The following is a 49,864-nucleotide window of genomic DNA, read 5'->3' as shown; positions in this document are numbered from 1 at the left end:
ATTCTTCAGGCCGCTGGCGATGGGGGCGAGGAAGCCGTAGGCGACCAGAATGCCGGTGAAGGTGCCGACCAGCGCGCCGCCGATCAGCTTGCCCAGCACCTCCGGCGGTTCGGTGATCGAGCCCATGGTGTGGATCACGCCCAGCACCGCGGCGACGATGCCCAGCGCCGGCACCGCGTCGGCCACCGCCTGGATGGCGTCGGCGATGCGCTGGTGTTCGTGGTGCATCGTCTCGATGTCCTCGTCCATCAGGTCGACCAGCTCGTGCGGATTGTCGGCGCCCAGCGACATCAGACGCAGATAGGTGCAGAGGAAGGCGATGGCGTGGTGGTCGCCGTAGAATTTCGGGAACTGCTGGAACAGCGGCGAGTCCTCCGGCTTTTCGATGTGCTGTTCCAACGCCAGCAGGCCCTTGGTCTTCGCGATCTTGAAGACCTGATACATCATGGTGAGGACCTCCAGGAAGTCCTCCTTCTTGTATTTCGGACCTTTGAAGAGGTGGCCCAGCTCCTTGCCGGTGTGGGTGACCACGGACTTCGGATTGGCGATGAAGAACGCCCCGGCCGCCGATCCGAGAATGATCATGAACTCGAACGGCATCCACAGCACGCCCATGTGGCCGCCGCCGAGGATGTAGCCGCCGAACACGCTGACCACCACGATGACCAACCCGATGATCACGAACATTCGGTCTTCTCCCTACCCCTACCCGCCACGGACCGCGGGACTCATCCGACCGACAGAAGGCCGGAGATCGGTTGAGTTTCCGTGAATCACCCGAACGGCCTACCGCCTTCGCGACAGGCCGCGCGATCCTACCGGTGCGGATGGGTCCTGTCACGAAGGGACTGGCGGTCCAGGCTTTTCAAGCCTTGCGGACCGGAGGATGGGCGGAGGCGGGGTGCCGGAACGGACCGGGGCCAAGGGCGAAGCGACAGGGAGGACACAGGATGGTCACAGCCCGGATGCGGAGCGCCCCAGCCGCCGGACATGACCGGGTAGCCGGAGCGCTCAAAGAATAAGGATCGTTATCGAAGCGGAATGTTCATCTGGACGCTGACGCCCGGCGGCGGGGGCGGCGGGGCGTAGACGACGGCGGGCGGCGCATAGGAGGGCGCATAGACCACGCGCGGCGGAGGCGGCGGCGCGGGAACCACGACAACCGGCGGCGGCGCGCCATAGATGACAACCGGGCCGTCGTCATGGTGGTGGTGCTTCTTCTTGTGCTTGTGATGGCCCCAGGCATGGCCGCGGCCATGTTCCCCCGGATCGGCGAAGGACGGCGTCGCCAGCGCGGCGCCGAGCAGCAGGACGGCAGCGGCGGCGCCGGCCGTCCTGGCAGCGGCGCGGGCCACGCGGCGCACGGCCATCTCCGGCTTGCGGGGGTGCTGCATGGTGGCTCCGGCGTTCATCGGCCTGTTCTCCTCGGATGGGCTTGCGTCGGCTGGGTGTTGACGGTGGCGTGGGGCGGGGACAAGGACGGGGCGGAAGGCCGCGTACCCATTTCGATGGGATAGACTCTTATGCTCAGGCTCAGGCTGGACCGGGTGAGACATTTTTCGGGCGCTGTCCGGCGAAAGGGAGAGGCGGACGGCGGCGTGGTCCCCGCGCATCCTTACCTATGAAGCTGTTGTTCGGGGTGTGATGTCGCTACCCATCCGGTGGGGGTAGGACGGATGCGACGGGCGCGTGCCCAGCCGTTTTCCACCGTCCGCTTGATCCGGTAGGCGCCGGAGCGCGTATGAGGCATCGTATTCGAGGATGTCGCCGTCCGCCGCGATGACGACTCCGCCCATGTCGACCCCAGCCGCCGAGCCGCACCGATGACCGTCCGGACCCGCCTTCGCACCGTTGTACTGGCCGCCATCCCTGCCGCCCTGGCGGCGATCTTCTCCACGACGGGAGCCACCAACGCCATGGCCGCCAGCAGCGCACCCAACGCCTACGGCTTCACCTTCCAGGGCATCGACGGACAGCCGCTGCCGCTGTCGCAGTTCGCGGGCAAGGCGATCCTGGTGGTCAACACCGCCTCGCAATGCGGGTTCACCGGGCAATACAAGGGGCTGCAGGCGCTATGGCAGCGCTACCGCGACCGCGGTCTGGTGGTGGTCGGCGTGCCGTCCGACGACTTCGGCGGGCAGGAGCCGGGGAACGCGAGCCAGATCAAGGATTTCTGCGAGGTCAACTATCAGGTCGACTTCCCGATGACCGACAAGACGGTGGTGTCGGGCGACAACGCTCACCCCTTCTACCGCTGGGCGTCGGACGAGATGGGCTTCCTCGCCAAGCCGCGCTGGAACTTCCACAAGTATCTGGTCGGGCCGGACGGCAAGCTGGTGTCCTGGTTCTCCACCATGACCGACCCAGAGTCGGACAAGGTGCGCGAGGCGATCGAGGCGCTGCTGCCGGAGAAGGCGCCGAAGTCGTAGGGGTGGAACGACGCGGCCCCTCCCCTACTCCACCGCCTGACGCAGGGCCGCGGCGCCGGCCCACGGGGCGAGCGGCAGGGCGGCGGCGAGGATACCGGCGAGCAGCAGCAGGTGCGGGCGCGGGGTCAGGCTGTTGATGGCGGCGTCGATGGCGCCGGCGCCGAAGATCAGCACCGGGATGTAGAGCGGCAGGATCAGCAGCGACAGCAGAACGCCGCCGCGCCGGGCCCCCAGGGTCAGCGCGGCGCCGATGGACCCGATCAGGCTGAGGATCGGCGTGCCCAGCGTCAGCGTCAGCACCAGAACGCCGAAGCCCTGCGCATCCATGTTCAGCAGAACCGCCAGCAGCGGGGCGGCGACGATCAGCGGCACGCCGGTCACCAGCCAGTGGGCCAGCGTCTTCGCCAGCACCGCGGCCTCCAGCGGCAGGGAGGACAGCGACAGAAGCTCCAGCGAGCCGTCCTCGTAATCGGTCTGGAACAGCCGCTCCAGCGACAGCAGCGAGGCGAGCAGCGCCGCCACCCAGATCACGCCGGCGGCGATGCGGGCGAGGATGTTCGGCTCCGGCCCGACGCCGAAGGGGAACAGCACCACGCACAGCACGAAGAACATCACAGCGATGGTGGCGTCGGACCCCTGGCGCAGGGCCAGCCGCAGATCGCGCGCCACAAGGCGCAGGAAACGGCTCATCGCACGGCCCCCTCTTCCTGAAATTCTTCGTCGCCGCCCTCTTCGTCGCCACCCTCTTCGTTGTCCGCGTAGGGGGTGAAGTCGTCCAGATGCAATTCCTCGCCGCCAGGGGTGGCGATGTCGGTGTGGGTGGACAGCACCACCATGCCGCCCTGGGCGCGGTGTTCGGCGATCAGCCCCTCGAACAGGGCGATGGCGGCACGGTCGAGCGCCACGGTCGGCTCGTCCAGCAGCCACAAGGTGGCCGGTGCGGCAAGCAGCCGCGCCAAATTGAGCCGGCGCTTCTGCCCGGCCGACAGGTAGCGGCCCGGCACCCCGGCGATGTGCGGCACCCCCAGCCGGTCGAGCGCCGCCCGCGCATTGGCGGCCGGATCGGCGGCCCCGGCCAGCGCCGCCCAGAAGGCAAGGTTCTCCGCCGCCGTCAGCACCGGCTTCACCGCGTCCAGATGGCCGACATACTGCACCCGCGCCCGGTGGCCGTCGGGATCCTCGGCGACCGACACCCCGTCCCAGCCGAGCGTGCCGCGCAGCGGCTTCAGCAGGCCGGCCATCACCCGCAGCAGGCTGGACTTGCCGCTGCCGTTGGGGCCGAGCAGCACCAGGGCGCCGCCGGGGGCGATGCGGAACTCCAGCCCGGTGAAGACCAGCCGGTCGCCACGCAGGCAGGTCAGCTCGGATCCGGCGAAGACGGGCATGGGGACGGGTCGCGCTTCCGGTTGAGGGAGGCGCTGCTATAGCACAGGGCGGGGGAAAAGCCGGAACAAGAATGGCGTCGCGGTGCCGCATCCCGAGTGACGGCGATGGCCGCGCAAAAGAAAAGGCCACCGCGAGGGGGTTCTCGCGATGGCCGCGCGTCAGGCCGGGTCCGGCCAGACGATGCTCGGTGGAACGGCGCCCGTTCGTCGCTGCGGTGGCGTTAGGGGGGACGCCGATGCGCGCGACCTGCGTCGCCGGTTGCTTGAGATAAGGTCTATAGGGAGAAAGTGGCAAAATTTGGATGGAGTTCGAGCAATCGGACGTTGTCCTGCGGCAACCGGGCGGCCTCGCAGCGCTGCGCTCCCATGCGCGGGATGCAGCGCCGGACTGCCGGAAACGGCGGGACTAAAGCCGGACCGCTTGTTCTGAATCAAAGCCTTACCCCGGCGCCCTGCCGCATCGTGGCGCCGGCGCTCCCCCGTCCGAAGGCGAGGCGCGGCTTTCCCGGAGCCCTTCCGGGGCTTGGCCCCGCCCTGCCCCAATCCTGTTCAGCAAGCGAGTCCTCCCATGTCGGCCTTCTCCTCGGCCTTCGCAGACATCCTCCAGGCCATGCCGCCGATCGCGCGGGTGGTCCTCATGCTCGGCCTCGTGTCGGCGGCGGGCGTGGCGCTCGGCCACATCAAGATCCGGGGGGTCGGGCTGGGCATCGGCGGCGTGCTGTTCTCCGGCATCGCCGGCGGCCACATCGCCAAGCAGGCGGGCATCACCTTCAACCCGGAGATGATGGACTTCATCCGCGATTTCGGGTTGATCCTGTTCGTCTACACCATCGGCATCCAGGTCGGCCCCGGCTTCTTCGCGGCGTTGCGCCGCACCGGGCTGGCGCTGAACGGGCTGGCGCTGCTGATGGTGGGGTCCAGCATCCTGCTGACCGCGGCGCTGGTGTCGTCGGGGGCGCTGTCGCTGGGCTCCTCGCTGGGGGTGTTCGCCGGTGCCGTGACCAACGCCCCGGCGCTCGCCGCCACCCAGCAGGTCCTGACGGAGGTCGGGGCCGACGCGGCGGTGATGGCCCTGCCCGGCCTTGCCTTCGCCGTCACCTATCCCTTCGGCATCGCCGGCAACCTGCTGGCGATGGCCGCCGTCCGCATCCTGTTCCGCATCGACCCGGAGGCGGAGGCCGCCCGCTTCGAGGAATGCCGCCGCGCCGAGGTGTCGACGTTGGAGACGATGGATCTGGCCGTGCGCAACCCGGAACTGGCGGGCAAGGCGCTCGGCTCCATCGCCCTGCTGTGCGGGCAGGGTGTGGTCGCCTCGCGCCTGCTGTGCGACGGCAAGCTCTGCGTCCCGCACGACGACACCCGGCTGAAGCTGGGCGACGTGCTGCATGTGGTCGGGCCGCGGCAGAAGCTGGAGGAGGTGCGGGCGCTGCTGGGGCAGGAGTTCGACCGGCCGCTGACCACCAAGGGCACCGACCTGAAATGGGAGCGCATCGTCGTCACCAGCAACGCGGTGCTGGGCAAGTCCATCGCGGCGCTGAACCTGCAGGACGCCCATGACGTGGTGGTCAGCCGCGTCAACCGGTCGGGCGTGGAGCTGGTGCCGACCCCGGCGCTGAAGCTGCAGTTCGGCGACATCCTGACGGTGATCGGCCGGCCGGACAGCCTCGCCGCCGTCGGGCAGGTGTTCGGCAACTCCGCCCGCAAGCTGCAGCAGGTGGAGATGATCCCGCTGTTCCTGGGGATCGCGCTGGGGGCGGCGCTGGGCGCCATCCCGATCTTCCTGCCGGGGATGCCGGCGCCGCTGCGCCTCGGCCTTGCCGGCGGGCCGCTGATCGTGGCGCTGATCCTGGGCCGCGTCGGCCATGTCGGGCCGCTGGTGTGGTTCATGCCGCCCGCCGCCAACCTGGCGCTGCGCGAGATCGGCATCGTCCTGTTCCTGGCCGTGCTGGGCATCGCGTCGGGCGACCGCTTCGTCGCCACGCTGGCCAGCGGCGCCGGATGGCCCTGGATGATGTGGGGCGTGCTGGTGACGCTGGTGCCGCTGCTGCTGGTCGGGCTGATCGCGCGCGGGCTGATGAAGCTGAACTTCCTGACCATCTGCGGCGTGCTGGCCGGCGCCCAGACCAACCCGCCGGGGCTGGCCTACGCCAACGCGCTGGTCGCGTCGGAGGCTCCGGCCCTGGCCTATGCCACGGTCTATCCGCTGGCGATGTGCCTTCGCATCCTGGGGCCGCAGATTCTGGTACTATTGTTGTGGTGACGCACGATTTTCCGACACAAGCGGCACAACGTGCGCGGCGTGTGAAATCCGCGTTGCGGAACGCCCACGCGCCGGTCTAGCCTGTGCCGCAATGGTCAGACCATAACCACGTCCCACAACCCTGCCGGTTCCCACGCATGCATCGACATCCGCCCGTCAGCGACTCCGCACCCGCCGCCGTCGTCGTGGAGGATTTGCACAAGCGGTTCGGCGAGCTGGAGGTGCTGAAGGGCGTGTCGCTGACCGCGCGCGAGGGCGACGTCATCACGCTGATCGGCTCGTCGGGCTCGGGCAAGAGCACGCTTCTGCGCTGCATCAACATGCTGGAGATCCCGGACGACGGGCGCGTCGTCATCGGCGGCGAGGCCATCGGGCTGAAGAAGACGCGCCGCGGCACCACAATCCCCGCCGACACCCGTCAGGTGGAGCGCATCCGCACCAGCCTCGGCATGGTGTTCCAGAGCTTCAACCTCTGGACCCACATGACGATCCTGGAAAACGTGATCGAGGCGCCGGTGCATGTCCTTGGCGTGCCGAAGGCGGAAGCCGTCGACCGCGCTCGCGGGCTGCTGGACAAGGTCGGCATCCTGAGCAAGGCCGACAGCTACCCGGTCCAGCTGTCCGGCGGGCAGCAGCAGCGCGCGGCCATCGCGCGGGCGCTCGCCATGCAGCCGAAGGTGATGCTGTTCGACGAGCCGACCTCGGCACTCGACCCCGAGCTGGTCGGCGAGGTCCTGCGCGTCATCCGCCAGCTGGCGGACGAAGGCAGCACGATGATCCTGGTGACGCACGAGATGGGCTTCGCCCGCGAAGTGGCGTCCAAGGTGGTTTTCCTGCACCAGGGGCGGATCGAGGAGGAGGGGTCACCCGACAAGGTGCTGACCGACCCCGACTCGGACCGGGTGCGGCAGTTCCTCTCGCGCCATCTGTCCGGCGCGGCGTGAGGGGACGGGGCAGAGGGCAGGACCGGACCGTCAGAAACAGCCCGGCCGCCGAAAAGGGCGGAAGAACGGGCGAACCGAACAGAGGAGTGTGTGCGTTGAAGAAGATCGTTTCGGCCCTGGCGCTGGGCGCCATGATGGCTGTGGCCGCGGCGGGCGCCGCCGGCGCCAAGGAATGGAAGACGGTCCGCATCGGCAGCGAGGGCGCCTATCCTCCGTGGAACGCCACCGACACCTCGGGCAAGCTGATCGGCTTCGAGGTCGACCTCGCGAACGACCTGTGCAAGCGCATGAAGGTCACCTGCGAGTTCGTCGCCCAGGACTGGGACGGCATCATCCCGGCCCTGCAGCAGGGCAAGTACGACGCCATCATGTCGGCGATGACCATCACCGGCGAGCGCAAGAAGGTCATCGACTTCTCGGCCCCCTACGGCACCGAGCCGTCGGTCTTCGCCGTGCTGACCGACTCGCCGCTGGCCAAGGCGCTGAACCTCGGCGCCGACCGCGTCGACCTGAACGACCAGGCCAAGGCCAAGCCGGTGCTGGACAAGCTGGCCGAAGCGCTGAAGGGCAAGTCCGTCGGCGTCCAGGTGTCGACCATCCAGGCCGACTTCATGGACAAGCATCTGTCGAAGGTGACCATGCGCACCTACGACAAGATCGACAATGCCGGGATCGACCTGAACTCCGGCCGCGTCGACGCCATGTTCGGCGACCGTTCGGTGGTCGAGGCGGTGCTGAAGGCGACGCCGGGCAAGATGGTCCTCGTCGGACCGAACTTCATCGGCGGCGTGATCGGCGAGGGCATGGGCGTCGGCCTGCGCAAGGACACCGCCGACCTGAAGGCGATGTTCGACAAGGCCATCGGCGAGGCTCTGAAGGACGGCACCGTCAAGAAGCTGAGCACCCAGCATTTCGGCTACGACATCTCCCCCAAGTAAGACGATCACGTAAGGCGGACCTCCGGTCCGCCCATCCGATCGGAACGGCGCCCGGCGGCCTTCGCGGCAACCGGGCGCCGTTCGTTCCCTGATCGCCGTTAGCTGACCCCGTACGGCCGGCCCTCCACGCCGCGCCCGGCGGGCCTTACCGGGCGTGCCAATGCTGGAACTCCTTTCCTTCGGTCCCAACGGCTGGGGCGGACAGCTTCTGATGGGAACCGCGATGACGGTCGCGGTCGCCGTGTCGGCCTTCGCCTTCGGCATCCTCGTCGGGTCGCTCGGCGCCTCCGCCAAGCTCAGCCATTCCCTGGCGCTGAACGTGGTGGCCGACATCTACACCACGGTCGTCCGCGGCATCCCCGAACTGCTGGTCATCTATCTGCTGTTCTTCGGCGGCAGCAGCGTCGCCACCTCCATCGCCGCCGCCTTCGGCTATGACGGGCGGGTCGACCTGAACGCCTTCACCATCGGCGTGCTGGCGGTCGGCCTGATCTCCGGCGCCTATTCGACGGAGGTGATCCGCGGCGCCGTGCAGTCCGTCCCCTTCGGCCAGATCGAGGCGGCGCGTGCCTGCGGGATGAGCCGCTGGCTGATCCTGCGCCGGGTGCTGGTGCCGCAGACGCTGCGCTTCGCCCTGCCCGGCCTGGGCAATGTCTGGCAGCTGACGCTGAAGGATACGGCGCTGGTGTCGGTGACGGCCTTGGCCGAGCTGATGCGGGTGACCCATCTGGCGGCCGGCGCCACGCGCCAGCCCTTCCTGTTCTACGGGACCGCCGCCGTGCTGTACCTGCTGCTGACCACCGTTTCGACGGCGCTGTTCAACCGCGCCGAAATCTCCGCCAACCGCGGCGTCCGGAGGGCATGAGGCCATGAACTGGCAACTGATGTGGGACAGCCTGCCCCGCATGCTCGGCGGGCTGTCGCTGACGCTGCAGCTGATCGTCGGGTCGCTGGCGCTGGGCGCGCTGGTCGCCTTCGGCGTCGCCCTCCTGCGGCTGTCCGGCAACCGGGTGGTGGAGACGCTGGCCGCCGCCTATGTCTTCGTCTTCCGCGGCACGCCGCTGCTGGTGCAGATCTTCCTGGTCTATTACGGGCTGGGCCAGTTCGAGTTCATCCGCGAGAGCATCCTCTGGCCCTTCCTGCGCGAACCCTACTGGTGCGCCATCCTGGCGCTGACGCTGAACACCGGCGCCTACACCAGCGAGGTCCTGCGCGGCGCCATCTTGTCGGTGCCGCAGGGACAGGTGGAGGCGGCGCGGGCCTGCGGCATGTCGCGGGCGCTGGCCTTCCGCCGCATCGTGCTGCCGGTGGCGATCCGCCAGATGCTGCCGGCCTACGGCAACGAAGTGATCCTGATGGTGAAGGCGACCTCGCTCGCCAGCACCATCACGCTGATGGAGGTCACCGGCATCGCCCGGCGCATGATCGCCCAGACCTTCGCGGTGTTCGAGCTGTTCATCGTCGCCGGCGCGATCTATCTGGCGCTGAACTTCATCGCCACCCGCCTGATCAAGTTCGCCGAATGGCGCCTGACCCCCTACCTGCGGGCGCGGGCGTAAGTAAGGATAGCGTTTTGCCTGCCCTCTCCCGCCCCGCGATTTGTCCCCTCTCCCCCTGGGGAGAGGGTCAGGGTGAGGGGGATGCACAGCGACGATCCCCAAGTATCCTTACCTGACAAAAGAAAACGCCGCGGATCGTCCCGAGACGACCGCGGCGCATTTCCTTCGACCCTCTCCCGGCGTGGAAGAGGGCTTTTCACTCACTGTCCCAGCATCTCGAAGGACGGCGGGGCCGGGTCGACCACGCGGGAGCCGGTCGGGGTGATCTCCATCACCGCCAGCCCGCGTTCGACCATGCCGTCGGCGCGCAGGCGGAACAGGCCGTCCAGACCCTCGAAGCCGTTGGGGTTGGTCATCGCCATGCGGTCGAAGGGGACCGGGCCGCCGCTGCGGGTCAGCACCGCGGCGATGGAGGTCGCGTCATAGGCCAGCGTGGCGATGCGCGGCGGCTTGCGGCCATAGACCTGCTCAAACTGCGACTCGAAACGGGCGCGGGTCTGCGGCGCGGGTGCGGCGTACCAGGCGCCGACCAGCGCCGGCTCCTGCCCCAGGGCGCCTTGCGAGCTGTCGTCCCACAGGCCGGTGCCCAGCAGCTTGACCTGCTGCGGCTGCACGCCGTTCGTCGCCAGCGCCTGGGCGATACCCTGGGCGCGCGGACCGCCTTCGGCCAGCATCACCGCCTGCGGCTGCGGCGTCACCTGCGCCACCTGCTTGGCCGGGACCGACAGGTCGGTGACGGCCGGGTCGTAGCGCTCGACCTGGGTGGTCATGGTGCCCAGCCGCGGGCCGATGGCCTGCATGGCGTTCACCACCGCATCGCCATAGGGCGAGCGCGGCGCCAGCACCGTGAAGCGCGTCACCCCGCGCGAGCGGGCATAGCCGGCGACGCGGCTGACCTGATCGGCCGGGACGAAGCCCAGCACATAGGTGCCGTTGCCGGCCTGGGTGGCGTCGTTGGTGAAGGCCAGCACGTCGACGCCGGCATTCTGGGCGATCGGCCGCACCGCGGCGACGTCGGCGGCGAACAGCGGGCCGATGATGAGGCGCGCCCCTTCGGCCAGCGCCTGGCGCGCCGCGTCGGCGGCGCCGTTCGGCGTGCCCTTGGTGTCGCGCGGCATCAGCTGAAGCTGGTCGCCGGCCATGTCGAACAGAGCCATCTGCGCCGCGTCCAGCATGGCCTGCCCGATGGCCGCACTCTGTCCGCTGAGCGGCAGCAGCACGGCGACCTTGACCGGCCCCTGCGTCTCCGGCAGGGGATTTACCGGAGCCGGAACCGGTTGCGGCGCTTGTGCCACCCGCGGCGGCGCGCTTACAGTCGAACAGGCCGACAACAGGCCGGCGACCAGCAAGGCTGCCACGCCGTGACGTTTCAGACCCTGTGAGAAAGCTGTTGCCAAGCGTGCCACCAATCATCTCCACATCTGCTGAAACGGCCGCCGATACCGAAGGCGAGACCCAAGGCATGGTTCAAAGTGGCGCTCAAGGTAGCCCCCTCGCCGCGCCAAGTAAACTCGCGGGCGGACTCTATGTCGTCGCTACCCCCATCGGAAACGCCGCGGACATCACGCTGCGGGCGCTCGACACGCTGAAGCGGGCCGACGCCATCGCCTGCGAGGACACGCGCGTCACCGCCAAGCTGATGGGCATCCACGGCATCCACACCCCCTTCGTCTCCTACCATGAGCACAACGCCGCAAAGATGCGTCCGGTCCTGATCGAACGCATGAAAAAGGGTGAGGCCATCGCGCTGGTCACCGACGCCGGCACGCCGCTGGTCTCCGACCCCGGCTACAAGCTGGTGCGGGAATGCGTGGCGGAAGGCGTGGCGGTGACCACCCTGCCCGGCGCCTCCGCCCCGCTGGTGGCGCTGGTGCTGTCCGGCCTGCCGACCGACCGCTTCCTGTTCGCGGGCTTCCTGCCGAACAAGAGCAGCGCGCGCCGCGCCACCGCCGGCGAGCTGAAGGGCGTGCCGGCCACGCTGGTCTTCTTCGAATCGCCGCAGCGCCTGCCGGAATCGCTGGCCGACCTCGCCGACATCCTGGGCCCGCGCGAGGCCGCCGTCGCCCGCGAGCTGACCAAGCTGTACGAGGAGGTGCGGCGCGGCACCCTGCCCGAACTGGCGGCCCATTACGCCGAGGCCGGCCCGCCGCGCGGCGAGGTCGTGCTGGTGATCGGCCCGCCGGGAGAGGAGGCGACGCCGGGCGAGGCCGACGTCGACGCCCTGCTGCGCGAGGCGCTGACCCGCCTGTCGGTGCGCGACGCCGCCGCCGACGTCGCCGCCCGCACCGGCCAGCACAAGCGCACCGTCTATGCCCGCGCGCTGGAACTGCAGCGGGAGGAAAAGGCGAAATGACCGACCTGGATGCGCGGCGCCTGCGCGCCGAAAGCCTGGGCCGCCGGGCGGAGGCGCTGTGCCGCCTGTCGCTGCGGCTGCGCGGCTACCGCATCCTGGCCAGCCGCCTGCGCACGCCGATGGGCGAGATCGACATCGTCGCCAAGCGCGGCAGGACCATCGCCATCGTCGAGGTGAAGGCCCGGGGCGACTGGGACACCGCCAACGAGGCGCTGAACGCCCGCCAGCGCGGCCGGCTCGCCCGTGCTGCCCATGCCTTCCTGGCCGCCAACCCCCGCTATGCCGGCTATGTCTTGCGCTTCGACGTGATGCTGGTTACCCCTTGGGCCTGGCCCCGTCATCTTGCCGATGCCTGGAGGCTGTGACGGGGAAGGACATGAGAGGGCGACAGTCTTGAGCAACCGAGCGGAAGCCCGCGAAATCCTGCGCCGCATCGGCGACCAGCCGGACGACGAGATCGATCTGGCCGAAGCCGCCCTGGCGCTGGGCGCGCTGGAGTTGCCGAACGCCGACCTCGCCCCTTACCGCGCCCATATCCGCGCCATCGTCGATGATCTGGCGGCCCGCGTCGCGGCGCAGGATGGCACGGAAGACAAGTTGGAAGCACGCATCGCCCATCTGCATGCGGTGATCGGCGGGCGCCACGGCTATTCCGGTGACCACGACACCTACGACGACCTGCAGAACGCCAACCTGCTGCGGGTGATCGACCGCCGGCGCGGCCTGCCGGTGGCCCTGGGCATCCTTTACATGCATGCCGCCCGCTCGCAGGGCTGGCCGATGGTGGGGCTGAACTTCCCCGGCCATTTCCTGGTCCGCATCGAGAAGGACGGGGCGCGCGCCATCCTCGACCCCTTCAACGACGGGCAGACCCGCAGCGTCGTCGACCTGCGCGACCTGCTGAAGGCCACCGCCGGCAGTGCGGCGGAGCTGGAGCCCGGCCATTACCAGCCGGTGTCGAACCGCGACGTGCTGCTGCGCCTGCAGAACAACATCAAGTTGCGCCACCTGTCGGCGCACGAGGTGCCGAAGGCGCTGGAGGTGCTGGAGGCGATGCGCCTGTTCGCCCCGCACGAGCCGTCGCTGTGGCGCGAGACCGGCCTTCTGGAGGCCCATGCCGGCAACCTGAAGGACGCCATCACCGCGCTGGAGACCTTCATGGCGCTGACCGGCGACGACCATCACCGGCACCAGACCGCCTCGCTGATCCAGCAGTTGAAGAACCGCCTGAACTGACCCCGTTCCAGAGGGACCCGTCATGAGCCTCGCCGTCGCCTTCCAGATGGACCCCATCGAGTCGATCAACATCGACACCGACTCCAGCTTCATGATGGCGCTGGAGGCGCAGAAGCGCGGCCATCGCCTGTACCACTACCACCCGCGCGACCTGATCCTGACCGGCAACCGCCTGACCGCCCGCGTGCGCGAGATGACGGTGGTGCGCCAGCGCGGCGCCCATTACACGCTGGGCGAACCGGTACTGACCGACCTGTCGGTGATGGACGTCATCCTGCTGCGGCAGGACCCGCCCTTCGACATGGCCTACATCACCTCCACCCATCTGCTGGAGCATGTGCAGCCCAAGGTGCTGGTAATCAACGACCCGGCCGAGGTGCGCAATGCCCCTGAGAAGCTGTTCATCACCAAGTTCCCCGAGCTGATGCCGCCGACGCTGATCACCAGCGACAAGCAGGCCATCCTGGAGTTCCGGGCGGAACACAAGGACATCATCGTCAAGCCGCTGTTCGGCAACGGCGGCGCCGGCGTCTTCCACCTGAAGCCCGACGACGAGAATCTGGGATCGCTGCTGGAGCTGTTCACCCAGCTCTACCGCGAGCCGGTGATCGTGCAGAAGTACCTGCCGGAAATCCGCCAGGGCGACAAGCGCATCATCCTGGTCGACGGCGAGCCGGTGGGCGCGGTCAGCCGCATGCCGCTGGAGGGCGAGGCCCGCGCCAACTTCCATGCCGGCGGCAGCGCCAGGAAGACCGAGCTGACCGCGCGCGAGCGCGAGATGTGCGCCGCCATCGGCCCGGTGCTGCGCGAGAAGGGTCTGGTCTTCGTCGGCATCGACGTGATCGGCGACTACATGACCGAGATCAACGTCACCTCCCCCACCGGCATCCAGGAGATCAACCGCCTGAACGGCGTGCAGCTGGAAGCCCTGCTGTGGGACGCCATCGAGCGCCGCCGCGCGGCGAAGTAAGGATACGCTGCAGCGCGAGAGCACGATGCATATCTGTGCAATTTTTTCGGGAAGATGAGGCCCGCATACCCTTGCAGGGCATGGGGGTTGATATTACCTTGAACCGTGGGAGCGGCGGCTCCGACCCCGCCGCTCCCTGGTCCAGCCTTAGCCCTGGTAGAGGTCAAGCAGACGCTTGATGATCTCCAGGACAAGGACCAGAAGGGTAAGGATCTGTTTCATCCTTCTTCTCCTTCTCGTGTGGCGGGGGCGGCGGGTCCGCCCCCTCCCAACCACACGAACGCGGCGGTAGCACACAAGCGCATTCAATACAACCGGCGCTGCCCGCCCGCGACGATCCGCGCGGGCGGCGGTCAACAGCGCGCCGCGCCTTGACCGGCGGACTTCGGGGGCGATAACTGCCGCCTCCCAGAGTTTTCGAGCGAGACCACCCGTGAACCGCATTTTCTCCGGCATGCAGCCGACCCGGCAGCTTCACCTCGGCAACTATCTGGGGGCGCTGCGCAACTGGGTGGATCTGCAGAACAGCTACGAGTGCATTTTCTGCGTCGTCGATCTGCACGCGCTGACCATCGACCAGGACCCGGAAGTCCTGCGCAACAACATCCGCGAGGTCGCCGCGGCCTACATCGCCGCCGGCATCGATCCGGACAAGAACATCCTGTTCAACCAGTCGGTCGTGACGGGCCATGCCGAGCTGGGCTGGATCCTGTCCTGCCACACGCCGCTGGGCTGGCTGAACCGCATGACCCAGTTCAAGGAAAAGGCCGGCAAGCAGAAGGACATGGCCAATCTGGGCCTCTATGCCTACCCGACGCTGATGGCCGCCGACATCCTGCTGTACAAGGCCACCCACGTTCCGGTGGGCGAGGACCAGAAGCAGCATCTGGAGCTGGCGCGCGACATCGCCGGCGCCTTCAACCGCCGCTATGAGACCGAGTTCTTCCCGCTGCCCGAGCCGCAGATCCTGGGCGAGGCGACGCGGGTGATGAGCCTGCGCGACGGCAGGAAGAAGATGTCGAAGTCGGACGAGTCCGAATATTCGCGCATCAACATGACCGACGACGCCGACACCATCGCGCAGAAGATCCGCAAGGCGAAGACCGATCCGGAACCGCTGCCGGAGACGGTGACCGAGCTGGAAGCCCGTCCGGAGGCCGACAACCTCGTCACCATCTACGGCGCGCTGGCCAGCCAGTCGCGCGAGCAGGTGCTGGCGCAGTTCGCGGGTGCCCAGTTCTCCGACTTCAAGAAGTCGCTGGTCGACCTGTCGGTGGACAAGCTGGCGCCGATCACCACCCGCATGAAGGAACTGCTGGCCGACAAGGCGGAGATCGACCGGCTGCTGAAGAAGGGCGGCGAGCGCGCCGCCGCCATCGCGGAGAAGAACCTGAACGACGTGAAGGACATCATCGGCCTGCTGCGGCCGTAAGGATGTGACCGTAAGGATGTCCTGCGCGTGACGGCTCCCATCCTGATCACCGGCTTCGCGCCGTTCGGGACCATCCCGGACGGCGAGGCGGCGCCTCCATCGGACCATCCCTGGGCCGCCGATCCGACGGCCCTGCTGATGGACCGGCTGGCGGGCGAGCCGGGGGTCGTCACCGCCACCCTCCCCCTCTGTATGACGCCTGCGGCGAGGCCTTCGCCGACCTGCTGGCGGAACACCGGCCGCTGGCGGCGCTCGGCTTCGCCTATTGGGAAGCGAGCGATTACATCCGGCTGGAACGTCTGGCCTGGAACCGCGACGAAAGCCCCCTGCCGGACGCCGCCGGCACGGTGCGCGAGCATGCCGACATCGTACCCGACGGGCCGACCGCCTATGGCAGCACCCTGCCGGTGCCGCGGGTGATGCGGGAATTGTCGATGGCCGGGCTGCCGGTGACCTTCGGCGACTTTTCCGGCGGCTTCCTCGGCAACCATCTGTTCTACCGGGCGCGGCATGCCATCGAGAGCGCCGACCTGGACGTACCCTACGGCTTCTTCCACATGCCGCCGCTGCCCGAACGAGCCAAGGAGTTGCGCCGCTTCGGCGGACTGAGCCTGGAGCGGCAGGAACTGGCGGTGCGCACGCTGGTGGGAATGCTGCGCACGGCGCTGAACGGGATCGCCTGAAGATTAAGATCAGGCCGTCTTGGCGGGGCGGCGCTGGTCGGGCGGGTTCACGATGGCGCGCAGCGCGTCCAGGAACTCGCGGCCCTTGTCGGTCAGGGTGACGATCTTGCGGCGGCGCTCGCGCGGGTCTTCCTGCGCCTGCACCAGATCGAGGCCGGCCTTGCCGAAGCTGTGCCAGCGGCTGAGCGCCGCGACGTTGCGCGACGCGGAGGATTGGGCGATGCCCAGGCGTTCCGCCAGTTCGCCGATGGAGATGCCTTCGCTCTGCGCGATGGTCATGAAACTCAGCGCATACTGGATGGGCAGGTCGGGGTCGAGCTTGCGGAACGCCTCGAGCACCTGGACGACGGTGAGGACCTCGTCATGACGAACGCGGGCCGGCATTCAGCAGGTCTCCGCGGCGCCGCGCGCTATGCAGCGCGGGAGGGTGGTCCCCAGCGGGCCGGTGTGTAGATGATGTTCAGGCGTCCAAGCCATAGGATGACTTCCCCGTTCTCACGCCGCAGGTCGAAGGACCCGGCCGGCGATGCCCAGCGGGCGTGTTCAACGAAGAGACGGTGACCGCAAAAACCCAGAAAGACACACATGGGATCCTCTCGATATCCGGAATTCACGTTCGAAGGGTGCGGGGCGAAGAAGGGCTGCTTGCGCGTGATTGGCGGCCATATGAACGGCCCGATTGGCGGCGGTGACGGCCGGATCGCCCGATCGGCGAGTCCAGGCAGTGGCTACGATGGCTTTCATCGATACTCTCCAGGGGTTGAGTGATGCCGGCGTGAGAGGCCGGCGGATCCGGTATCGCCGGTCAGCGATACGGTTGCAAGGTCAAAAATGTCCGCGCGTCCGATAGGTTCCGATCGCGGATGTGAAAAGGCGGAAGCCGGCCGTCAGGCGGGCGTTCCTCGCCATCCGTCAATCCGATGTCGCGCCGCAGGTGGTCGCACAATCGGCCCGGCCCGGAAGATGCCCCGGAATCGAGCCAGCGGCTGCGCATCGCCGTCCACAAGGTCGGCATGAACTGCTCCTTTCTTCAGGGGACCCGAACCGCCGGATCCCGGAAACGGAAATAGTTCCGCAGTCGGATGTATTCCGTCAACCGGCCAATCGGGTGCCGGCATGGTCATGACCCGATACCTGTGGCAAATCGGCACCGCTTTCGGTCCGTTTGGCCACAGAGCGGCGGAGCGGCCGGCACCTCTGGACAAGCGGGGGGCCGGTCGGTCAAACAAAGTCGGTCTGCCGATCCGTCGGCGGTAACCCGCTCTCCCGTCTCCACCCCATCGATTTCGAGCCAGTTCCCCCGTGTTCACCCTCCCCCGCCCCGCATGGCCGACACCGGTGCGCTCCGCCCGTAAGCTGCGGGCGGTCTTGGCGGCGGCCGGCGTGATTGCCGGGATGTGGACCGCTCCGGCGGCGGCGGAGGCGCGCTTCACCCCCGGGCCCTGCTGGTTCACCGTGCCGGAGGGCGAGGCGGCCCTGTGCGGAACGGTGGCGGTTCCGGAACGGCGCGACCGCCCCAACAGCCGCAGCCTGCGCCTGCCGGTCGCCGTCCTGCTCAGCACCGCGCGCCAGCCGGCTCCCGACCCCGTGCTGTTCCTGGAGGGTGGCCCCGGCGCCTCCCCCTTCGGCAGCAGCGAGGCGACCGAGGAGCGGATGGAGGTCTGGTGGGAGCTGTCGGCCCCCTTCCGCCGCACCCGCAACCTGATCCTGTTCGACCCGCGCGGCGTCGGCCGGGCGGAGCCGGACACCGACTGCCCCGAACTGGACGGCGTCGCTCCCACCCGCGGCACCCGGCCGCTGACGCGCGAACAGAGGGCGACGGCGGAGCGGGCGGCGGTCAGCGCCTGCGCCGCCCGGCTGGAGACGGCCGGGCTGGACGGCACCCAATTCTCCACCCCCGTCGCGGCCGAGGATGCGCTGGACATCGCCACCGCTCTGGGTGCTCAGCGGATCAACCTGTTCGCGGTTTCCTACGGCACGCGGGTCGGGCTGGAGATCCTGCGGCGGCAGGGCGGCCGTGTCCGAACCGCCGTGTTCGACAGCGTCTACCCGCCCGACGTCAACGCGCAGGAGGAGATGGCCTGGCTGGCGCAGCGGGCCTACCGCCGGCTGTTCGACGACTGCGCCGCCAACCGCCGCTGCCGGTCGGCCTTCCCCGACCTTGAGAAGCGTTTCCTCGATCTGGTGGAGCGGCTGGACCGCAACCCGGTCGACATCGTCGTCGGCGACCACGAGACGCGCCGCGCCCTGCGGCTGACCGGCGGGATGGCGATCGCCGCCGGGCTGGAGGCGATGGCGATCAGCGAGGCGGTCCCGCTCGTGCCGACCATCATCGACCGCGCCGCCCGCGGCCAGTATGCGGCGCTCGCCGAATGGGCGCCGACCAACTGGCTGGGCGACCCGGAGATCGCCGACGGGCTGGTCTTCTCCATCGAATGCCGCGAGTCGGTCAACAGCGCCGAGCCGCTGAAGCGCGCCGACAATGCCCGGCGCTATTCCCCCTACGGCCTTGTCGCCGCCGACGATCCCGGCCAGCGCGTCTGCCGCCTGTGGCCCACCGGCCACCAGGAACCGGCCGAACGGCTGCCGGTCGCCAGCCCGGTGCCGGTCCTGCTGCTGTCCGGCGCCTACGATCCGGTCACCCCGCCGGAGTGGGGCGACCGCGCCGCCGCCACCCTGCCCAAGAGCCGCCATCTGGTCTTCCGTGCCGCCAGCCACATCGTGACCTCCAGCGAGGATTGCGCCATGGCCGCCGCGGTGACCTTCGTCGAGCAGGAGAGCGTGCCGGCGAGCGTCTGTCCGGGAGCGGCCAAGCCGCCGGTGTTCGAGCGGCCGTGAGGGGGCGCGACGGATGCCCCCTCCCTCCCGCTTCGCGGGTCCCTCCCTCCCCGCCTTTGGCGGTGGAGGGACAGGAAGCGGCAGTTCCCTCTCCCACCGAAGGTGGGGAGGGTTAGGGAGGGGCATCAGTACCAGGATCTCACCGCCCCGGCGCGATCCGTCGGTAGCTCAGCGCCTCCGCGATGTGGCGGCGCCTCACCCCCTCCACGCCGTCCAGGTCGGCCAGCGTCCGCCCCACCCGCATCACCCGGTGATAGCCGCGGGCCGACAGCTTCAGCCGCTCCGCCGCCTCGGTCAGCAGGGCGCGGCCGGGGGCGTCGGGGGAAGCGACCTTCTCCAGCAGTTCCCCGTCCGCCTCGGCATTCGTCCGCACCGCCCGGCCGGCCGGGTAAGGGCCGAAGCCGCCATAGCGCTCCGCCTGGATGGCGCGGGCGACGGCGACGCGGGCGGCGATGTCGGCGCTGCCCTCCGCCGGCGGCGGCAGGCTGAGGTCGGCGGGGCTGACCGCCGGAACGTCGATGTGTATCTACTTCAATTACCTTTCAGACTATGAATCGGTTAACCCATTGATATTCCGAGTCGTCTGTTCAGCTAATTTTCAGACCAACTCATTCAAAAATCGGTCTCCTTCGACTTATTCAGCTAACGGCTGGACTGGTTTGATAGCGTTTCTCCAGGATGAACTGGATTGCCGTGGCTCGGTCCGACCGGTGCCATCCGCGCCACTAGACGGGCAGCCATCTTGGTTTGGCCGATCAACTCACTCCAATGCGTTACGCTTCGATGCCAGTCGATTGGAGTGCACTGGCGCAGGTGCTCGACAAATCAACCAGTTGCTTCCCCTCCATTGGGCTCCCGTTCCACAGCATGAGCATCTGTGCGGTCAAGTTTCAGCTGCGGTAGGATCGGCGGGATTGTCGACCAAAGGAGAGCGAGGATGCGGCGGCGGATCGTCAAGCCCAACACCCGCAGTTTCACCGGACGCCATGTGTTGCCGGACGGCAGCGGCGACATCCGCTTCGAGTCGGGACTCGAGCGGGATTTCCTGACCCTGCTGAGCCTGCGTGACGACGTCCGGGAGATCGTCGCGCAGCCGCTGACCATCGACATCACCTGGCCCGGCGGCCAAGCTCGCCGCTACACCCCCGACTTCAAGGTCACCTACGCCGACAACGTGGTCCTGTACGAGGTCAAGTACCGCGAGCAGCTGCGCAAGCTGTGGCCGACCCATTGCCATAAGTTCCTGCAGGCCAGAGCCTGGGCAAACAACCAGGGCCTGCGGTTCCGCATCGTCACCGACCTGACCATCCGCACCGTCCGCTTCGAGAATGCGCGCCTGCTCGGCCCCTATCTGGGGATCGAGCCGGATATGGGCATGGCCCAGGCGATCACCGACAGCCTCGCCCATGGGCCGCGGACGGTGCTCGACCTCATCCAGGCCCTGTGCCCCGACCGCTGGGACCGCGCCCGCTTCTACGCGGCGCTGTGGCCGATGTTGGCCAACCGCAGCCTGCGGATGGACCCCCGGGCGCCGCTCGGCATGGACCTGCTGGTTGGGCTGTCCTCATGACCGATACCCTGCCGATGCCACTCCCCCTCACCTACCGCCTGGGGGCGGATGCCGAGGTCGATCTGGGCGGCATCCTCGGCATCGTGGTGTCGATCGTCTCGCTGACCAGCGTCCTAATCGAGAACAGCGCCACCGGAGAACGGACCATCCACGAGGCCGTCGGGCTGAAGCCATGGACGGGTACGGATGCCAAGCAACGCCCCATCCCCGACCTAGCTGAGTTCACGGAGGAGGAACTGGCGGTCGGTCGGCAGCGGCAGGACGAGATCGAAGCGCTTTTGGTCCTGCGCCGCCGAACCAAGGCAGACGTGTCTCTGGCCGCCGAGCGCCTGGGGCTGCGGGTCTCGACGTTGTACGGGCTGATCAACGACTACGAATCGGAACGCTCGCTCACCTGCCTGATTCCGCACGCCTACCGCCAGCGGCGGCGGCGCAAGCGGATCGGAGCCGAGACGGAGCAGATCATCGCCACGGCGATCGATGCGATCTACCTGCCCAATGCCGGAGCGCGGGCGACCGAGGTCATCACGGAGGTGCAGGACCAGCTGAAGCGCGCCGGGCTCAAGCCGGTGGCTCCCAACACGATCCGCGCGCGGGTGCAGGCCCTTGACCCCAAGGCGGTCGACACGGCCCGGTTCGGCGGCATGGCGGCGGAACGCCGGCACCACCAGACTTACGGCACCGGCGATCCGGCGCGGTGGCCGTTGCAGCGCATCCAGATCGATCACACCGTCGCCGACTTCTTCGTCGTCAGCCCGGACGGCCAAGCCGTGACCCGGCCGGTGCTTACGCTGGCCGTCGATGAGTACAGCCGGGTGGTCAAGGGCTTCTACCTGTCGATCCACCGGCCGTCGACGCTCTCAGTGGCGATGGCCTTGACCCACGGCATCCTCGACAAGGAAGAGTTCTGCCGCCGCCATGGCCTGGAGTCGCCCTACCCGGTTTGGGGGCTCGACGATGCCATCCTGACCGACAACGCCGCGGAGTTCGACAGCCGCGGCCTTCAGCTCGGCTGCCGGCAATGGCGCATCCGCGGCGACTTCCGACCGCTCGGCCAGCCCTATTTCGGCGGTCGCATCGAACGCCTGGTCGGCACGATGATGGGCGATGTCCGGCTGATCCCCGGCTACACCTTCAACAGCATCGGCGAACGGGGAAAAGACTATGACGGCCGCGCCGGCGCCGCTCTGACGATTGAGGAGGCGACGCGCCGTCTGGCGATCATGATCGTCGATCGCTACCATCGGAGCCGGCATTCCGCCTTGGGGACGACCCCGCTGAAGGCGTACGAGCACGGCATCCTCGGCAGCGACCGTATCCCCGGACGTGGCTACCCGCGCATGCCGTCCGACCCCGGACGCCTTCTCAAGGATTTTCTCCCGGTCGAGTACCGGACCGTCCAGGCCTACGGCATCCGGCTCAACCACCTGACCTACCAGAGCGACCTCCTCCGGGTGCTGGCCAGCCGGAAGGACGGCCGGAAATACGTGGTCCGCTACGATCCGAGAAACGTCAGCGTGATCCATTTCTACAATCCGGACACGCAGGAGTATTACGATATCCCGCTGCGGGACCGCCACCGGCCGCCGGTGGCGCTGTGGGAGGTCGACGACGCCGTCGCCGAGCTGAAGCGCCTCGGGCACGATGCCGACGACGAGCACGCCATCTTCCGGGCGATCGCGCGATGCCGCCAGATCGATGCCGAGGCAGCCCGCAAGTCGGCCGCGGCCCGGCGCCGGCAGGAACGCCGGCGGGAGGACGCGAAGGCCCATGCGGCCCCTGCCCCGACGACCGCTGCGGCCCACGACACAATACCGGCCACCGTGCCGTCGACCGAGGCCGGGAACGATCAGCAGCCCACCCGGCGCGTCCGGCCGATCCGTGATCTGGAGGGCTGGTGATGACCGGCTACGACCACCTCCACCCCTCCACCGTACCGCTGCTGGAGTTGCCGGCTGCGGAGCGGATCGAACGGGTTCGCACCAAGCGTTGGATCCCCTACGCCTCAATTCGGGACCCCTACGCGGCGATGCGGACGCTGCTGGACATCCCCCGTCAGCAGCGTCCCGAGAACATCCTGATCGAAGCGCCGACCAACAACGGCAAGTCAACGTTGCTGGAGCGCTTCGAGGCCGATCACCCTCCCCTGCACCGCCCCGACCAGGACAAGTCGCTGATCCCGGTTTTGATGATCTGCCTGCCGGAGCACCCGACCCTGATCATCGTCTACCAGACGATCCTCGACCGGCTTGGCTGCCCTTATGCACCGAGCGCCCGGCGGGCGGAGCTGAGGCGAGCGGTGGTTACCAACCTGGAGAAGGTCGGCACCCGGGTTCTGCTGGTCGACGAGCTTCATAACCTGGCCTTGTCCGGCCCGCAGGAGCGCGATGCCATCCTCGCCTTCTTCCGCGCCCTGGGAAACGAGCCGGCCCTGCGCATCAGCCTCGTCTTCGCCGGAACCCCAGGCGCCCGGATCACCACCCAGAGCGATCCCCAGCTGCTCAACCGCTTCGATGTGTTCCAACTTCGGCTCTGGCGGGATGGGGACGCCTTTCGGGAACTGCTGGCCTCGTTCGAAGCGCTGATGCCCTTGCGAGAGCCGTCGTATCTGGGTGACGACGATGCGATCGCCCGCGACATCCTGAGCCGTGGCGAAGGGGTCATCGGCGAGTTCTTCAAGATCGTCAGCCGGGCCGCGGTGCTGGCGATCGAGTCGGGTGAGGAGCGGATCACGCTGAAGACGCTGTCGCGCATCCGCTACCAGGCCCCCTCGCACCGCAAGGTGACGATCGACGATGTGCCGGCGCTGCCATGACGCTCCGGCCGTGGCCCTGCCGACCGAAGCCACTGCCGGATGAACTGCTGTCGTCCTGGATCGCCCGCACCGCCATCGCGAACGGCCTGACTCCGGGACATTTCATACGCGCGGCCTGGCCTGAGGTCCGGGTCGCGGCTCGTGACATCGACCATGTCGGTCCCAGCCACGTGGTCGAGCGCATGGCGGCAAGGACCCTCACAGACCCGGAACGGGCCTGGAGCACCACGCTGGGCAGCTTCAGCGGCTTTCTGTTCGAGGCGCACGCTCCGGCCGACGGTCGGCACGGTGGGACCAAATGGATCACCCGCACCCGGATTGCCGGCGGCATCTGGCACTGGCCGGGACAGCAGTTCTGTCCTGCCTGCCTGGCCGAAGATCCGGTCTGGATGAGGCGGTCCTGGCGCCTGGCGCTGTCGGCGGTCTGCCCCCACCATGGCTGCGTACTGGCGGACCGCTGCGGCCGGTGCGAAGCGCCGGTCACGGTCATCCGGGCGGACCATCCTGGACAGTGTCACGCCTGCCAAGGCGATCTGTCGCTCACCCCCTCTGCCGCAGCGCCGTGGGAAGCCATCGCCCTCCACCGGCGCCATGAGGCCATCCTCGCCCGTGGCTGGGCGCAACTGGGAGAGTATAGTCTTTATTCCACCCGGTATTTCGACCTGCTGCACTATGTGCTGCGCTTGCTCGCAGGGCCGCGTTACGGAGAGCGGCTGCGGACGATCGTCAGCCGCCTGTGGGGCGGCGATGCCACGCCGCCGGTGCGACCGGTCGGGCTGGCCAAGCTTGAAACGCTTTCCCCAGGCGACCGTGCCCGGCTTCTCGACCTGGCCGCGCGCCTCCTGCCGGGATGGCCATACCGGTTCGTCGGCGCCTGTGCCGAAGCCGGGGCATGGCAGGGAGAGCTGATGTTCCACTTCGCCGATGCCCCCTTCGCTTTTGCCGATCCGGTGCGCCGGCTGCTTCACAATGCGCCGTACCGCCCCACACGCGAGGAAGCCGCAGCAGCGGCCGCCCATCTGCACCGCAGCGGTCAGCCGGTCACGACGCGCGCTCTGAGCAAGCTGGCGGGATCGGGCGCCGTCCGCGCCCGCCTGCACAGACCGGATGCGCCCTGACTGTCAGGGCAGAACCGGGACCGGCACCAGGCGCCACGTCCGACCATCCCGCTCCACCCGCCCCGCGTGCTTCAGGCGGTTCAACACCATGCCGGTGGTCTTGGGATGCACGGCCAGGCCGAGGCGCGCCTGGGCTTCGCGTGCGATGTCCGAGGCCTTCAGGCTCTTCGGGTAAGCCGCGGTCAAAGCGGCGAGGACCTGGGCCTGGAAGGCCCCCTTGCCGACCGTCCGGCCCGTCGTGGCCGCCACGACCAAGGGCGGCGGCAGTGGAACCGTCAGCACGCGGGCCGCCGCTTCGGCATCGGCCAGTGACGACCGCAGCACACTCAGCCGCTCCTGAAGCCGGTCGATCTGCCCGGTTGCCGCGATGATCTCCTGTCGGATGACAGCCACCCTGCCGGCGAGTTCCTGGCTGAATTGCGTGTGCGCGGTCATCGGCACCCCTCCACCGGCCTGTCATCTTCCCTTGCGATCAAAGAATTCTAATCATATTATTTTTATTCTTCAATGCCGAGGTTTCAGTCGATGACGGTGCAGACGACGTTCGGTCAAGACCTCAAAGCATGGCGGACCGATCTGGGGCTCACGCAGACGCAGGCGGCCCATCTTCTGGCAATCGGCCAGAGCTGGTACAGCAAGCTCGAGAAGGATACGAACCCGCCGGGTCACAAGGTGATCGAACGCTTTTCTGCGCTCCGTCACTCATCCAGCCAGCAACACTCCATGTACACATCCGCCTGCACAGCGTTGCTGGAGGAATTGCGCGTGGAAGCCGGCCGCAGGCCAAAGCGCACGGAGGAGGCTCTGCGCATCGCCGTATCGCTCATCCGGTTCGTGAACGCGGAATGAAGACTATTCCTTGGGGAACCACCTTGCCCGATCCGACGGCGTTGGCCCGCATCGGTGGAGCGTTAACCGCGGACCTCGCTCTGGCGCTCGCCTTCCGCCGTTGGATCTATCGCTGGGAATGTTGCCCGTCGCCCTCTCCCGATCTGCTCCGGCTGCGGTTGGTGCGCCGGCACCGCGGGAGGGAGCGCACCGTTGTCATCGACGCGATGCAGCGCACGTCGTTGCGCCGGCAGTGGAGAGCGATCGGCGAGACCATGCGAAGCACGCGGCAAGCCGCCGTCCAGCGCAAGGAAGACTATTTTCTGCTGACCGACCGTTCGATGTCACCGGTCCTGCGCGGCAATCTGGAGCGTTTGGTCGCCTGCCGCCCCGCCTGCCCGCCCCGCGCGGTGGAACGGGCACTCTGCGACGAATGCCCGCCGCACGCGCTGATATCGATCGGCGTCCTGATGGCGCGGGCCGGCCGGCTCGGCATCCCCGCACCGGCCGCCCATGCCGCGATCATCTGGATGCTGGCGGTCGACGATTTGCGCTGCGATCTTCACCAGCCGCTGGGTCGGGATGCGTATGTTCGGCGTCTGTGGAGCTATGAGCCGACGGCACCTCAGCCCTTGCCAGAACCGCCTCAACAATCTGGTCCACCGTGGCGGTTTCCGTTCTGACCTTGGTGAACAGCAGATGGTGACGCAGATCGCCGACACCCCGGCCGTTCATCCGTTCCCCCCATTGCCCCCGCCGGGCGCGCACGGCCGTGACGACGCTGCACAGGTCCTGTTCCGACAAGCGGCTGCCATCCGGCTGAGCGATCAGCATCACCCCCTCCCAGTCCTTGGGATGCTTCGGGCGTGGTTCGAGGCCCATCAGACAGCTCCAGCGTCCGGACACGGAGAACTCCGCCACGAGAACCATGCGGGTCAGCCGGTCGGTGATCTTGTGCCACCACCCTCCGTTGGGATGCGGCGGCAGGCAGCCGAAGGTGAATTCGCCATGGTGCCGTTCGGCTCCCGGCGGCACCACCAGACCGGCAAGACCGGTCACGGATGAGTGGCACGACAGCGCCCGCAAGACGTCGCAGAACAGATCGACCTCGGGCTCGGTCGGCGGGTCCGCGGGAGGCTGCTCATTCCCGGTGATGAGCCTCACCCGGCGCACGGTTCCCTGGTCCGCCCCCAACACGCCGCTCGACACCTCGTCGGGAACGAGCACCTCCCCTGGGATGTGCACAACCGGCGTGCTGGTGGTGGCACGCTGGATGGTCTCGACACGGAGCGGCAGGTTGCTGAGTGCCGGAAACCGTGGAACGATGGAGGGGAGTTTCAGATCCTCCTGGGGCAAGTGCCGGTTCGGCCGGCGATTGTTGACCACCCGCTTTGGCCCGACATAGCCTGCGATGCTGTGCATCAGCACACGTCCGCCCTCGTCATGAGTTCCGGCAGGCTCGTCCTCGCACCTCTCGATGATCAGCTCATCGAACGGGAACGGTGCCGTACATTGGAAGAGACGGAGCAAGAGAACCCGTTCCGTCGGAGTACCGTCGGCCAGCGTAGCCGTGAATCGCTTTCCCTCCCCCGTCAGCCTCGTGCGTCCGGTAAGGGGAAACGTCGCGTACAGCGAGGCTGGCCGCCGTCCTGCCGCTGCAGCCATGGCTGCCAGGAAGGGCAAGCAGAAGGCCTGACGCTCGGCAGAGTTTTCCGCGGTGCCGAAGAAACGGCCGAGAGTGCAGCAATCGTCCCGGCCAAAGCCGGCTCGGGGTGCAATCCGGAGCACCCGCCAAGGGGCGTCAGCGGTTGCCGAGGACGACGGATCGGCTGGCACAATCTCCATCCTGGTGCGCGTGAGATCGCACAGACTTCCCGGGTCTCGCAGGAACGCTCCGTTCAACAAGGCTTGGGCGAGGGCCGTCGACGTTCCGATGTAGAACTGGGCCAGGGTAAGAGCCGGGATGATCAGGCCGTAGGGATCGTTGCCCACCTGCACGCCGACCAACCGGACATCCCTGCTGTGGAGCCGATAGACATGGGGCGGCAGGATGTAGTCGGTCTTGCGCTGTGGCGAAACCGGGTCGTATCCGCCGAACTCGCGGATCCGGTTGGAACCGACGGTCACGTCGAGCGTACAGTCTTCCAGTGTCTCAGCGCTGTCGGCAATCTTCTGACCATCATGCCAGACGCTGCCGATGATCAACAGCGGCAACCATCCCGCTCCTGCCAGAGCCCTTTTGGGAACGGAATTCCCTCCAATTCCAACGAACAGACAGTCGATCAGCGGATCGAAAGGATCGGTCGCGTTGCTATGCGGACCATTGATCCAAACCAGACGCCACGGTCCGCCCTCGGGGAAGGTCTCGAAGAAAAGTTCTATATCCTCGGCGGAAGCACGGACTGAATTGAGTGCCACGCCCATCTCCCTCAGCTCATTCGGGTTATCAGAGTGGCCGAGCGCTTGGTGCATAAGCAATCGATTGCATTGTGGGGGACCATCACCGAAGCAATGATTGGATGTGCCATATCGATTTGGAAACGAAACGAGGCTTCCGGGATACTGTTTTTCGCACGCCCTGCTGGCGCCGGCGCTGCTCATTTCGTTGGCGCAATGAGGGTATCGACGCTTTCCCTTGGATGAGGGCGTTGCCACAACGATGCAAATGCCCGGCGAATCGGGACACGCATGACGCGGAGATGGCGCCGAACGCCCCCTCTCCATCAGCAGCGATATCGGCTTGCGACCGGATTTGCCAGCCGGAGCTGTGAAGGACCTCACTGTCACCCTCCATCACCGAAAGCAGAAACACATGCTTGTGAAATCAACTTTACGGAGAAGGCTGTGTGCCTGGTCTCAAAAAACATGACGGTCGATGGTCACCGCACCTCGATGAGCCTGGAACCCGTCATGTGGGACGCTCTCCGTGACGCTGCCCGGCGAGAGGGTATGACAGCCAATGCCCTTGTTTCCCAACTCGCAGAGCGGTCTCCACGCACCCTGACGAGCGACGTCCGGGCGTTCATCGCCGGCTGCTACCGGGCGGCAGCCACCGAGGCAGGACACAGTGCCGCCGGACATGGCCTGGAGCTTCCATTGACGGTAGATCGGTTCATGACCGATCCCGGCCCATCACCCACTCTCCCTGCCGAGAGGTTGGCATCGGTCCGATAGGCCCCAGCACTCTGCACCTTCCAACAGCCGTGGCTGCGGCGCCTTCGTTTCTCGGACCTCCGGGTACGACCGAACGTCCGTGGACACGATCCCCGCCGGTCCGTTCACCGGCGGCACCACGCTCCTCGTCAGGACAATTTCCGATCTGAAACCATTGTCTTCAGATATTCTGGTTTCCAGTATTTTGTCTTTATCTTCTACCCTGGACTTATCGTTTTTCCATCAGGCTGATATCCATCCCAGCAGGCCTGAAAGAGGGCAACTCACGAGCGGAATTTCTGTTTCTTCTGCTGGAAACGACTGGAATTTCGAGGGGCCAGCCTCTGCGCCATCCGGATTCCGAATGGAATCCTCGCAGGGTCAAAAAGGCAACTTTCGTATCTCTTGAGCGGTTGCGACAGAGTGATTTGACGCGCATACTTATCAATAGATCAATTGCATGCGTAAGTAAAAAAGTTGTAACTGAAAATCAAACGGGTTGGGAGGGGTCGATGTCATTCATGCCACTCGGTTCGATGCAGGAGCCGCGTCCATCCGACACGGTCCTGGCGTTGATCGAAGCCGCACTCAATTCCGACTTCGTGGCGGTCCGCCGCCTCGGCACCACCCTGGTCCGCAGCCTTCCTGAACCGGATCGGGTCGGCACGCAGGAGCGGCTCACGCGGCTGTTCCGGGGCGCGGGCGGAACCCGCCCGCCGCACGCCGTGGCGCCCCTCGACGTCAAAACCAAATCCCCCCTGGTTGAGGAGCTGCCTTGGCCAACAGGCCCGCTGTTCCTTGACGACGAGGACTCCCAGCTGCTGGAGCGGTTCATCGCCGAAGCGCAGGCGGCCGACGAGCTCGCCGGCGCCGGACTGGCGCCACGCTCCAATCTGCTGCTGGTCGGGCCGCCGGGAACCGGCAAGACCCTGACGGCTGGCCACATCGCAGCGCGCCTGGGGCTGCCCTTCCATGTGGCCCGGCTCGACACCATCGTGTCTTCGCTGCTCGGAGACACGGCCAAGAACATCCGCGGCATCTTCGACTTCGTCCAGCGCGAACAGGGGCTGCTGTTCCTGGACGAGATCGACGCCGTCGCCAAGCAGCGGGACGATGCCCGCGACATCGGTGAGTTGAAGCGCGTCGTCAACACTCTGCTGCAAGGGCTCGACCGCCTCGACCATCGCTGTGTCGTCATCGCCGCCAGCAACCACGGCCACCTGCTCGATCCGGCGGTGTGGCGCCGCTTCCCATACCGCCTCACTGTCGATCAGCCGGCGGCGGGGCTGCGCGCCAGCCTGTGGTCCCATTATCTCGGCCTCGACCCCGCGGAGGCCCCTATTGCCGATGCCTTGGCCGGCATGTCGGACGGGTTGTCGGGCTCCGATGTCGCCGAGATCGCCCTTGCTGCCCGGCGCACCGCTCATCTGAAACGGACAAAAGTTTCCTTCACCGCAATCGCCGGTGCGCTTCTGGATTGCGCGAATGGCAAATTTTCGTTACCAACCATAGGTGAGCTCGACCGCGACGCGACCCTCAGTCTGCGCCGCGCGGTCGGCGAGCGGTTCGATTTGACCAACGGCCAGCTCAGCGCCCTCTTCTCCGTGACCTACGAGGCCGTGGCAAAGGACGCGCGGGTGAAACGCGCCGGGGGAAGCGAAGGAGCGGCCTTGCCCAACAATCCGGTGCTGCGGCTGACGGTGCACCCACGGCGGGAGCGCGTGACCGGCGGCGGTAAAGACGACAGCAAAATCACTCCCCACTATGCCGACCGGCGCCGGGCCCTTATCGAACGGGTGTCGAGCCTGGTCGATCCGGCATCGCCTCACACGCTCTGGTTCGCCGGACACGCGCTGTTCTGGGTCGGCGTCGACCGCGACTCGCTGGCTCCAACCTACACGCCAAACGATCTCTTCCACTCCGACATCGGCGTACGGCTCGTCGCTCCCTGGAACACGGGTTATGTGGTCGAGGTGCCCTTAGCCAGCCGCGCTGCTCTGCTGCAGCGCCTGCGGCAGCCCAACACCACTCCGCAGCGGGTGGACATCTCACGGATCGTCAGCTTCCGCCCGCTTCACAAGGAGATCACCCCAGACAGCCTGAAGCAGGCCTGGGCGACGGCCGCCCTGGACGGGCCGGGGGTTCCCGCCGGGTTCATTGTCTGCCTGCCGCCCTTCCAGTCCGTCGCCGCACGAGACGCCGTCCTTGAGCATCTCTGGCGCTGGATGGCCGAGCAGCCGATGATCCAGCTCGGCCAGTCCCTGCCCATGGAAGGCGGTTCGGATCTGGTTCTGCCGAACGGCCAGCCGGGTGGCGCCCCGCTGGTGCCCGGGGCCGCGGCGGACCAGCGTCGACGCATCCAAGCCTCCTATCGCGCCGGCCATCACCCACGCCTGCCGGTGACGGCGTGTTTGCGCGAAGCGCTGTTTCAGGGAAGCGAGCGCGGTCTCATCGTCCGCTGGGACCCGGTCACTCCCCTGGCACCGGCGCGACCTGGAGGTGGCCGGGAGCCTGACCTTGACCGCGAGATCTCGCTCGATGAACCGATCGTCGGGCACATCGACGGGGGTTTTACCTCGCGGCGCTACCGCCCCGCCGTGGTCTGGGAAGCCGACCCCTTCCTGGCACCGGCCGATCTGGACACCAACCACGGCAACTGCACCGCGGCGCTGATCGTCGAAGCCCATGGCTGGAACACCGATCTCGATCTTCCTCCCCTGCACTGCCGCCTGGGTATCGTGCCGGCGGTCCCGCGCTCGACCTACAGCGGCCCCTGGGACCTCGGCGCCCTGATCCTGTTCCTCGACAGTGTTCTGAAAGCGCATCCCGAAACCACCGTGTGGAACATCTCCGCCAACCTCCGCCATGCCTGCGAGCGGAATCGGGTCAGCGAGTTCGGTCACCAGTTGTCGCAACTCGCCCGCCGGCACCGGGTGTTGTTCGTCGTTTCGACCGGCAACCGCACCGGCGATGGCGAGGAGCGGATCGCTCCCCCTGCCGATGCCGAAGCGGCCCTGACCGTCGCCGGTCGCCTTCCCAATGGGCACGGCAAGGTCGGCGATTTTTGTCCAGTGTCCCGGGTCGGGCTTGGTCCCGACGACATGCTGAAGCCGGAACTGAGTTGGTTCTCGGTCGTCCAGGTCATCGGCGGCCGCTACGGTCGTGCCTCGAGCTATGCCGCCGCCCTGGTCAGCCGGCTGGCCGCCCACACCTGGGCCCATCTGCGCCAGCCCTCGCCTGATTTGGTGAAAGCCCTGCTGATCAACGCCGCGGACGGCGTGGGCCACCACTACCGGCGCGGTTATGGCAGCCCGGTGCGGCCCCAGCTTCCCTGGGAGACCGACGACGGCACCGTCACCCTGTGCTGGCAGGGCCGGATGAGCGCGAAGCTGCGCTACTACTGGGAAGGCATCGAGATTCCGCTCAGCCTGCGTCCGGGAGGTCTGTTCCGCGGTCGCGTCCGGCTGGTTTGCATCCTTGCACCCGTGACGCACATGCGCGGCACGAACTACGCGTCGACCCGCCTGGAGGCAGCGCTGCAGTACCGGAACGGGAAAGGCGAGTGGGCCCGTCTGGCCGGCAGCTTGCCCTCCGATACGGCGGAGGGGATCGCCCGCGCCAAGGATGCCAAGTGGCAGCCCCTGCGCTGCTACAACCGGCAGACCCGGCGCGGCGTCACGCTGGGCGGCCCGGAGCTCCGCCTGTCGGCACGGCTGTTCTGGCGCGACCGCTACCTGTACCCGGAGTTGGAGACCGACGAGGTCGAATGCGACGTGACCTTCATCGTCACCTTGCAGAGTTCCGACGCTCAGGCCCCCGTCCACGCTGAGTTCATTCAGGCGATGGACGGGAAGGTCGAGCACGCGGTGATCGAACCCGAGATCGAAATCGACAGCAGCATTTAGCTTCTGCCAAACATCCCAGCCATTCACTCTCTTGGTCTTCCTCACCCAGAAGGATGTAGAAGAAAATGGAAAAATTGAAAATCAATAGCATCGAAGGAAAGGGTGATCTTCAAGAGGAATGCGTATGGCTTGATGTTCTTGAGGACATCAGTAGCTTGGCTTATTACATGGTAACCGATACCACCTATACAGGTGACAACAGCATATCCAATGAACTGCGCCATATGTACTGGTTTGCCCCAAAGGCAGTGAAAAAAGGCGATTGGATAAAATTGATGACCAAGGCTGGCACGAACAGCACCTCGACCAACAATCGAAAATCGACCACCCATGTTCTGTATTGGGGTTTGGGAAGAACGATATGGAACAAGACAGGCGATGCCGCTATACTTTTTACAATAGAGAATTGGAAGACAACGAAGGCTTGAGAAAAACAGAGCGCAAGCCGTTGCGCATGATTCTGTGCCGATCGAGATCATCGCGGGCGAGCCGTCAGCCTAGCCGCCGTCCGCACTGCTTCGTCTGGATCGCTGCGGTGCTGCAGGAAATGGCCCTGCAGCACCGCAGGAGCCAGAGCGCGACCGCCGACCGCGGCGACGAAGGCTCCCGCCAAACCCCCACGGTCCGGGTAGAAGGCCTGGAACATCCGGGCAATCTGCTCGCCCGTCGCCAAACCGATCTCCTGCCGCCGGTCGATGCGCCCGGGCCGGATCAGCGCCGGGTCGAGCCGGTCCAGGTGGTTGGTCGTCATCACAAGCAGATGCCCCTCCTGCGACATCACCCCGTCGATGGCGTTCAGCAATCCTGAGAAGGTGATACCCCGGCCCGCCGTCTCGGCGTCCCGGTCCCGGAACACGGCATCGATGTCTTCGAACAGAAGCACGCTGCGCGCCGGCGCCGTGCCAAGCAGCGCGCACAGTTGCTGGTCATCGAGCCGGTCGGAGGCAAGGTTCACGATGCTCAGGTCGAGATCGAGTTCACTGGCAAGCGCCCGGATCAGGCTCGTCTTTCCGGTTCCGGGCGGACCGTACAGCAGATAGCCGCGGCGCCAGGGAATGCCGCGGGCGCTGTACCAGGCTTCGCCGGCCAGGAAGGTTCGGGCGTCCTCCAGGAGAGCCTCGCCCACCCCATCGGCGAGAAAGACGGAACTCAGCGGCCGCCGGCGGATGGTCGTGCGGCCGCTCCACTCGCCGTAAGACTCCACCATATGCACGGCGATGCAGTCAGGGTCCCGCCCACCGAACTGCCGGTCGGCAGTCCGCAGCAGGTTGGTCAGCATGGCCCGGTTGCGGGACAGGGCCCGCAAGGTGATCGTCTCGACAGGCTGGCGTCCAGATGAGGACATCCCAGCATTGCCGACTCCGACCGAACGTTCGACCCACAGCAGCATCCCGCCCTCGTACAGGAAATGGCTGCCTTGCCCGGGAGACAGGCGCAGAGCCTCCGCCTCTCCTTGCGGCACCCGAGCCGCGGTCAGTCGGCGACAGCGGGCAGTGTAGGGATGGGCGGCGAACCAGGCGACCAGCGATTCGAACAGGGGCGAACGGCTATCGACGGTGAGGGTGGTGATGAACCAAGCCTCGACGATGAAGCGCAGCAGGGAGGGCAACAGTCGCAGGGCCGCCGCACCGGCGACGCCAAAGGCGCCAAGAGCCAAGCCACCGGTGAAGACTTGGTTGTCCAGCTGCGCCGCAACGGCCTGTGAGAGAGCCTCAAGCATGATCCGTCACCCTGGGGGACAGGATGTACCGGATACAGGCATGCAACAACGCCGCGGGAAAGCAGTGGCCCCACGGAGCGGAAAGCACGACAAGTCGCGTATGTGTGTATGAAGTACGGCGCAGTCTCCCTATCAGAAGCGAAAAGAGCCGTCAATCCATCAGAAGCATCTCCCTCAAACGCCGTGGCTTCGATCACGCCCATCGCTCCCTGAACCGTTGGCATCGCGATCCTCAGGGGCCAGAACCATGACCGGTCGGCCAGGATGGCTGCGATGCCAACAGCAGCCATAAAGCAGAGGTGACGCGTGGCGAGATGTTGGGCGCGATCCCGGCCTGCTCGATCTTCCGGCAGACGACGGTACTATCCTATCCCTTGCTGCCGTGCAGGAGACCGGTGGCGGGCATCCGGTCGAGCCAACGGTCGACGGCGGTGCAGTCGGCGACCTGACCGCCGGTCGGCGGAAGGTGAGCGACCGGCCGCGCGGATCGCTCAGGGCATGGATTTTGGTGCTTCGGCCGCCATGGGACAGCCCGATGACCTGGGCATGCTCCCCCTTTGCCGCCGCTTGCCGACCGATGGACGCGCACTGCCGTGGAGGCGATCATCACCTGGGCCGGCGAGCCACCCGCCGCGGCCAAAGCATGGAAGAGGTCTTCCCAGGCGCCCTTGGCCACCCAGCGGACGAAGCGGTTGTGATGCGACTTGCGGGAGCCATGGACCGACGGAGCATCCACGCGCGGCTTGCCACGGGTATCGCGCGGAAGGTGCAGCTCAAGCCGCCCAGGCTGCTCCACCGTCAACCAGAACTGACCGCTGCTCATCGAAAGTCCCTTTCCAGGGCGCCCAGTCATAACGAGTCCATCTGGAAAAAGCCCTTTCATGCATCCGGACCATGAACATTCAGGCGGCGGATCGGTGCCACGCCTACACACTCCGACTGATGCCCTGCGGGAGGCCTGAGGCTGCCTGACCGCCGAAATCCAAGCGACTCCGCTGCACCGGGAACGCAGAAGGACCAAACGTCATTGCGGTTTTACACCTTGACCGGGATCAAGCCAGTGCCTCTGCTTTCGGAACCGCCGCGAACCCGGCCAGCGGGTGTTCCGGGCTTCCGAAACAATGCTGCCTCGGTTCCGTTTAACTCTCTTGCGGTGTGCATCGCCTCGCCGAGGTGGGCATTGCTGACGGGAGGCAGTCAGCGTGGGCTGGAAGATCCCCAGAAGCCACGTAAAGATCGCACTCGGTGCGGCTGTGATGGCCGCTCCGCTGCTCGGCTACGAGGTTCTTTCCCTGACCACGCTGCGCCAGGAGCGTGAACAGGAACTGGAGGCGGAGGCCGGCCGTCTCCTTGTGCTGGTGGACACCGAACAGCGAAAAACCGTGGAGGATATCCGCCACATTTTCGCGACCCTGCAGGCGACCGGGGTCCCCCACCTGCCGCCTGCCGATTGCCTGGGCATCATGGAAAAGCTCAGGCCGTCATACCCAAGCCACCTCGAAATTCAGCTTGCCGATAAGACTGGCCGGGTGTGGTGCGCAACACAGCCTGGATCGGTTGGGACCGACATCGGCGATCTGCCGAGTTTCCGGGAGGCGCTGCTGAACGACCGGGTTGTCGTCGGCGAACCTGGCCCGATCCGGGCGACACCGACCGCCCAAGGGCGCACGATCCTGCCGTACAGGCAACGCTATAAAGGGGCGAACGGACAACCCGACGGCACGATGACCGCTTTGATCGACTTGGACTGGCTGAAGGACTATGTCGTCAAGCTGCCCTGGCCGCCATACGCCGTGGTTACGATCGTGCATCCGGACGGACAGATCCTCGCACGGGCGCCGATGGACAAGGGGCTTGTCCTCGGCACCAGGCTTCCGGACCGGCTGCGCTACACCTTGGCGGGGTCTGCATCCGGCTCCGGGCAATCTCCCGGTCTCGACGGGGTGGAACGGCGCTTCGTCTTCCTGCCGCCGAAGGCAACCGATGCCGGGCTGATGCTGGCGGTGGCCATCGCCCCCGGTGAAGCGCTGCAGCCCATCGACCGGTCGGCCGCCAGTTCCCTTGCAGCGTTCGTGCTGCTGCTTGCATTGGTGTTCGCCGTCGGCGCGTACGGGACGTCACGACTCGCCACCGCCAGGCGCCAGGAGGCCGCCGCGGCCGCCCGGATGTCGTCCGTTCTGGAGAGCACGTCGGACGCAGTGATGGAAATCGAAAGCGATTGGACGGTCTCCTACCTGAATCCCCAGGCATGGGACCTCCTGAGCCTGGAGCGTGACGTCACCGGAGATCATGCACAGGCCGCGTTCGATTGTCTCGCCGGCTCCGACCTCGAAGCCTGCCTCAAGACCGTCATGGATCGTCGCGTGGAGGTTGAGTTCGAGTTCCTCTACCAGCGGACCGGACGATGGTTCGCGCTGCGGGTGTTCCCATCGCGCAAAGGCGTAGCCATCTATTTCCGTGATGTCACGGAGCAAAGGGCGGCGGACGGTGAACGCCGTGCCTTGGCTGGAGAGCTGGAGCGGGAGAGGTTTCTGCTGCGGGCGATCAGCGACAGCCTGCCCATCGGGTTGCTGATCGTCGAGGCTCCGTCGGGGCGCCTCCTCATGCACAACCCTGCAGCCGAGCAGCTGATCGGACACCGCATCATGGCTACGTCCAGCGTTGCGGATTACAGCGCCTATGGCGGCGTCCGGGCCGACGGTACGCCGTTGCCCGCCGATGAGTATCCTCCCGCCCGAGTGCTGCGGGGAGAACTGGTGTCACAGGAGGAAATGCACTACCGCCGGGGTGACGGCTCGATAACCACTTTCCTTGTCGAGGCGGTGCCCGTGCATGGAGCCGACGGCAGGGTGGACCTCGTCGTGGTCGCCTTCCACGACATCTCGCGGCGGAAAGCCATGGAAGAGGCGTTGCGGGAGAGCGAACGGACCTTGAGCGCCGCCCTGGCCTCGGCCAGGGCGGGGACCTGGACATGGGACATCCGATCCGGGGAAATCAATTGGTCGCCGGGCAACTACCTGATCCATGGCATACAGCCCGGCGACGGACATGCCCGCTTTTCGGAGTGGGTGGCTGCGCTTCATCCGGAGGACCGGAGCGAAGCGAAAAGGAGGGTCAGGAGGACTTTGGCATCGCGGCAGACCGCCTACGATGTCGAGTATCGGGTCCTGCTGCCGGATGGCGGCATTCGGTGGGTCGCCGGCATCGGCAAGGCCGAGTATGACGAAACCGGCCGGCCGCTGCGAATGTCGGGCCTCACGGTGGATATCACCGATCGCAAAACTATGGAAGTCGCGCTGAGGACAGCGAAGGAGGAGTCCGATCGGGCGAACAGGGCGAAGGCTCGCTTTCTGGCGGCGGCCAGCCACGACCTGCGCCAGCCGCTCCAGTCGATGGCTTTGTTCGGCGGCGCGTTGCACACACATGTGAAGGATGGCCGCGGAACGGAGATGCTGCTCATGTTGGAGCGCGGAACCGAGACGATGAAGGCACTCCTCGACAGCCTGCTCGATGTCTCCCGTCTCGACGTCGACGTTGTGAAGCCGCAGGTGTCCAGCTTTGATCTGGACGCGCTCATCCAGGAAATCACCGACTCCTACCGGCCGCTCGCCGCCACCAAGGGGCTGACCGTTTCTTCCGGCGGCTCATGCTGCGGCGTGACCGTCCGCAGCGACCGCACCATGCTTGGGCGAATCATCCGCAACCTCGTCGAGAACGCGGTTCGTTACACCGAGCAGGGAGGGATCACGGTTTCCTGCCGGATCGAGCGGGAAAGCGCATGGATCGACGTCGCAGACACCGGCATCGGCATCCCTCACGACCAGATCACCATGATTTTCGACGAGTTCCACCAAATTGGCAATCCCGAGCGGGACCGCAGCCGCGGTCTCGGCCTGGGATTGTCGATCGTGCAGCGCCTGTCCCGGATCCTTGCCCATGAGGTCCGCGTGCACTCAAGGCTTGGAGAAGGATCGGTTTTCTCCGTCGAGGCCCCGATCGACCTCAATGCGGATGTGCGGGAGGCTGTGACCGCGCACAACGAGACCGCCCGTCCGATCGGCCGCGGGCGACTTGCGCTTCTGATCGATGACGACACCATCGTCCTGATGTCGCTGCGGACACTGCTGGAGGAATGGGGGTATGACACGCTGATTTCCGGCTCCCCCGAGCAAGCCATGGCCATTGTCGCCGAGGCTGGCCGCCGGCCGGACGTGGTTGTCGCCGACTATCGTCTTCGGGCTGGCCGGAATGGGTGCGAGGCGATCAGGGATGTCCGCAACCAACTGGGATTGGAGATTCCGGGTGTTATCCTGACCGGCGAGACCGGAGCGGAGTGTGCGCGCGACGTTGGCCAGTATGGGCTGGGAATAATCCACAAGCCGGTCATGCCGGGCCAATTGTGGGCGGCCCTGGAACGGCTGCTCGGCTCCACGCGCCAGGACACCAGGCTGTGAGGGTGCGCCGATCGGCTTGGACGTGGCGTTCATCCACGCCTCCAGTGCTGCGGCGGACGGTTCATCACCGTTGGCGCACAGGGGTTTTGCCAGGAGTTCGGATTGTCCAGGAAGGTCGCGAGGGCGGTGATCCGGACGGAAGCCACGGAGTTCCGCGACACGCGCACGAACCAGCCTTTGCCGAAGATCGGCCCCTGGCGTGAAGAGCTCGACGCTCTGTTGCTGGCCAATGAGGGCAAGGCGCCATGGGAGCGCCTGACGCCGGTTCGGCTGTTCGAGATGCTACGATCCGGTGGATATGAGGGCGGCTACGACGCGGTCCGCCGCTACGCCCGGGTTTGCCGGCAGGAGCAGGAGCCCTCCATCGCCCAAGCCTACATGCCGTTGAGCTTTGCCCCGGGCGAGGTCACCCAGCTCGACCGGAGCCATGAGGTCGTCCCGATCAACGGAACGACGGTCACGGTGAAGGTGGCCCATGTCCGTCTGTGCCATAGCCGGATGCTGTTCGTACGGGCCTGCCCGCGCGAAAGTCAGGGGCTGGTGTTCGACACCCACGACCGCGCCTTCGCCTTGCCACAGGGAGCCTGTACGCGGGGCATCTGCGACACCATGAAAACGGCCGTCGTTACGAGGATCGCCGGCAAGGAGCGCGTCCACAACCGGCGCTTCCCGCAGATGTGCAGCCACCATCCGGTCGTTCCGGTCGCCTGCACCCCGGCTTGGGGCTGGGAGCAGGGAAAGGTCGAGACCCAGGTCGGCTTGGTCTGCGAGCGCGTCTTCGCGCCGGCTGCGGGTGAAGAACTACGATGAACTCAACGGCTTGCCTTGGTTTTGGTAAAATGCTTGAACAGAGTGTTCCTGCCGCATCCATCCTGGGAGACCTGAGCGGACCACAGCTGTTAATTTGCAACGATGACTGTCGAGTTCAAACGACACAGACATCCATTGTTTTGGATCTCTGATATGTGCGCCAATAATGTCTCCGGAGACCATGCACGCTTCTCATATTATAACGCTTTCTTTGCGCTTTCCCCTCTAAAACGGAGAGAGAGGATTTGGAATTCCTTTTGTAAATTCGCCACGACAGACTCGGGATTTTATTACTCTCACGTCAGGGAAATCGTGATCCATGCGTTCGTTCGTTCATTGCACCTGCACCAAGGATGGATTTTCTCTGTATCAGGTGGGGCAAAACTACCCGGTTGAGGCGGATTTTGACGCTCATCGCCAAGTGGGATGCCTGGTCGTCCTGCTCCCCGACGGTCCGATTTGGCTCGGAGACACCGCTGGGATGACGGCGAACGACATCGAGGCCGCCGCTGCCGCCGGGGCGATGGTGATGGAGGTCAGCCCGCCCAACAAACTCGTCCTCGCCTGTCAGATGCCCTTTCCGGCCGTATAAGGATCATGACGGGGATGAGGACAGGCCTCATCCCTGGCAGATGTCCTCACTCCGCCGCCCAGGCAAGCGGAGCAAAGCCCGCACGGTGAGCCATTTGCTCGAGGAGCACGGGCAAGCTTTCCTCTTGTCTGTTGAAGCGGACATGCACCGCTCCGTCGCTCAACGCTTGCACCGTAACGGTGACCGTCGCGGACATGCCGTCCGGTGCCAATCGAGCGGTATCTCCGGGTGTCAATGCGTGCTGCCGGGGCGTCAGCAGTCTGGCTCCGTCCATCGACAGGTCGGCAATGCGGACAGTCAACTGTCCTCGGGCCGCCGCGAGTTGGGCCGGGTGGTCGATGGCATGACGGGGGCTGCGCCGGCGATCCGCTTCGGTTGTCGATGTCCGGACGACGCGCACCAGCGTTCTGCGCAGGGCCTCGATGCTGTGCGCGACCTCCTCCGAGCCGATGCGGACCTGGGCGGCCTGGGAGCCGGTCTGGGCCGCCTCCTGCGACACCGTGGCGATGCTGGTGGACACCGCCTGGGCGGCGCGGGAGGTTTCGACGACGTTGCGGCTGATCTCCTGGGTGGCCGCGGCCTGCTCCTCCATGGCGGCGGCGATCGCTCCGGTGACCTGATCGATCTCGCCGATCGTGCTGCCGATCTGCTCCACCGCAGTCACCGCCGCGCCGGTCACGGCCTGCACTTCGGCGATGAGGCGCGTGATCTCCTCGGTCGAGCGGGCGGTCTGGTTGGCGAGGGTCTTGACCTCCTGGGCCACGACAGCAAAGCCCTTGCCCGCCTCCCCCGCCCGCGCCGCCTCGATGGTGGCGTTCAGCGCCAGGAGATTGGTCTGGCTGGCGATGTCGTCGATGAGCTTGACGACGTCGCCGATCCGGTTGACGGCGCTGGAGAGCGAGACGATCGTTTCCTGTGTGTGGGTGCCCCCTGCGACGGCACGGCGGGTGACGGTGCTCGAGTGGGCGATCTGAGCGGAGATCTCCCGGATCGAGGCCGCCAGTTCTTCGGTCGCCGACGCCACCGTCTGCGCGTTCATCAGCGCCTGTTCGGCAGCGGTGGAAACGGTGCGGGCGTTCTCGCTGACCCGGTCGGCCGCCGCGGCCATGCGGTCGGCATCCTCGGCCATGCCGCCGGTATGCCTGGCGACCTCCTCCACCGCCTGTCCCGCCTCGCGTTCAACCGTCGCCGCCATGGCGAGCATCGCGGCGGCACGCTCCTCATCCGCTTGCCGCTGTCGTTCGCCCCGCTCCTGACTGGCATAATCCAGCTTGGCCTTTACCGCATTGAGCGTCGACCGGATGCGGCTGAATTCGGCGATGCCTGCACTGGGGATATGGGCCCGCAGGTCGCCACGGGCGATCGCGTCGAGATGGGCTTCGACAAGGGACAGGGGGTGACGAACCGTCTTCAGGATGAAATGGCCGGCAACGACGGCGAACAGCCCTCCGAACAGAAGCAAGCTTAGGGTCACCGCGTCGGTGAGCTCGGCATGGAAAAGCGGCGGCAGACCCAGACCAGCCATCACGAGCATGAAAAGGACGAAGGTGGCGGTCAGACGGCCGGTGACGCTCCTGGCCCATCGGATCATCGTCGGCCCGATCCCGCGGCTGACGATGTCGCCGTCCAGCAGGGCATACGCGTGCGGCGTGCCGGACCTGAACAGGGCGTAAACCCGCTCCGCCTCCTCAACGGATGCCCGGTCGGGTTTGGAGCGGATGGAAATGAAGCCGGTGATCCGGCCGTCCTCGGTGACCGGCGTGACGTTGGCCTTGACCCAATAATGATCGCCGCTCTTGGTCCGGTTCTTCACCAAACCTTCCCAGGGGCGCCCCTCTTTGATCGTCGCCCACAGATTTGCGAACGCGTCCTTCGGCATGTGCGGGTGACGCACGATGTTGTGGGGAGCGCCGGTCAATTCCGCTTCGGCGAAGCCGCTGATGTCCGCGAACGCTTTATTGACGAAGACAATCCGGCCCGTGATGTCTGTTCGTGAGACCAGAAGCTGGTCGTCGCTCAGGAGAACTTCCCTACCGGTCACCGGTCCATTGTCGCGCATCCCTTGCCCCCGATTTGAACGAGTGGGTCGATCACCCACTCAAAGCGATGCAAATTTCGCGCCGGACTTGATGGCCTGATCCGTGTATTTTCTCGAGGCGCGCTCGGCAACGCTCCTTGAATTGCCTCGTTCTCGGCATTCTCGTGACATCGCCACCGCTCAATATGCGATGTTTTTGTAAAAAGTGATGCAAAATGCGAGCAGGGCAAGCGAGCATGATCACCTGGCTCCTCCGCGCCGCAAGCGGGGGCGTTCCCTCCACCGAAGCCAATTGCCAGACGCTGACTGCACTCAGCGCTGGAGTTGCTTGGCCAGGTGTCGTGTGAGGACCGCAACCGCAGTCGGCTTGGTATAGACCGCGACCTGCGGGAAGCGTTCCGACAGGCCGGACGACAGCGGGGTCGCGGTGTGGAGGACGATCGGAACTCCTGTTTTTTCCAGCGCTTCAAGGACCGGACCGACCGTCCCGTCGGACAGGGTCACGTCCAGGATGGCAGCATCGATTTTATGGGAGCCGATCAGTTCGAGTGCCTCCCGCACCGTTGCCGCAGGACCGACGGGCGACCCGTGGGCATCCTCGACGGCAAGGATGAGGTCATAGGCGATGAACGGCTCATCCTCGACGACGAGAACATGCGCGCTGCCAAGATCGGGCTGGATTCTGGACGAAAATGTGTGGACCATGATGTCACGGATCGTGCGGGGGATTGCCTGTTGTACGACTGCCGGCACTGAGTTCACTGGCTCAATTTTCCAACAGGAATGATCAGGGTGACGCGCAGGCCGGCTTGGCACCACTCCTGGGTGATGCGGCCACCGAGCTGACTGCCGATGCTCATTTGTATCAGCTGCGAGCCGAAACCACGCCGTGCGGGAGGAGTCCGAACCACCGGTCCTCCGCTCTCGCGCCACAGCAGGATGAGCGTATCGCCCTCGGTTTGCCAGGACACCGTCAGCGTTCCTTGCGTGGACGACAGAGCGCCGTACTTGGCGGCGTTCGTCGCCAGCTCATGAAGCGTCAAGGCCAAGCTGGTCGCCGCCGTCGGGCCGGCATGAACCTGCGGGCCCTCGAGGTGGAGACTGTCAGTCCCCGGCACGAGGTGGGGAACGATCACCGCCTGCATCAGCTCCACCAGGGTGGTACCGTCCGGGGCGGCGGTTTCCCCGGTCACCGCCGGGCGGATCAAGTCATGGGCCCGCGCCAACGCCAGAAGGCGACCGGTGAGGGCATCGGCCATGTCCCGCACCCCGGCGGAGGTGCGCGCCGTCATGGCGACCATCCCGACGGCGACGGCGAACAGGTTCTTGACCCGGTGGTTGAGCTCACGGACCAGCAGCTGGCGATCTTCCTCTGCCCGCTTCCGGCTGGTGAGGTCGACCGACGTGCCGACAAGGCCGACCACCTGTCCGGTCCCGTCGCGGAACGCCGTCTTGTGGGAAAGCCAAATCCGCGGCCCCCGTTCGTCCTGCCCGACGACCTCTTCCAATTCCTCGGTCGTGCCGCTTTCCATGATCCGCCGGTCGGTTTCCATGATCCGCCGGCCTTGCTCCTTGTCGTCGAGGAATTCCAGATCGGTACGCCCCTCGACCTCGCTCCAGGGCTTGCCGATCAGCTCCATCACCGGACCGTTGGCAATGCGCACGCGGCCATCGATGTCTTTCACATAAATCAGGGCCGGAACCGCTTCGATGACGGTTTTGAGGATGCGGGTCGCTTCGGTGGCCTCCGCCTCCTTCCGCCGCAACTCCCCTTCAACCTGCTTGCGCTTGTCGATGTCGATCAGCACGCCTGGAAAGCGGAGCGGCTTTCCCGTGGCATCGAGACTGCAATGCCCATTCGCCTCGACCCAGCGGTAGGTGCCGTCGAATTGGCGCACACGGTACTCGGCGCTGTAAGGTCCCCCTGTCTCCATCACGGACGCAACCGCCTGCCTGACGTGCGACCAGTCCTCCGGATGAATGGATGCCATCAGAAGCCCCAGGGACAAACCTTGCTGGCATTGCTGCGGCGACAGAGCGAAGGAGCGGGCAAAGCGCTCATCGACGGTAAAACGGTCGGCCGGGATGTCCCAGACCCAGGTTCCGACGATGGCTCCGCTGTTCAAGGCGAGATCGATGCGCTCGACCGCGATGCGCAGGGCTTCTTCGGTCGTCTTGCGGTCGGTGATGTCGATCACGACACCCGGAAACCTCGCCGGGAGGCCCTGGGCGTTCCGGGCGCAACGGCCCCGCGCCAGAACCCAGCGAGTCTTCCCGTCCAGCCCGGTCACCCGGTACTCCGCCAGATAATCGTCTCCTCCGTCCACAGCGCGCGCGATTTCTGCAGCAACCGCACCGCGGTCATCCGGATGGATGGCCGCCACATAGGTTGCGATCGGCAGGCCGTCCGCCGCCCGTTCCGGCTCGACACCGAACAGGGTGGCAAAGGTGGCGTCGACGGTCACCATGTCCGTCCGGACATCCCAACTCCAAGTCCCGATGCCTCCAGCGGCATCGAGCGCAAAGCGGAAGCGCTCCTCGCTGGCGCGGAGCGCCTCCTGAGCCACCTTGAGATCGTGCACGTCGGTGCAGGTGCCGTACCAGCGGACAATCCGCCCTGCCGCATCGCGAACCGGCTGGGCCCGACCGATAACCCAACGGTACTGGCCGCTGCGATGACGGAGCCGGTATTCGATGTGGTAGGGTTCACCGGTGGCGAGCGACCGACGCCACACACTCCAGGCGCGGTCACGGTCATCGGGGTGGAACATGTCGTTCCACGCCTCGCCTTCGGTCGCCCCGTCCGGCGCGCCGGTGAACCCGTACCAACGCTGGTTGAAATAGTCGTGGTGCCCGTCAGGCCGTGTCGACCAGATCATTTGGTCGATGGAGTCGACGATGGCCTGGAACTTGGCCTCGCTGGCCTGCAGTTGCGCCCGGATCGCCGTCCGGTCGGTGATGTCGCGCATGAAGGCAACCACCCCCAGCACACGGCCGTTGGCAGCAATCATGCGGTTGGCGGTGATGGCCACGTCGACAAGCCGGCCATCCTTGTGCCGCCGGACGGTTTCGATCTGTACCTCTTCGCCGGACAGGGCGCGGTCGAACACACCGGTCGGACCTTCCGGACAAGGCTCCGGCAGCAACAAAGTGACCGGAGCGCCGATCGCTTCCTGCATGCTATAGCCGAACATCCGGGTGGCAGCCGGGTTCCATGCGATGATCCGGCCCTCTCCCACCGCAAAGACAATGATGGCGTCAGGAGCAGTGTTTATGATCGCCGCATAGCGGGCGTCCTCCTCACCAAGGCCCTCATCCCGTCCAATGGCAGCGTCTCCAAAACCGGAACCGTCGGCACAAGAAAAGTCAGACATTTTCTTCTATCTTTGATTGGACCTCTTGCCGCCACACATGCCGGCTGTCATGCGTTACAAGTTCACAAGAGCGGAGTCATTACACTAGGTTAAAACGAACATACCCAACAGAGATTTTTCTCTGAGAGTACGCTGTAAGCCTTATAGACATCGATTTTCTCATCCGAAAGCATGAAGTTCGTTGCTTGGCTTGGACACACCTCGATCGGAATAGAAGTGCCGCTGGAGCATGACGAAAAACCTGTCATTCTGAATGAACTCACCATCAGAACAACTCAAGGCAATAAATTAAATATTACATTCTAATCCTATCAGAAAACATCAGCCTCCACATTTCTGAGATCGATGCGGCGAAACAGCCGTGCCCCTCGCAGGATATCACGCACCCCCACGACAGAACCGATACCGGCAGCTTTCAACATTGCTTCCAATGCCTCTGCTGCTTCCACCAAGGGCCATGAAAGCCATCTTCATCAATCGGGACAATCACAAGTGCTTGTGACCCATCGTGCATGGCGCTTCCTCCATTGACCTCTCCAGCATAAAAGAAAGCCGCCCACTTGATGGTGGGCGGCTTCCAGTCGATCAGAATCGCATGGGCTAGGAGACTGTTCTGAAGACATACAACCACGAAAGCGCGATGCTCTAATGAGGTCTTCAACATCGGAGGCCGCGTGTTTGTTCCGCGCAGCCCCGATAAAATGCCGTTGCCGGGATTGGGGCACAGCGGATGCGGATCTGCAACGTTTGGGGCTTGCAGCCAGGAGTGGGGAGGGACGAACCAAGCGCGTCCAGCCGCGCCTGCTCGTGAAGCCTCGGAACGTTGGTCTTCCCCGGACCATCAGCCTCCACGCATCCTGTCCATCCTTTTGGCCAAGACCCCGTAACGGGCTTTGGCAGCCTGCCTTCAGTCCCCCCCATCAAGGGCAGCATAGCGTTGGATTGGCCGGTTCGCGTCCAACCCAGGGGATCCTACGAGGGACATCGATTTGGCTGACCGCGCCTTGGCAGGGTTACTGGCAGACGCCATCCCGAGCGGGAGTAGCCGCGGAATCACTGTTCGTGAAGACCGATGAACAGCTTTCGGACTTCAGTCTCTGAATGACGCCGGCTTTGAACCTGGTGGAGAAGTTCTTCCGATTCGACTCTCAATTCCGCTGCAAGCGATTGCTGAATGCGGGAGAGGGCATGAACTCTCCAGGCAAATCTCTGCGTGCTGAGTGCCCATTTCTGGAGCTCATCCATGAACCCGTCGATGTCTTCGTCAAGGCTGTCATTCATGGCCGGATATTAGCACAGCAAGATTGCGGCATACATCTGCCCCAAGACCGACGCGACCAAAGTCATAGAATAAGCAAGTGAAATGAGGACCGGTCATCGCTGCTTGGGCATTGCCGCCCGTGTTCCAAGGCCATCGGATTTCCGCAGGGAGCATGAAACAGTTGGCATCGGCTTCATTCCGATGGTCGTGCCCTGCCTCTCCATTTCAATATTTACTGTACAATCATCAACAAGAAAGCCGCCCCTGCACATGAGGAGCGGCTTCCAGTGGAACAGAAACGCATCGACAAGGAGACTGCACGGAACACTTGCCACCACAAAGCGCGTTGCTCTGACACCCTCTCCAACGTCAGGAGTCGCCGATTGTTCCACAGCCTCATCACATATTTTCGCAGGTCATCCACGAGAAGTCTGGCCTCAAGCCGTGAGCAGATCAACTGTGAGGGCTTCAGGACCGTATGAAGCTTGTCGTCGGACGACAAGTCCCCGGCCGAAGGCACTGGCCGAAAGCCACATCGACGCAAGTTTCGCGCCACCCCATACTGGCCGCCGAACGAGCGGCATGCCAGGGTACAAGACTGCCGCTGCAGTACGCTGGTCCTGCTGAGGAGGAATGATGACTGCGCGCGACGCCACCAACCGGACTGAGGGTGTTGCATCAGCGTTGTCATCAGACCAGGAAACCTGGCTTCGTTCAGCACTCGACTGTGCGGGTATGGGCGCTTGGCGCGCGTGGCCTGAAACCGGGGACTTCGAGGCGACCGTTGGGGCAAAACGGCTCCATGGCCTGCCGGACGATGCGCCGCTGGACGAGACCTCCGCCATGGATGTGATCCATCCGGATGACCGCGACCGGGTCAGGAGTGCCTTGCAGAGTGCGATGGAGCGGGGCGCGGACTATTGTGCGGAGTTCCGAACCGTGCTTCCGGACGGCACCGTCCGATGGCTTCTTTCACGTGGGCGCTGGATGCCGTCCGTTGACGGGCAACCGCCGCATATGATTGGCGTCGTGCAGGACATCAGCGAGCGCAAGCAGGCGGAAGACGCGCTCGCCCATAGCGAGGCGCGGCTTCGTGAAGCCCAGGACATCGCCGGCTTGGCGTTCTGGGAATTCATCTTTGCAGATGGCACGGTCATTTGGAGCGATGCCATGTTCCGGCTGCTTGGCCGGGATGCACGCCAAGGTCCGCCGACGCTTGAGGAGGTTCGCAGCCTCCTGCATCCCGACGACCAACCGTTGCTCGACACCTTCCTGGAGAACGCTGCTGCAGCCTGCCAAGACTATGAGGCGGACTGGCGTCTGCGTCATGCCGACGGGACATACCGCTGGGTGCGCACGCGCGCGCGCGCGTTTGCGGATGCAAACGGGCGATGTGTGCGCTTGTTCGGCACGGATTTGGACATCACCGAACGAAAACGGGTGGACGAGGATCTGCGACGTCTGGTCGAGCAGCGCGAGATGCTGGTCCGAGAGGCTCACCATCGCATCAAGAACAATGTCGCGTCCATTGCTGCGCTCCTGGCGATGCAGGCCCGCTCCCAGACATCGGATACGGTTCGTGAAGCGTTGCTCGATGCCCAACAACGTGTCCACACGGTCGGGCGAATCCACGAGGCGCTCTACCGCTCGGAGAGCTTCACGTCGGTCGATGTGGGAGCACACCTGCAAGCGTTGATGAAAGACGTCGCACAGTCGTCCGTGACGCGACAGGGGCGACCGCCCACACTGCGCCTGCAATGTCCTGTCGGGGTGGAACTGTCGGCCGACACCGTCACACCTCTGTCGATGATCGCGGTCGAACTCGTCACCAACGCCCTGAAATATGCGAGCGGAGACAAGGATGAGGTGGAGATCGACATCGCGCTCTGTGGTCGAACGACGATGCGCCTGGTCGTCGCTGACAACGGCCCGGGATTGCCTGCCGGTGCTCGAAGCGCAGGAGGCTTGGGCATGCGCCTCGTTGATCTCTTGGCACAACAACTCCGGGGAACCGTGTCGTACAAAAGCAGTCCAGCGGGCCTGCGGGTGACTGTGGCGTTTTCGCCTTCGCCAGCTCTATGAGGTCAGGTTGACAAGAGTTTGACTGAGAAGCCTCAAAGGTCGTGAGCATCCAAGAGATGAGGGGGACGCCCTGGTTTCTCGTTACAATAACCGGAACAGTCGCTGTCCATTGCGCGCAGCTTGAGGAAAGCCGTTGCCGTGAGACCAACGGCAAGGATTGCCTTCAGCGGCATCTCAAGAACCTTGGGTTCAGCGCGCAGGCTGCTCATGACGAGCTCTCCGAGCTTCGGGGTTGGGTCACCCCGTCACGTACTGGAGCCATTGGAGCAAAGTTCAGGCCATCTTCGACGGGGTGGCGAGGCGCAGACATGGTTGTCTTTTGGTCGGTGGCCGCAGGCTTCACCACACACTTCTTTTCACACTGCTTCACAATTTCACTGATATTTTATGCATATTTGATATAAGATGATGGTTGTGCCCTGGGCTTGCAGATCGATCACCCTGTGGGGCAGCGTGTCGGACTGGGCAGGAGATTGTTTTCGCTTGTTGAGCAAAACACGAAGGCGGAATAGCCTGTTTTTATCGGTTTCCAAGGCTGATGTGCGACTGATATTATGCGGAGCCAATCGTTGTGTGTCGCAGCATCAGCTGGAGCGCAGCTTTGAACGCCGCCATTCAGACGCTTGTTTACATTTATCCGCGAGATATTTCACTGTTGGTTCGCTCTTCAATCCTATAATGAGCTTCGAAAAGATGAACGGCTCCCCCCATGTGCTTGTTGCGGAGGATGAAGACCTCGTCGCGTTGGTGGTGGCGGAAATGCTGGAAGCCGCGGGGTTCCGGGTGACTGTGGTCCAGAATGGTCAAAAGGCCATCGAGGCCGATGCCGCTGATGCCGCCGATCTCCTGGTGACCGACATGCGGATGCCCGTCCTGGGGGGCGAGGCTTTGATCCGATGCCTTCGGCAGCGACGGACTGACCTGCCTATCATCGTCATGACCGGATACAGCGAAGATCTTCCAGACGAAGAGCCAGGATGCCTGATCATCCTACGCAAGCCATTCCCGCTGGAGGCACTGGTCCATCATGTCGGTAGCTTGCTGAACAGGCGAAGCACATGATGAGGTGAGCCGACGTGTGGAGTGCCTCCAGCCACCGGCTGTCTGGAAGTTCGAG

General features: G+C 65.7%; 39 protein-coding genes and 3 pseudogenes (1 of these 42 running past the window's edge). 27 read left to right on the top strand and 15 right to left on the bottom strand.

All coding sequences use genetic code 11. From position 1 onward, the window contains the following. Both motA and AB8P05_RS09715 read right to left on the bottom strand, forming a co-directional pair. Positions 1 to 687, bottom strand: the 5' portion of a protein-coding gene (motA, locus tag AB8P05_RS09720) for a flagellar motor stator protein MotA (protein ID WP_472757779.1). Its footprint begins 174 nt before the window's first position; the window shows 687 of its 861 coding nt (coding positions 1-687); the start codon lies at positions 685 to 687; its stop codon lies beyond the left edge, outside the window. Positions 688 to 1,028: 341 nt separating this feature from the next. After that, on the bottom strand, positions 1,029 to 1,412 hold the full coding sequence (locus tag AB8P05_RS09715) for a hypothetical protein (protein WP_472757778.1): 384 nt from the start codon (positions 1,410 to 1,412) through the stop codon (positions 1,029 to 1,031). A gap of 411 nt (positions 1,413 to 1,823) precedes the next feature. On the opposite strand from AB8P05_RS09715, the gene AB8P05_RS09710 reads away from it, so the two are divergent. After that, positions 1,824 to 2,429 (top strand): glutathione peroxidase, encoded by a 606-nt coding sequence (locus AB8P05_RS09710; protein WP_472757777.1) that lies wholly within the window; start codon positions 1,824 to 1,826, stop codon positions 2,427 to 2,429. Positions 2,430 to 2,453: 24 nt separating this feature from the next. On the opposite strand, the gene ccmB is transcribed toward AB8P05_RS09710, so the two are convergent. Both ccmB and ccmA read right to left on the bottom strand, forming a co-directional pair. After that, the gene (gene ccmB / locus AB8P05_RS09705; protein ID WP_014249273.1) at positions 2,454 to 3,119 is read right to left on the bottom strand and encodes a heme exporter protein CcmB; all 666 of its coding nucleotides are present in this window, start codon (positions 3,117 to 3,119) and stop codon (positions 2,454 to 2,456) included. Continuing rightward, positions 3,116 to 3,814: a heme ABC exporter ATP-binding protein CcmA gene (gene ccmA / locus AB8P05_RS09700; protein ID WP_472757776.1), complete on the bottom strand. Its 699-nt coding sequence runs from the start codon at positions 3,812 to 3,814 to the stop codon at positions 3,116 to 3,118. The genes ccmB and ccmA overlap by 4 nt, the downstream gene beginning before the upstream one ends. 568 nt (positions 3,815 to 4,382) lie before the next feature. On the opposite strand from ccmA, the gene AB8P05_RS09695 reads away from it, so the two are divergent. The 5 genes from AB8P05_RS09695 to AB8P05_RS09675 all read left to right on the top strand — a co-directional run bounded on the left by AB8P05_RS09695 (position 4,383) and on the right by AB8P05_RS09675 (position 9,515). After that, entirely contained in the window at positions 4,383 to 6,074 is a 1,692-nt protein-coding gene (locus tag AB8P05_RS09695) for a putative transporter (RefSeq protein ID WP_472757775.1), read from the top strand. 137 nt (positions 6,075 to 6,211) lie between these two features. After that, the gene (locus AB8P05_RS09690) at positions 6,212 to 7,018 is read left to right on the top strand and encodes an ABC transporter ATP-binding protein (RefSeq protein WP_472757774.1); all 807 of its coding nucleotides are present in this window, start codon (positions 6,212 to 6,214) and stop codon (positions 7,016 to 7,018) included. 86 nt (positions 7,019 to 7,104) lie between these two features. Then, complete coding sequence (locus tag AB8P05_RS09685) at positions 7,105 to 7,956, top strand: lysine/arginine/ornithine ABC transporter substrate-binding protein (RefSeq protein ID WP_455172982.1); 852 nt, start codon at positions 7,105 to 7,107, stop codon at positions 7,954 to 7,956. 160 nt (positions 7,957 to 8,116) lie between these two features. Then, positions 8,117 to 8,821, top strand: a complete 705-nt coding sequence (locus AB8P05_RS09680; RefSeq protein WP_014249266.1) for an ABC transporter permease — start codon at positions 8,117 to 8,119, stop codon at positions 8,819 to 8,821. A gap of 4 nt (positions 8,822 to 8,825) precedes the next feature. Next, positions 8,826 to 9,515: an ABC transporter permease gene (locus AB8P05_RS09675; protein ID WP_455172981.1), complete on the top strand. Its 690-nt coding sequence runs from the start codon at positions 8,826 to 8,828 to the stop codon at positions 9,513 to 9,515. A gap of 200 nt (positions 9,516 to 9,715) precedes the next feature. Here the strand turns inward: AB8P05_RS09675 and AB8P05_RS09670 are convergent, their stop codons facing one another. After that, complete coding sequence (locus tag AB8P05_RS09670; protein WP_472757773.1) at positions 9,716 to 10,873, bottom strand: penicillin-binding protein activator; 1,158 nt, start codon at positions 10,871 to 10,873, stop codon at positions 9,716 to 9,718. A 104-nt stretch (positions 10,874 to 10,977) separates the two neighbouring features. Between AB8P05_RS09670 and rsmI the strand changes: the two genes are divergently transcribed. From rsmI to AB8P05_RS09640, 6 genes are all read left to right on the top strand, one after another. Further along, on the top strand, positions 10,978 to 11,868 hold the full coding sequence (rsmI, locus tag AB8P05_RS09665) for a 16S rRNA (cytidine(1402)-2'-O)-methyltransferase (RefSeq protein ID WP_472757772.1): 891 nt from the start codon (positions 10,978 to 10,980) through the stop codon (positions 11,866 to 11,868). Beyond that, complete coding sequence (locus AB8P05_RS09660) at positions 11,865 to 12,233, top strand: YraN family protein (protein WP_455172978.1); 369 nt, start codon at positions 11,865 to 11,867, stop codon at positions 12,231 to 12,233. The genes rsmI and AB8P05_RS09660 overlap by 4 nt, the downstream gene beginning before the upstream one ends. Positions 12,234 to 12,261: 28 nt before the next feature. Next, the gene (locus AB8P05_RS09655) at positions 12,262 to 13,104 is read left to right on the top strand and encodes a SirB1 family protein (RefSeq protein WP_472757771.1); all 843 of its coding nucleotides are present in this window, start codon (positions 12,262 to 12,264) and stop codon (positions 13,102 to 13,104) included. Positions 13,105 to 13,126: 22 nt separating this feature from the next. After that, the gene (gene gshB, locus AB8P05_RS09650) at positions 13,127 to 14,074 is read left to right on the top strand and encodes a glutathione synthase (RefSeq protein WP_472757770.1); all 948 of its coding nucleotides are present in this window, start codon (positions 13,127 to 13,129) and stop codon (positions 14,072 to 14,074) included. Between the two features lie 433 nt (positions 14,075 to 14,507). Further along, positions 14,508 to 15,506, top strand: a complete 999-nt coding sequence (trpS, locus tag AB8P05_RS09645; RefSeq protein ID WP_472757769.1) for a tryptophan--tRNA ligase — start codon at positions 14,508 to 14,510, stop codon at positions 15,504 to 15,506. A 98-nt stretch (positions 15,507 to 15,604) separates the two neighbouring features. Beyond that, entirely contained in the window at positions 15,605 to 16,189 is a 585-nt protein-coding gene (locus AB8P05_RS09640) for a pyroglutamyl-peptidase I (protein WP_472759332.1), read from the top strand. A 9-nt stretch (positions 16,190 to 16,198) separates the two neighbouring features. On the opposite strand, the gene AB8P05_RS09635 is transcribed toward AB8P05_RS09640, so the two are convergent. Beyond that, the gene (locus AB8P05_RS09635; RefSeq protein WP_149223645.1) at positions 16,199 to 16,573 is read right to left on the bottom strand and encodes a MarR family winged helix-turn-helix transcriptional regulator; all 375 of its coding nucleotides are present in this window, start codon (positions 16,571 to 16,573) and stop codon (positions 16,199 to 16,201) included. Positions 16,574 to 17,527: 954 nt separating this feature from the next. Between AB8P05_RS09635 and AB8P05_RS09630 the strand changes: the two genes are divergently transcribed. Beyond that, complete coding sequence (locus AB8P05_RS09630; RefSeq protein ID WP_472757768.1) at positions 17,528 to 19,027, top strand: alpha/beta fold hydrolase; 1,500 nt, start codon at positions 17,528 to 17,530, stop codon at positions 19,025 to 19,027. Between the two features lie 139 nt (positions 19,028 to 19,166). Here the strand turns inward: AB8P05_RS09630 and AB8P05_RS09625 are convergent. After that, a pseudogene (locus tag AB8P05_RS09625) lies at positions 19,167 to 19,553 on the bottom strand (magnesium chelatase subunit ChlI family protein); the annotation flags it as partial. 411 nt (positions 19,554 to 19,964) lie between these two features. On the opposite strand from AB8P05_RS09625, the gene AB8P05_RS09620 reads away from it, so the two are divergent. The 4 genes from AB8P05_RS09620 to AB8P05_RS09605 are packed head-to-tail and all read left to right on the top strand — an operon-like array spanning position 19,965 to position 24,530. Next, positions 19,965 to 20,597 (top strand): TnsA endonuclease N-terminal domain-containing protein, encoded by a 633-nt coding sequence (locus AB8P05_RS09620; RefSeq protein ID WP_472757767.1) that lies wholly within the window; start codon positions 19,965 to 19,967, stop codon positions 20,595 to 20,597. Beyond that, entirely contained in the window at positions 20,594 to 22,498 is a 1,905-nt protein-coding gene (locus tag AB8P05_RS09615; protein ID WP_472757766.1) for a transposase, read from the top strand. The genes AB8P05_RS09620 and AB8P05_RS09615 overlap by 4 nt, the downstream gene beginning before the upstream one ends. Further along, positions 22,498 to 23,412, top strand: coding sequence for a TniB family NTP-binding protein (locus AB8P05_RS09610; RefSeq protein ID WP_149223654.1), 915 nt, complete (start codon positions 22,498 to 22,500; stop codon positions 23,410 to 23,412). Before AB8P05_RS09615 ends, AB8P05_RS09610 begins: the two co-directional genes overlap by 1 nt. Then, positions 23,409 to 24,530, top strand: coding sequence for a TniQ family protein (locus tag AB8P05_RS09605; RefSeq protein WP_149223655.1), 1,122 nt, complete (start codon positions 23,409 to 23,411; stop codon positions 24,528 to 24,530). The genes AB8P05_RS09610 and AB8P05_RS09605 overlap by 4 nt, the downstream gene beginning before the upstream one ends. 3 nt (positions 24,531 to 24,533) lie before the next feature. Here the strand turns inward: AB8P05_RS09605 and AB8P05_RS09600 are convergent, their stop codons facing one another. Then, the gene (locus AB8P05_RS09600; protein WP_472757765.1) at positions 24,534 to 24,965 is read right to left on the bottom strand and encodes a hypothetical protein; all 432 of its coding nucleotides are present in this window, start codon (positions 24,963 to 24,965) and stop codon (positions 24,534 to 24,536) included. Positions 24,966 to 25,055: 90 nt separating this feature from the next. Between AB8P05_RS09600 and AB8P05_RS09595 the strand changes: the two genes are divergently transcribed. After that, positions 25,056 to 25,379 (top strand): helix-turn-helix domain-containing protein, encoded by a 324-nt coding sequence (locus AB8P05_RS09595; protein ID WP_188092292.1) that lies wholly within the window; start codon positions 25,056 to 25,058, stop codon positions 25,377 to 25,379. A 501-nt stretch (positions 25,380 to 25,880) separates the two neighbouring features. Here the strand turns inward: AB8P05_RS09595 and AB8P05_RS09590 are convergent. Continuing rightward, positions 25,881 to 27,782, bottom strand: a complete 1,902-nt coding sequence (locus AB8P05_RS09590) for a hypothetical protein (RefSeq protein ID WP_188092293.1) — start codon at positions 27,780 to 27,782, stop codon at positions 25,881 to 25,883. Between the two features lie 264 nt (positions 27,783 to 28,046). Here AB8P05_RS09590 and AB8P05_RS09585 point away from each other — a divergent pair, with 264 nt between their 5' ends. From AB8P05_RS09585 to AB8P05_RS09570, 4 genes are all read left to right on the top strand, one after another. After that, on the top strand, positions 28,047 to 28,532 hold the full coding sequence (locus AB8P05_RS09585; RefSeq protein ID WP_472757764.1) for a ribbon-helix-helix domain-containing protein: 486 nt from the start codon (positions 28,047 to 28,049) through the stop codon (positions 28,530 to 28,532). Between the two features lie 79 nt (positions 28,533 to 28,611). After that, on the top strand, positions 28,612 to 28,920 hold the full coding sequence (locus AB8P05_RS09580; protein WP_149223660.1) for a hypothetical protein: 309 nt from the start codon (positions 28,612 to 28,614) through the stop codon (positions 28,918 to 28,920). Positions 28,921 to 29,023: 103 nt separating this feature from the next. Further along, complete coding sequence (locus AB8P05_RS09575) at positions 29,024 to 32,416, top strand: AAA family ATPase (RefSeq protein WP_472757763.1); 3,393 nt, start codon at positions 29,024 to 29,026, stop codon at positions 32,414 to 32,416. 65 nt (positions 32,417 to 32,481) lie between these two features. Further along, a complete protein-coding gene (locus AB8P05_RS09570) occupies positions 32,482 to 32,844 on the top strand; it encodes a hypothetical protein (RefSeq protein ID WP_149223664.1) in 363 nt (120 codons plus the stop codon). Between the two features lie 47 nt (positions 32,845 to 32,891). On the opposite strand, the gene AB8P05_RS09565 is transcribed toward AB8P05_RS09570, so the two are convergent. Both AB8P05_RS09565 and AB8P05_RS09560 read right to left on the bottom strand, forming a co-directional pair. Then, positions 32,892 to 34,136, bottom strand: a complete 1,245-nt coding sequence (locus AB8P05_RS09565; RefSeq protein ID WP_149223665.1) for an AAA family ATPase — start codon at positions 34,134 to 34,136, stop codon at positions 32,892 to 32,894. Positions 34,137 to 34,440: 304 nt separating this feature from the next. After that, positions 34,441 to 34,959: pseudogene (locus tag AB8P05_RS09560) on the bottom strand (transposase family protein); the annotation flags it as partial. Positions 34,960 to 35,338: 379 nt separating this feature from the next. Between AB8P05_RS09560 and AB8P05_RS09555 the strand changes: the two are divergent. From AB8P05_RS09555 to AB8P05_RS09545, 3 genes and pseudogenes are all read left to right on the top strand, one after another. Continuing rightward, positions 35,339 to 38,590 carry an ATP-binding protein gene (locus AB8P05_RS09555; protein ID WP_149223666.1) on the top strand — a complete coding sequence of 1,084 codons (3,252 nt, stop codon included), beginning with the start codon at positions 35,339 to 35,341 and terminating at the stop codon, positions 38,588 to 38,590. Between the two features lie 90 nt (positions 38,591 to 38,680). Further along, positions 38,681 to 39,413 (top strand): annotated as a pseudogene (gene istA / locus AB8P05_RS09550) (IS21 family transposase); the annotation flags it as partial. A gap of 306 nt (positions 39,414 to 39,719) precedes the next feature. Further along, positions 39,720 to 39,992: a hypothetical protein gene (locus AB8P05_RS09545; protein WP_472757762.1), complete on the top strand. Its 273-nt coding sequence runs from the start codon at positions 39,720 to 39,722 to the stop codon at positions 39,990 to 39,992. 46 nt (positions 39,993 to 40,038) lie between these two features. Here the strand turns inward: AB8P05_RS09545 and AB8P05_RS09540 are convergent, their stop codons facing one another. The 3 genes from AB8P05_RS09540 to AB8P05_RS09530 all read right to left on the bottom strand — a co-directional run bounded on the left by AB8P05_RS09540 (position 40,039) and on the right by AB8P05_RS09530 (position 45,404). Continuing rightward, a complete protein-coding gene (locus AB8P05_RS09540; protein ID WP_472757761.1) occupies positions 40,039 to 42,051 on the bottom strand; it encodes a methyl-accepting chemotaxis protein in 2,013 nt (670 codons plus the stop codon). A 291-nt stretch (positions 42,052 to 42,342) separates the two neighbouring features. Further along, complete coding sequence (locus tag AB8P05_RS09535) at positions 42,343 to 42,735, bottom strand: response regulator (RefSeq protein WP_472757760.1); 393 nt, start codon at positions 42,733 to 42,735, stop codon at positions 42,343 to 42,345. 53 nt (positions 42,736 to 42,788) lie between these two features. Then, positions 42,789 to 45,404, bottom strand: a complete 2,616-nt coding sequence (locus AB8P05_RS09530) for a PAS domain S-box protein (protein ID WP_472757759.1) — start codon at positions 45,402 to 45,404, stop codon at positions 42,789 to 42,791. A 1,897-nt stretch (positions 45,405 to 47,301) separates the two neighbouring features. Between AB8P05_RS09530 and AB8P05_RS09525 the strand changes: the two genes are divergently transcribed. Then, the gene (locus AB8P05_RS09525; protein ID WP_188092294.1) at positions 47,302 to 48,747 is read left to right on the top strand and encodes a sensor histidine kinase; all 1,446 of its coding nucleotides are present in this window, start codon (positions 47,302 to 47,304) and stop codon (positions 48,745 to 48,747) included. Between the two features lie 32 nt (positions 48,748 to 48,779). On the opposite strand, the gene AB8P05_RS09520 is transcribed toward AB8P05_RS09525, so the two are convergent. Beyond that, positions 48,780 to 48,956 carry a hypothetical protein gene (locus AB8P05_RS09520; RefSeq protein WP_472757758.1) on the bottom strand — a complete coding sequence of 59 codons (177 nt, stop codon included), beginning with the start codon at positions 48,954 to 48,956 and terminating at the stop codon, positions 48,780 to 48,782. Positions 48,957 to 49,320: 364 nt separating this feature from the next. Between AB8P05_RS09520 and AB8P05_RS09515 the strand changes: the two genes are divergently transcribed. After that, positions 49,321 to 49,809 carry a response regulator gene (locus AB8P05_RS09515; RefSeq protein WP_211102892.1) on the top strand — a complete coding sequence of 163 codons (489 nt, stop codon included), beginning with the start codon at positions 49,321 to 49,323 and terminating at the stop codon, positions 49,807 to 49,809. Positions 49,810 to 49,864: the final 55 nt, after the last annotated feature.

The organism is Azospirillum sp. VT-I1 (assembly GCF_055698305.1).
The sequence above is the reverse complement of the archived record's forward strand: the minus strand, read 5'-3'. Positions and strand labels throughout refer to the sequence as shown.

Coding starts and splice junctions, on each gene's coding strand:
- AB8P05_RS09715 (WP_472757778.1), bottom strand. CDS start 1,412: ATGAACGCCGGAGCCACCATGCAGCACCCCCGCAAGCCGGAGATGGCC.
- AB8P05_RS09710 (WP_472757777.1), top strand. CDS start 1,824: ATGACCGTCCGGACCCGCCTTCGCACCGTTGTACTGGCCGCCATCCCT.
- ccmB (WP_014249273.1), bottom strand. CDS start 3,119: ATGAGCCGTTTCCTGCGCCTTGTGGCGCGCGATCTGCGGCTGGCCCTG.
- ccmA (WP_472757776.1), bottom strand. CDS start 3,814: ATGCCCGTCTTCGCCGGATCCGAGCTGACCTGCCTGCGTGGCGACCGG.
- AB8P05_RS09695 (WP_472757775.1), top strand. CDS start 4,383: ATGTCGGCCTTCTCCTCGGCCTTCGCAGACATCCTCCAGGCCATGCCG.
- AB8P05_RS09690 (WP_472757774.1), top strand. CDS start 6,212: ATGCATCGACATCCGCCCGTCAGCGACTCCGCACCCGCCGCCGTCGTC.
- AB8P05_RS09680 (WP_014249266.1), top strand. CDS start 8,117: ATGCTGGAACTCCTTTCCTTCGGTCCCAACGGCTGGGGCGGACAGCTT.
- AB8P05_RS09675 (WP_455172981.1), top strand. CDS start 8,826: ATGAACTGGCAACTGATGTGGGACAGCCTGCCCCGCATGCTCGGCGGG.
- rsmI (WP_472757772.1), top strand. CDS start 10,978: ATGGTTCAAAGTGGCGCTCAAGGTAGCCCCCTCGCCGCGCCAAGTAAA.
- AB8P05_RS09660 (WP_455172978.1), top strand. CDS start 11,865: ATGACCGACCTGGATGCGCGGCGCCTGCGCGCCGAAAGCCTGGGCCGC.
- gshB (WP_472757770.1), top strand. CDS start 13,127: ATGAGCCTCGCCGTCGCCTTCCAGATGGACCCCATCGAGTCGATCAAC.
- AB8P05_RS09635 (WP_149223645.1), bottom strand. CDS start 16,573: ATGCCGGCCCGCGTTCGTCATGACGAGGTCCTCACCGTCGTCCAGGTG.
- AB8P05_RS09620 (WP_472757767.1), top strand. CDS start 19,965: ATGCGGCGGCGGATCGTCAAGCCCAACACCCGCAGTTTCACCGGACGC.
- AB8P05_RS09615 (WP_472757766.1), top strand. CDS start 20,594: ATGACCGATACCCTGCCGATGCCACTCCCCCTCACCTACCGCCTGGGG.
- AB8P05_RS09610 (WP_149223654.1), top strand. CDS start 22,498: ATGACCGGCTACGACCACCTCCACCCCTCCACCGTACCGCTGCTGGAG.
- AB8P05_RS09605 (WP_149223655.1), top strand. CDS start 23,409: ATGACGCTCCGGCCGTGGCCCTGCCGACCGAAGCCACTGCCGGATGAA.
- AB8P05_RS09600 (WP_472757765.1), bottom strand. CDS start 24,965: ATGACCGCGCACACGCAATTCAGCCAGGAACTCGCCGGCAGGGTGGCT.
- AB8P05_RS09595 (WP_188092292.1), top strand. CDS start 25,056: ATGACGGTGCAGACGACGTTCGGTCAAGACCTCAAAGCATGGCGGACC.
- AB8P05_RS09590 (WP_188092293.1), bottom strand. CDS start 27,782: ATGGGCGTGGCACTCAATTCAGTCCGTGCTTCCGCCGAGGATATAGAA.
- AB8P05_RS09585 (WP_472757764.1), top strand. CDS start 28,047: ATGACGCGGAGATGGCGCCGAACGCCCCCTCTCCATCAGCAGCGATAT.
- AB8P05_RS09575 (WP_472757763.1), top strand. CDS start 29,024: ATGTCATTCATGCCACTCGGTTCGATGCAGGAGCCGCGTCCATCCGAC.
- AB8P05_RS09570 (WP_149223664.1), top strand. CDS start 32,482: ATGGAAAAATTGAAAATCAATAGCATCGAAGGAAAGGGTGATCTTCAA.
- AB8P05_RS09565 (WP_149223665.1), bottom strand. CDS start 34,136: ATGCTTGAGGCTCTCTCACAGGCCGTTGCGGCGCAGCTGGACAACCAA.
- AB8P05_RS09545 (WP_472757762.1), top strand. CDS start 39,720: ATGCGTTCGTTCGTTCATTGCACCTGCACCAAGGATGGATTTTCTCTG.
- AB8P05_RS09540 (WP_472757761.1), bottom strand. CDS start 42,051: ATGCGCGACAATGGACCGGTGACCGGTAGGGAAGTTCTCCTGAGCGAC.
- AB8P05_RS09535 (WP_472757760.1), bottom strand. CDS start 42,735: ATGGTCCACACATTTTCGTCCAGAATCCAGCCCGATCTTGGCAGCGCG.
- AB8P05_RS09530 (WP_472757759.1), bottom strand. CDS start 45,404: ATGTCTGACTTTTCTTGTGCCGACGGTTCCGGTTTTGGAGACGCTGCC.
- AB8P05_RS09525 (WP_188092294.1), top strand. CDS start 47,302: ATGACTGCGCGCGACGCCACCAACCGGACTGAGGGTGTTGCATCAGCG.
- AB8P05_RS09520 (WP_472757758.1), bottom strand. CDS start 48,956: ATGAGCAGCCTGCGCGCTGAACCCAAGGTTCTTGAGATGCCGCTGAAG.